Source organism: Winogradskyella sp. (assembly GCF_965656915.1).
Lineage (GTDB): Bacteria > Bacteroidota > Bacteroidia > Flavobacteriales > Flavobacteriaceae > Winogradskyella.
On sequence record NZ_CBFHMI010000011.1, the window covers coordinates 1 to 57,671 of the forward strand.

The 57,671-nt window shown below is 33.3% G+C and carries 58 protein-coding genes (1 of these 58 running past the window's edge); 37 read left to right on the top strand and 21 right to left on the bottom strand.

Going from position 1 to position 57,671, the window contains the following annotated elements; translation table 11 throughout:
* The coding region (locus ACTG3Y_RS05030) for a DEAD/DEAH box helicase (protein WP_439151829.1) at window positions 1–297 on the bottom strand (297 nt) is incomplete at its 3' end.
* 121 nt (window positions 298–418) lie between these two features.
* On the opposite strand from ACTG3Y_RS05030, the gene ACTG3Y_RS05035 reads away from it, so the two are divergent.
* Window positions 419–1,711: an anthranilate synthase component I family protein gene (locus ACTG3Y_RS05035; RefSeq protein WP_439151830.1), complete on the top strand. Its 1,293-nt coding sequence runs from the start codon at window positions 419–421 to the stop codon at window positions 1,709–1,711.
* Here the strand turns inward: ACTG3Y_RS05035 and ACTG3Y_RS05040 are convergent, their stop codons facing one another.
* The gene (locus ACTG3Y_RS05040; RefSeq protein WP_439151831.1) at window positions 1,712–2,401 is read right to left on the bottom strand and encodes a hypothetical protein; all 690 of its coding nucleotides are present in this window, start codon (window positions 2,399–2,401) and stop codon (window positions 1,712–1,714) included.
* Between the two features lie 118 nt (window positions 2,402–2,519).
* On the opposite strand from ACTG3Y_RS05040, the gene tilS reads away from it, so the two are divergent.
* The 4 genes from tilS to ACTG3Y_RS05060 all read left to right on the top strand — a co-directional run bounded on the left by tilS (window position 2,520) and on the right by ACTG3Y_RS05060 (window position 8,366).
* Window positions 2,520–3,830, top strand: coding sequence for a tRNA lysidine(34) synthetase TilS (gene tilS / locus ACTG3Y_RS05045; protein ID WP_439151832.1), 1,311 nt, complete (start codon window positions 2,520–2,522; stop codon window positions 3,828–3,830).
* A complete protein-coding gene (gene ade / locus ACTG3Y_RS05050) occupies window positions 3,827–5,449 on the top strand; it encodes an adenine deaminase (RefSeq protein ID WP_439151833.1) in 1,623 nt (540 codons plus the stop codon). The genes tilS and ade overlap by 4 nt, the downstream gene beginning before the upstream one ends.
* A gap of 65 nt (window positions 5,450–5,514) precedes the next feature.
* Complete coding sequence (locus tag ACTG3Y_RS05055) at window positions 5,515–7,398, top strand: CocE/NonD family hydrolase (RefSeq protein WP_439151834.1); 1,884 nt, start codon at window positions 5,515–5,517, stop codon at window positions 7,396–7,398.
* An 8-nt stretch (window positions 7,399–7,406) separates the two neighbouring features.
* Window positions 7,407–8,366 carry a YheT family hydrolase gene (locus ACTG3Y_RS05060; protein ID WP_439151835.1) on the top strand — a complete coding sequence of 320 codons (960 nt, stop codon included), beginning with the start codon at window positions 7,407–7,409 and terminating at the stop codon, window positions 8,364–8,366.
* Between the two features lie 38 nt (window positions 8,367–8,404).
* Here the strand turns inward: ACTG3Y_RS05060 and ACTG3Y_RS05065 are convergent, their stop codons facing one another.
* A complete protein-coding gene (locus tag ACTG3Y_RS05065) occupies window positions 8,405–8,668 on the bottom strand; it encodes a hypothetical protein (protein ID WP_439151836.1) in 264 nt (87 codons plus the stop codon).
* 221 nt (window positions 8,669–8,889) lie between these two features.
* Between ACTG3Y_RS05065 and ACTG3Y_RS05070 the strand changes: the two genes are divergently transcribed.
* From ACTG3Y_RS05070 to ACTG3Y_RS05110, 9 genes are all read left to right on the top strand, one after another.
* Window positions 8,890–10,428: a YifB family Mg chelatase-like AAA ATPase gene (locus ACTG3Y_RS05070; RefSeq protein ID WP_439151837.1), complete on the top strand. Its 1,539-nt coding sequence runs from the start codon at window positions 8,890–8,892 to the stop codon at window positions 10,426–10,428.
* A gap of 95 nt (window positions 10,429–10,523) precedes the next feature.
* The gene (locus ACTG3Y_RS05075) at window positions 10,524–11,627 is read left to right on the top strand and encodes a DUF2891 domain-containing protein (protein WP_439151838.1); all 1,104 of its coding nucleotides are present in this window, start codon (window positions 10,524–10,526) and stop codon (window positions 11,625–11,627) included.
* A complete protein-coding gene (locus ACTG3Y_RS05080; RefSeq protein ID WP_439151839.1) occupies window positions 11,627–12,853 on the top strand; it encodes an Nramp family divalent metal transporter in 1,227 nt (408 codons plus the stop codon). Before ACTG3Y_RS05075 ends, ACTG3Y_RS05080 begins: the two co-directional genes overlap by 1 nt.
* 3 nt (window positions 12,854–12,856) lie before the next feature.
* Window positions 12,857–13,597, top strand: coding sequence for a 5-oxoprolinase subunit PxpA (pxpA, locus tag ACTG3Y_RS05085; RefSeq protein WP_439151840.1), 741 nt, complete (start codon window positions 12,857–12,859; stop codon window positions 13,595–13,597).
* On the top strand, window positions 13,594–14,325 hold the full coding sequence (gene pxpB, locus ACTG3Y_RS05090; RefSeq protein ID WP_439151841.1) for a 5-oxoprolinase subunit PxpB: 732 nt from the start codon (window positions 13,594–13,596) through the stop codon (window positions 14,323–14,325). Before pxpA ends, pxpB begins: the two co-directional genes overlap by 4 nt.
* Window positions 14,318–15,163, top strand: coding sequence for a biotin-dependent carboxyltransferase family protein (locus ACTG3Y_RS05095; RefSeq protein ID WP_439151842.1), 846 nt, complete (start codon window positions 14,318–14,320; stop codon window positions 15,161–15,163). The genes pxpB and ACTG3Y_RS05095 overlap by 8 nt, the downstream gene beginning before the upstream one ends.
* An 88-nt stretch (window positions 15,164–15,251) precedes the next feature.
* Window positions 15,252–15,761 carry a hypothetical protein gene (locus ACTG3Y_RS05100; protein ID WP_439151843.1) on the top strand — a complete coding sequence of 170 codons (510 nt, stop codon included), beginning with the start codon at window positions 15,252–15,254 and terminating at the stop codon, window positions 15,759–15,761.
* A gap of 16 nt (window positions 15,762–15,777) precedes the next feature.
* The gene (locus ACTG3Y_RS05105) at window positions 15,778–16,485 is read left to right on the top strand and encodes a hypothetical protein (protein ID WP_439151844.1); all 708 of its coding nucleotides are present in this window, start codon (window positions 15,778–15,780) and stop codon (window positions 16,483–16,485) included.
* The gene (locus ACTG3Y_RS05110) at window positions 16,425–17,252 is read left to right on the top strand and encodes a sensor histidine kinase (RefSeq protein WP_439151845.1); all 828 of its coding nucleotides are present in this window, start codon (window positions 16,425–16,427) and stop codon (window positions 17,250–17,252) included. The genes ACTG3Y_RS05105 and ACTG3Y_RS05110 overlap by 61 nt, the downstream gene beginning before the upstream one ends.
* Here ACTG3Y_RS05110 and ACTG3Y_RS05115 read toward each other — a convergent pair.
* Window positions 17,249–17,944, bottom strand: a complete 696-nt coding sequence (locus ACTG3Y_RS05115; RefSeq protein ID WP_439151846.1) for an RluA family pseudouridine synthase — start codon at window positions 17,942–17,944, stop codon at window positions 17,249–17,251. The genes ACTG3Y_RS05110 and ACTG3Y_RS05115 overlap by 4 nt on opposite strands.
* Window positions 17,945–18,234: 290 nt before the next feature.
* Window positions 18,235–19,053 carry a 3-methyl-2-oxobutanoate hydroxymethyltransferase gene (panB, locus tag ACTG3Y_RS05120; protein ID WP_439151847.1) on the bottom strand — a complete coding sequence of 273 codons (819 nt, stop codon included), beginning with the start codon at window positions 19,051–19,053 and terminating at the stop codon, window positions 18,235–18,237.
* Window positions 19,054–19,161: 108 nt separating this feature from the next.
* Here panB and ACTG3Y_RS05125 point away from each other — a divergent pair, with 108 nt between their 5' ends.
* Complete coding sequence (locus ACTG3Y_RS05125) at window positions 19,162–19,623, top strand: nuclear transport factor 2 family protein (protein WP_439151848.1); 462 nt, start codon at window positions 19,162–19,164, stop codon at window positions 19,621–19,623.
* A gap of 107 nt (window positions 19,624–19,730) precedes the next feature.
* Here ACTG3Y_RS05125 and ACTG3Y_RS05130 read toward each other — a convergent pair whose 3' ends face one another.
* Together ACTG3Y_RS05130 and ACTG3Y_RS05135 are read right to left on the bottom strand one after the other, a co-directional pair.
* Window positions 19,731–21,155 (bottom strand): L-serine ammonia-lyase, encoded by a 1,425-nt coding sequence (locus ACTG3Y_RS05130; protein WP_439151849.1) that lies wholly within the window; start codon window positions 21,153–21,155, stop codon window positions 19,731–19,733.
* A gap of 110 nt (window positions 21,156–21,265) precedes the next feature.
* On the bottom strand, window positions 21,266–21,763 hold the full coding sequence (locus ACTG3Y_RS05135; RefSeq protein WP_439151850.1) for a hypothetical protein: 498 nt from the start codon (window positions 21,761–21,763) through the stop codon (window positions 21,266–21,268).
* A 192-nt stretch (window positions 21,764–21,955) separates the two neighbouring features.
* Here ACTG3Y_RS05135 and dnaK point away from each other — a divergent pair, with 192 nt between their 5' ends.
* From dnaK to ACTG3Y_RS05150, 3 genes are all read left to right on the top strand, one after another.
* A complete protein-coding gene (dnaK, locus tag ACTG3Y_RS05140) occupies window positions 21,956–23,866 on the top strand; it encodes a molecular chaperone DnaK (protein WP_439151851.1) in 1,911 nt (636 codons plus the stop codon).
* 88 nt (window positions 23,867–23,954) lie between these two features.
* Window positions 23,955–25,184 (top strand): class I SAM-dependent rRNA methyltransferase, encoded by a 1,230-nt coding sequence (locus ACTG3Y_RS05145; RefSeq protein ID WP_439151852.1) that lies wholly within the window; start codon window positions 23,955–23,957, stop codon window positions 25,182–25,184.
* A 55-nt stretch (window positions 25,185–25,239) separates the two neighbouring features.
* Window positions 25,240–26,187 carry an NAD(P)H-dependent flavin oxidoreductase gene (locus ACTG3Y_RS05150; RefSeq protein ID WP_439151853.1) on the top strand — a complete coding sequence of 316 codons (948 nt, stop codon included), beginning with the start codon at window positions 25,240–25,242 and terminating at the stop codon, window positions 26,185–26,187.
* Here ACTG3Y_RS05150 and ACTG3Y_RS05155 read toward each other — a convergent pair.
* Window positions 26,149–26,535: a hypothetical protein gene (locus tag ACTG3Y_RS05155; RefSeq protein ID WP_439151854.1), complete on the bottom strand. Its 387-nt coding sequence runs from the start codon at window positions 26,533–26,535 to the stop codon at window positions 26,149–26,151. The genes ACTG3Y_RS05150 and ACTG3Y_RS05155 overlap by 39 nt on opposite strands.
* A 192-nt stretch (window positions 26,536–26,727) precedes the next feature.
* On the opposite strand from ACTG3Y_RS05155, the gene ACTG3Y_RS05160 reads away from it, so the two are divergent.
* The 3 genes from ACTG3Y_RS05160 (at window position 26,728) to ACTG3Y_RS05170 (ending at window position 29,007) form a co-directional block, all read left to right on the top strand.
* Entirely contained in the window at window positions 26,728–27,138 is a 411-nt protein-coding gene (locus ACTG3Y_RS05160) for a hypothetical protein (protein ID WP_439151855.1), read from the top strand.
* Entirely contained in the window at window positions 27,135–28,583 is a 1,449-nt protein-coding gene (locus tag ACTG3Y_RS05165; RefSeq protein ID WP_439151856.1) for a tail fiber domain-containing protein, read from the top strand. Before ACTG3Y_RS05160 ends, ACTG3Y_RS05165 begins: the two co-directional genes overlap by 4 nt.
* A 100-nt stretch (window positions 28,584–28,683) precedes the next feature.
* Complete coding sequence (locus tag ACTG3Y_RS05170) at window positions 28,684–29,007, top strand: YtxH domain-containing protein (protein WP_439151857.1); 324 nt, start codon at window positions 28,684–28,686, stop codon at window positions 29,005–29,007.
* Here ACTG3Y_RS05170 and ACTG3Y_RS05175 read toward each other — a convergent pair.
* Window positions 29,004–29,576: a GNAT family N-acetyltransferase gene (locus ACTG3Y_RS05175; RefSeq protein ID WP_439151858.1), complete on the bottom strand. Its 573-nt coding sequence runs from the start codon at window positions 29,574–29,576 to the stop codon at window positions 29,004–29,006. The two genes, ACTG3Y_RS05170 and ACTG3Y_RS05175, sit on opposite strands and share 4 nt — an antisense overlap.
* The gene (locus ACTG3Y_RS05180) at window positions 29,573–30,211 is read right to left on the bottom strand and encodes an alpha/beta hydrolase (RefSeq protein ID WP_439151859.1); all 639 of its coding nucleotides are present in this window, start codon (window positions 30,209–30,211) and stop codon (window positions 29,573–29,575) included. Before ACTG3Y_RS05180 ends, ACTG3Y_RS05175 begins: the two co-directional genes overlap by 4 nt.
* Before the next feature lie 54 nt (window positions 30,212–30,265).
* Here ACTG3Y_RS05180 and ACTG3Y_RS05185 point away from each other — a divergent pair, with 54 nt between their 5' ends.
* From ACTG3Y_RS05185 to ACTG3Y_RS05220, 8 genes are all read left to right on the top strand, one after another.
* A complete protein-coding gene (locus tag ACTG3Y_RS05185) occupies window positions 30,266–30,691 on the top strand; it encodes a PaaI family thioesterase (protein WP_439151860.1) in 426 nt (141 codons plus the stop codon).
* 4 nt (window positions 30,692–30,695) lie between these two features.
* Window positions 30,696–31,811: a chorismate-binding protein gene (locus ACTG3Y_RS05190; protein ID WP_439151861.1), complete on the top strand. Its 1,116-nt coding sequence runs from the start codon at window positions 30,696–30,698 to the stop codon at window positions 31,809–31,811.
* 30 nt (window positions 31,812–31,841) lie between these two features.
* The gene (gene menD, locus ACTG3Y_RS05195; protein WP_439151862.1) at window positions 31,842–33,599 is read left to right on the top strand and encodes a 2-succinyl-5-enolpyruvyl-6-hydroxy-3-cyclohexene-1-carboxylate synthase; all 1,758 of its coding nucleotides are present in this window, start codon (window positions 31,842–31,844) and stop codon (window positions 33,597–33,599) included.
* 105 nt (window positions 33,600–33,704) lie between these two features.
* The gene (locus ACTG3Y_RS05200; RefSeq protein WP_439151863.1) at window positions 33,705–34,043 is read left to right on the top strand and encodes a DUF2853 family protein; all 339 of its coding nucleotides are present in this window, start codon (window positions 33,705–33,707) and stop codon (window positions 34,041–34,043) included.
* Window positions 34,044–34,170: 127 nt separating this feature from the next.
* Complete coding sequence (locus tag ACTG3Y_RS05205; protein ID WP_439151864.1) at window positions 34,171–35,007, top strand: CvfB family protein; 837 nt, start codon at window positions 34,171–34,173, stop codon at window positions 35,005–35,007.
* A gap of 94 nt (window positions 35,008–35,101) precedes the next feature.
* Window positions 35,102–35,941 carry a 1,4-dihydroxy-2-naphthoyl-CoA synthase gene (locus ACTG3Y_RS05210; protein ID WP_439151865.1) on the top strand — a complete coding sequence of 280 codons (840 nt, stop codon included), beginning with the start codon at window positions 35,102–35,104 and terminating at the stop codon, window positions 35,939–35,941.
* Window positions 35,942–35,952: 11 nt separating this feature from the next.
* Window positions 35,953–36,858: a 1,4-dihydroxy-2-naphthoate octaprenyltransferase gene (gene menA / locus ACTG3Y_RS05215; protein ID WP_439151866.1), complete on the top strand. Its 906-nt coding sequence runs from the start codon at window positions 35,953–35,955 to the stop codon at window positions 36,856–36,858.
* Window positions 36,859–36,946: 88 nt separating this feature from the next.
* Window positions 36,947–37,621 (top strand): metal-dependent hydrolase, encoded by a 675-nt coding sequence (locus ACTG3Y_RS05220; RefSeq protein ID WP_439151867.1) that lies wholly within the window; start codon window positions 36,947–36,949, stop codon window positions 37,619–37,621.
* A gap of 36 nt (window positions 37,622–37,657) precedes the next feature.
* On the opposite strand, the gene ACTG3Y_RS05225 is transcribed toward ACTG3Y_RS05220, so the two are convergent.
* Window positions 37,658–38,449 (bottom strand): SDR family oxidoreductase, encoded by a 792-nt coding sequence (locus ACTG3Y_RS05225; RefSeq protein WP_439151868.1) that lies wholly within the window; start codon window positions 38,447–38,449, stop codon window positions 37,658–37,660.
* Window positions 38,439–39,341 carry a sterol desaturase family protein gene (locus ACTG3Y_RS05230; RefSeq protein ID WP_439151869.1) on the bottom strand — a complete coding sequence of 301 codons (903 nt, stop codon included), beginning with the start codon at window positions 39,339–39,341 and terminating at the stop codon, window positions 38,439–38,441. The genes ACTG3Y_RS05225 and ACTG3Y_RS05230 overlap by 11 nt, the downstream gene beginning before the upstream one ends.
* Window positions 39,342–39,434: 93 nt before the next feature.
* Between ACTG3Y_RS05230 and ACTG3Y_RS05235 the strand changes: the two genes are divergently transcribed.
* The 5 genes from ACTG3Y_RS05235 to ACTG3Y_RS05255 all read left to right on the top strand — a co-directional run bounded on the left by ACTG3Y_RS05235 (window position 39,435) and on the right by ACTG3Y_RS05255 (window position 43,878).
* The gene (locus ACTG3Y_RS05235) at window positions 39,435–40,124 is read left to right on the top strand and encodes a DUF2490 domain-containing protein (protein WP_439151870.1); all 690 of its coding nucleotides are present in this window, start codon (window positions 39,435–39,437) and stop codon (window positions 40,122–40,124) included.
* A 5-nt stretch (window positions 40,125–40,129) separates the two neighbouring features.
* Window positions 40,130–41,167, top strand: a complete 1,038-nt coding sequence (locus ACTG3Y_RS05240) for an o-succinylbenzoate synthase (RefSeq protein ID WP_439151871.1) — start codon at window positions 40,130–40,132, stop codon at window positions 41,165–41,167.
* Complete coding sequence (locus ACTG3Y_RS05245; RefSeq protein WP_439151872.1) at window positions 41,167–42,102, top strand: lysostaphin resistance A-like protein; 936 nt, start codon at window positions 41,167–41,169, stop codon at window positions 42,100–42,102. Before ACTG3Y_RS05240 ends, ACTG3Y_RS05245 begins: the two co-directional genes overlap by 1 nt.
* On the top strand, window positions 42,103–43,185 hold the full coding sequence (locus ACTG3Y_RS05250; protein WP_439151873.1) for an AMP-binding protein: 1,083 nt from the start codon (window positions 42,103–42,105) through the stop codon (window positions 43,183–43,185).
* Between the two features lie 90 nt (window positions 43,186–43,275).
* Window positions 43,276–43,878 (top strand): hypothetical protein, encoded by a 603-nt coding sequence (locus ACTG3Y_RS05255; protein WP_439151874.1) that lies wholly within the window; start codon window positions 43,276–43,278, stop codon window positions 43,876–43,878.
* Window positions 43,879–43,937: 59 nt separating this feature from the next.
* On the opposite strand, the gene ACTG3Y_RS05260 is transcribed toward ACTG3Y_RS05255, so the two are convergent.
* From ACTG3Y_RS05260 to ACTG3Y_RS05270, 3 genes are all read right to left on the bottom strand, one after another.
* Window positions 43,938–44,795, bottom strand: a complete 858-nt coding sequence (locus ACTG3Y_RS05260; RefSeq protein ID WP_439151875.1) for an OmpA family protein — start codon at window positions 44,793–44,795, stop codon at window positions 43,938–43,940.
* A 103-nt stretch (window positions 44,796–44,898) separates the two neighbouring features.
* Window positions 44,899–45,891, bottom strand: a complete 993-nt coding sequence (locus ACTG3Y_RS05265; RefSeq protein WP_439151876.1) for a glycosyltransferase family 2 protein — start codon at window positions 45,889–45,891, stop codon at window positions 44,899–44,901.
* Window positions 45,891–46,340, bottom strand: coding sequence for a type I restriction enzyme HsdR N-terminal domain-containing protein (locus ACTG3Y_RS05270; protein ID WP_439151877.1), 450 nt, complete (start codon window positions 46,338–46,340; stop codon window positions 45,891–45,893). The genes ACTG3Y_RS05265 and ACTG3Y_RS05270 overlap by 1 nt, the downstream gene beginning before the upstream one ends.
* 81 nt (window positions 46,341–46,421) lie before the next feature.
* On the opposite strand from ACTG3Y_RS05270, the gene holA reads away from it, so the two are divergent.
* Window positions 46,422–47,426 carry a DNA polymerase III subunit delta gene (gene holA / locus ACTG3Y_RS05275; protein WP_439151878.1) on the top strand — a complete coding sequence of 335 codons (1,005 nt, stop codon included), beginning with the start codon at window positions 46,422–46,424 and terminating at the stop codon, window positions 47,424–47,426.
* A 7-nt stretch (window positions 47,427–47,433) separates the two neighbouring features.
* On the opposite strand, the gene ACTG3Y_RS05280 is transcribed toward holA, so the two are convergent.
* The 5 genes from ACTG3Y_RS05280 to thrA form a co-directional block, all read right to left on the bottom strand.
* Window positions 47,434–48,522 carry a T9SS type A sorting domain-containing protein gene (locus ACTG3Y_RS05280; protein WP_439151879.1) on the bottom strand — a complete coding sequence of 363 codons (1,089 nt, stop codon included), beginning with the start codon at window positions 48,520–48,522 and terminating at the stop codon, window positions 47,434–47,436.
* Window positions 48,523–48,635: 113 nt separating this feature from the next.
* A complete protein-coding gene (locus ACTG3Y_RS05285; RefSeq protein ID WP_439151880.1) occupies window positions 48,636–49,082 on the bottom strand; it encodes a GNAT family N-acetyltransferase in 447 nt (148 codons plus the stop codon).
* Between the two features lie 40 nt (window positions 49,083–49,122).
* Window positions 49,123–50,448: a threonine synthase gene (thrC, locus tag ACTG3Y_RS05290; RefSeq protein ID WP_439151881.1), complete on the bottom strand. Its 1,326-nt coding sequence runs from the start codon at window positions 50,446–50,448 to the stop codon at window positions 49,123–49,125.
* A complete protein-coding gene (locus tag ACTG3Y_RS05295; RefSeq protein WP_439151882.1) occupies window positions 50,445–51,371 on the bottom strand; it encodes a homoserine kinase in 927 nt (308 codons plus the stop codon). Before ACTG3Y_RS05295 ends, thrC begins: the two co-directional genes overlap by 4 nt.
* Window positions 51,372–51,374: 3 nt before the next feature.
* Window positions 51,375–53,849 carry a bifunctional aspartate kinase/homoserine dehydrogenase I gene (gene thrA / locus ACTG3Y_RS05300; RefSeq protein ID WP_439151883.1) on the bottom strand — a complete coding sequence of 825 codons (2,475 nt, stop codon included), beginning with the start codon at window positions 53,847–53,849 and terminating at the stop codon, window positions 51,375–51,377.
* Between the two features lie 309 nt (window positions 53,850–54,158).
* Between thrA and ACTG3Y_RS05305 the strand changes: the two genes are divergently transcribed.
* Window positions 54,159–55,715, top strand: a complete 1,557-nt coding sequence (locus ACTG3Y_RS05305) for an NAD(P)H-hydrate dehydratase (RefSeq protein WP_439151884.1) — start codon at window positions 54,159–54,161, stop codon at window positions 55,713–55,715.
* Window positions 55,716–55,765: 50 nt separating this feature from the next.
* On the opposite strand, the gene ACTG3Y_RS05310 is transcribed toward ACTG3Y_RS05305, so the two are convergent.
* The gene (locus tag ACTG3Y_RS05310; RefSeq protein ID WP_439151885.1) at window positions 55,766–56,806 is read right to left on the bottom strand and encodes a TlpA family protein disulfide reductase; all 1,041 of its coding nucleotides are present in this window, start codon (window positions 56,804–56,806) and stop codon (window positions 55,766–55,768) included.
* A 127-nt stretch (window positions 56,807–56,933) separates the two neighbouring features.
* Between ACTG3Y_RS05310 and hutH the strand changes: the two genes are divergently transcribed.
* Window positions 56,934–57,671 carry the 5' portion of a histidine ammonia-lyase gene (hutH, locus tag ACTG3Y_RS05315; RefSeq protein ID WP_439151886.1) on the top strand. 774 nt of this gene lie beyond the right edge of the window, so the window shows 738 of its 1,512 coding nt (coding positions 1–738); its start codon is at window positions 56,934–56,936; its stop codon lies off the right edge, out of view.

The window sequence follows — 57,671 nt, forward strand, 5'->3', positions numbered from 1 at the left end:
ATTATTAATGTATTTAGACATTTTCTCAATCTCACTTACCACTTGTACTACTAGTTCTCTGGTAGGAACAAGGACCAGAACTCTTGGGTTATCTTGTCTAGAATATTTAAGATGACGCAAAATTGGTAGCATATAGGCAAACGTTTTTCCTGTACCTGTTTGGGCAATTCCGACGATATCTTTACCAGAAGCTACTTTGTTAAAAGCTTCAGCCTGAATAGGAGTAGGGACTTCAAACCCTAAGTCTTCTATGGCGTTATATAGTGGTGTGTTTAAATTTAAATCTTGAAATGTCAAAACCTTTGTTTTATGAGGCAAAGATACATTTTCAAATGAAGTACCACCATAAGCATCAAATTATAAATAGAATTTTATTTTGAAGTGTAATTTTCGGTAATTTGCACTAATAATTATTCTTTTGAGAACAAGAGTCACTCGTCATTTAAAGTATCCTAAAAATTTCAAACAACAACTCCTATTGTGGGCGCAGCAATTTGATGACATTGTATGGCTAGATTCTAATAATTATAACGATAAGTATGGTAGTTACGATGCAATTTTGGCGGTAGACGCCTTTACATCTTTAAAAACAGATTATTTTGATGCCTTTGAGCACTTGCAAGAATATCAATCTACCACAAAAGATTGGATTTTTGGCTATTTAACTTACGATTTAAAGAATACTACTGAGGCTCTGCAATCAAATAATTTTGATGGTCTGCAATTTCCAGATTTATATTTTTTTCAACCTAAAAAGCTATTTCTGATTAAAGGTAATGAGGTAGACATTCAATACCTCAAAATGGTAGATGATGAATTAGAAAACGACTTAAAAGAAATAATAGAGTCTAAGGAACAGAGTATACAAAAATCTAATGATTCAATTAAAATAAAACTCAGAATCCATAAAGACGACTACTTCGAAAAGGTAAATGAAATGCTATCTCATATCCAAAGAGGTGATATTTATGAAGCTAATTTTTGTCAGGAGTTTTATGCAGAGGACAGTGCTATTAATCCATTAGTAACTTTTAATAGGCTTAATCACATTTCAAAACCACCATTTGCAACTTTTTTAAAACTAAATGACAAGTTTTTATTGTCGGCTTCTCCAGAGCGCTATATAAAAAAGGATGGGCAAAAAGTTATTTCACAACCCATTAAAGGAACAGCAAAGCGATCACAAGATCCCATAAGGGATAAGCAATTTGCTGAAGCATTGGCTACTGATGAAAAAGAACGAAGTGAAAATATTATGATTGTGGATCTGGTTAGAAATGATTTATCGCATACCGCAACAAAGGGAAGTGTAATTGTAGAAGAATTGTGTAAAGTTTACTCATTCTTACAAGTTCATCAAATGATATCTACTATATCTTCTAATATATCAGAAGATTTAGTGCCTGTTGAGTTGCTGAAGACCACTTTTCCTATGGGTTCAATGACTGGAGCACCAAAAATTTCAGCCATGAAAATTATTGAAGACCTAGAAGAAACTAAGCGCGGATTGTACTCTGGTAGTGTTGGCTATTTTACTCCAGAGGGTAATTTTGATTTCAATGTCATCATAAGAAGTATTCTTTACAATGCCACAAATAAATACATTTCATACTCTGTAGGTAGCGCAATAACAGCCAAAAGTAATCCGCTCAAGGAATATGAGGAATGCCTTGTAAAGGCTAAAGCAATGCACGAAGTGTTAGAAAACTAACTATTCTAGGTGGCTTCTAAAACTCTTTTTAACTTTCTCAAAAATAAGTTCAACACGAGAGGTCTTAATGTTTTTAATTTTTGCGATATCGTCAAAATCTAGATTTCCAAAAATGTATAAATCAACAATGTTCGAAATATTAATTGGTAGCCAATTATAAAAACGACCAAACACTTTAGGCGATTCAGATTTAGATAAATCTTCTAATTCAAATGCTCTTAAAATTGAGGTTTGTTTATCATCATATAAATACAAATGATTGTTATAATCTTGATGATATGATATGTCACTCAACTCAGTATTTAAGACTAAGTCTAGGTCAGCATCAATGGTATAATCTTCACCTAATCTAGATAGTTCATCTTTTAAAATAGAATCTGTACTAATTGTATTTTTATGATAAGCCTCCTTCTTAAATAGTTCGTTCATATAGTTATCAACAAGCTTGAAGAGTTCTAGTTTTACAGCCATGGCTTCAGCTTCAATGTTAAAGCCTTTACTGTAGAGTTCTATTATACATTCATCAATAATACCATTAGATGAGTACATGTTTTTTGGCAAAATACCAGTAGTTTCTGCTATATAGATTCTGTGTTTTACATAGGGATGTAAGTGAGATACAGCAGAAAGTACTTTTTTGTCGAAAGCAGTTTGTGCAGATTTTGATGAGAGTTCTTTATATGTGCTCATAACTTTTAATTTATTTGTTCTTTTAAAGCTATTAATAACTATTTAACTTTTTTATGATAATTGTCATTTTGATAAAAATATAGATTGATAGCCTTTGTCAATATTGTATATTTACACAATGCTAAAAGCCTTAAAAAATCATATAGACACTAATCTAAAGCTGCTTAATAATTCGCGTTTAATCATTGGGATTTCAGGAGGAATTGATAGTGTGGTACTAGCACACTTGTGCAAGAAACTCAATCTTGATCTTGCATTAGCGCATTGTAATTTTAATTTAAGAGGAGGTGAAAGTGATAATGATGAACAATTTGTTATCGATCTTGCCGATGACTTAGATGTAGAAATATTTGTTCAAAATTTTGATACAGAAGCCTATGCAAATGAGCATAAGTGCTCTATACAAATGGCAGCAAGAGAGTTACGATATAATTGGTTTAAAGAATTAGCAAATCAATTACAGTTCGATTATATCTTAACAGCGCATCATGCAGATGATAATTTAGAAACGTTTTTAATTAATTTTACTCGAGGAACAGGCTTAAACGGTTTAACAGGTATACCTATTTTAAATGAAAATATAGTTAGGCCTCTTTTACCATTTTCGAGAGGTGATGTAGAATCTTTTGCAAAAGAACATCGAATTTCATGGCGTGAGGACAGCAGCAATAAGAAACGAAAATACCTACGAAATAAACTAAGACACGAGGTAGTGCCCATTCTAAAGGAAATTAATCCTCAATTATTAGATAGCTTCAAAAACACCATTAAAAACCTTAATGATACCGCAGATATTGTCGAAGAAAGTTTAAATGCAGTAGCCAAGCGTGCAATCGTAAATATTGATGAGAGAGGTGTTACCTATAAAATATCAGAATTTAAAAAGGTGAATAATACTCAAGCCTATCTATATGAAATGTTCAAAGATTATGGTTTTACAGAGTGGGATGATGTAGAGCGTTTATTAAATGCACAATCTGGTAAATACATTAAGTCTGGAACACATAGATTAATAAAGCATCGCAACTATTTAATATTAAGTGGTTTAAAAACAGAAGGTTTAAAGCCAATTTTAATTTCAGAATTAAAATCCGATATAAAAACACCATTAGGAGTTCTATGTTTTGATATAGCTGATGTAGTTAAGAAAAAATCAAAAAATGCCATCTACGTTGATGCGAAAAAGTTTTCTTTGCCTTTAACTATGAGATTATGGGAAGAAGGTGATACCTTTAATCCAATAGGTATGAAGGGTAAAAAGAAACTGAGTAAATATCTAAAAGACGAAAGATCATCTCTAATAGAAAAAGAAAATACTTGGGTACTAACATCTGGAAAAGACATTATTTGGGTAGTTGGGAAAAGAGCAGATGGAAGATTTAAAGTTTCAGACGCTACAAACACTATTTTGAAAATAGAATTAAATTGAAGTTAAGAGGAAACATAGTTGATATTCATAATCGTAAAATCTTTAAAGGTGAAATTACTGTTGAAGACGGCAGAATAAAATGGATTGAAGAAAAAGACTGTCAGGAAACGCATTACATTTTGCCTGGATTTGTTGACGCTCATATTCATATAGAAAGTTCTATGTTGGTGCCTTCAGAATTTGCTAAGGTCGCTGTCAGACATGGTACGGTAGCAACAGTTTCAGACCCACATGAAATTGCTAATGTTCTTGGAGTTAAAGGTGTGGAGTTTATGATAGAGAATGGAAAGCAGACACCTTTCAAATTTAATTTTGGTGCACCAAGTTGTGTACCAGCAACCAATTTTGAATCTGCTGGAGCAGTTATTGATTCAGATGATATAAGAACCTTAATGGCAAATCCTGATATTAAGTATTTGGCAGAAATGATGAATTATCCAGGTGTAATTTACGACGATTCAGGAGTTCTTAAAAAATTAGAATGGGCAAAATATTATAATAAGCCAATTGATGGGCATGCGCCAGGATTAAGAGGTGATGATTTAACCAAGTATATTTCTGCAGGTATTTCAACTGATCATGAATGTTTTACTTACGAAGAGGGCTTAGAGAAACTTCAAAAAGGGATGAAGGTCATCATTCGAGAAGGTAGTGCTGCCAAGAATTTTGAAGCTTTGATAAATTTGATGGATGAGCATTTTGAAAATATGATGTTCTGCAGTGACGACAAACATCCTGATGATTTGTTGTTAGGCCATATTGACCAACTCTGCGCAAGAGCAGTGGCAAAAGGTATAGATGTTTTTAAAGTATTACAGGTGGCTTGTGTAAATCCAGTTAAGCATTATGATTTAGATGTTGGCTTATTAAATGAAGGTGATAATGCAGATGTAATAATTATCGAAGATTTAAAAGACTTCAAAACACTTCAAACTTACATTAATGGTGATTTGGTATATGACCATGGTGTTTCAAAAATTAAGCATGTTGAATTTAAGATCTTAAATAACTTCAACACTAATAACAAAGCTGTTTCAGATTTTAAATTTGAATCTAATGCCAAACAAATACGAGTTATTGAATGTTTAGATGGTGAATTGGTGACCAATGAAATTATCGAGGATTCTTCTATTGAAAATGGAAACTTAATTTCAAATACCGAAAGGGATATTCTAAAAATTACTGTAGTAAATAGGTATAACAATGCTAAGCCAGCTATTTCATTTATAAAAAATTTCGGACTAAAAGAAGGCGCTATAGCATCTTCTGTTGGGCATGATTCTCATAATATTGTTGCCGTTGGAGTTTCAGATGAGGCCATCTGTAAAGCTGTAAATCTTATTATAAATAATACAGGAGGTATTTGTGCTGTATCTAAAACATCAGAAAAAATAGTACCCTTACCTATCGCAGGTATAATAAGTGATAGGGATGCTGAAACCATAGGTAATGCTTATGCGGAATTAGATAAAATAGCAAAACAATTAGGAAGTCAATTACATGCACCTTACATGAGTCTTTCATTTATGGCATTGCTGGTTATTCCTTCATTAAAATTAAGTGATAAAGGATTATTTAACGGTGATACATTTAAGTTTACGACCGTTGAGGTGTCTTAACATTTCTTTCAAACTTTATTCTTTCTAATAGATTATCTTTAGCTTTTTCAAAACCCAACCATATAATGATAAAAAAATTTTTACTAGTTACATTAGTTGTATTTACGGTTTTAAGTTGTAAGGAAACTAAACATCAGGCTATTGAAACACCAGAAATGGCTGATGCGGAAAATAGTTTTACCAAAGACAATTACACTAAAAAAGAGGTAATGATAGAAATGCGTGATGGCATTAAACTTCACACTACCATTTATTCACCCAAAGATACTACCAAAGTCTATCCTATTTTATTAAAACGAACACCATACAGTTGCAGACCATATGGTGAAACTGAGTATCCTGCCAAAGTAGGGCCAAATACGTATTTAATGGAAGAAGGAAATATTATGGTGTATCAAGATGTTCGTGGTCGCTGGAATAGTGAAGGAGTTTATGATAATATGCGTGCTTATATTCCTAATAAAACAGGTAATCAAACCGATGAAGCGAGTGATACTTACGACACTATTGAGTGGTTGGTAAATAACGTAGAAATCAATAATGGAAATGTTGGTACATACGGTATATCCTATCCTGGTTTTTATGCGACGTATTCACTTTTAGATTCACACCCTGCACTAAAAGCAGTGTCTCCACAAGCATGCATCGGTGATTTCTTTTTCGATGATTTTTACCACAATGGTGCTTATTTATTGAGTTATTGGAGAGCAAGCTCTGTATTTGGATATATGAAAGATACACCAACAACAGAATCATGGTATCAGTTTCCGGATATAGGAACAGAAGACCAATATCAGTTCTTTTTAGATCATATGCCATTAAGTAAACTCAATAAGTATTATGATAGTTCCAATGTGTTTATGGAGCAATTAAAAACGCATGTTACCTATGATGAGTTTTGGCAGAGTAGAGGAATTATTCAGCATTTAAAGGATATTAAACCAGCAACTATGATTGTTGGCGGTCAATTTGATGCAGAAGATTTATATGGTCCTTATAATACCTATGAAAGTATAGAAGAAAACAGTGATAATTACAACACTTTAGTTTTTGGTCCTTGGAGTCATGGTGATTGGGCAAGAAACAGAGAAAGACAGGTTATTGGAAATATTCATTTTGGAGATAGTATCTCTGATTACTTTCAAAAAAATATTGAAACAAAATTCTTTAATCATTTTCTTAAAGGTGAAGCAAATGGTGAAACTGGTCTAGCTGAAGCACACATGTTTAACACAGGTACAAAAACTTGGCAGTCTTTTGAGTCTTGGCCACCAAAAGGCGTAGTTAAAGAAAGTTTCTTTTTACAACCTGATGAACGATTAACACAACAAACTAATAGGATGATAGCAACGTCAGATTTTATTAGTGATCCTAAAAAACCTGTACCTTATTCAGAAGATATAAAAGTGGTTTTCACACCACGAAAATTCATGACAGACGATCAGCGCTTTGCGTCGCGCAGACCAGATGTCTTAACGTTTGAAACTGAAATTTTAGAAGATGATATAACACTAGCTGGTGATATATTGGCAAAACTAAACGTCTCAACCACTGGTACGTCAGCTGATTGGATTGTAAAGGTAATTGATGTGTTCCCAGCAGACATGGAGAATACAGAAGACGTTCAAGACCATTTAAAATTAAGTAATTACCATATGATGATTCGCAGTGAAACATTGAGAGGGCGCTTTAGAAACAGTATGGGCAACCCAGAGCCGTTTGTTCCACACAAAAAGACAGCGGTGAATTTAAAATTGCAAGATGTATTTCACACTTTTAAAAAAGGACATAAAATTCAAGTGCAGATTCAAAGTACATTTTTTCCATATATAGATGCAAACCCACAGACTTATGTAGACAATATTTTTGAAGCAGCGGAATCTGATTTTAAAGCTCAAACACATCGCGTTTATAATGATTCAGCTGTTGAATTTACAGTATTAAAATAATTATAGTAGTGCCAATAATTGAATCAACTTACAAACCACCATTCTGGGCAAAGAAAAGTTTTGTGTCTACTGTGTTTTCTGGTTTAGCCAGAAAAGTAGATGGAGTAGAACAAACTAGGGAACGTATTACATTACCAGATGGAGATTTTATAGATTTAGACTGGAGTTATTCAGAGCAAAAGTCTAAGAAAGTAATAATTCTTTTACATGGTTTGGAAGGTCATGCTCAAAGACCATATATTACGGGTACGGCAAAACTATTTAATGATAATGGCATGGATGCCTGTGCTGTTAATTTTAGAGGCTGTAGTGGTGAACCAAATTTGTTATATCGTAGTTATCATTCTGGTTCGACAGAAGATTTAGAAGCTGTTGTGAATCATGTAATATCTAAAGATGCATATAGCGATATTTATATAAAGGGCATTAGTCTTGGTGCGAATATGGCCTTAAAATATGTCGGAGAACGTACTAATCTTCCTAAGGAAGTTAAAGCTGTAATTTCTGTCTCAACACCGTGTGATTTAAAAGGATCTTGTGATGCATTATTAAGCTTAAAGAATAAACACTATGCGATTCGGTTTTTAGATCATTTAAAAAAGAAATTAAAACCAAAACTTAATCAGTTTCCAGAAGATTTAACAATCAACGAGTATAATTCTATTAAAAGTTTAATTGATTTCGACCATGTTTACACAGCTAAGGCACATGGTTTTAAAGATGCCTTTGATTATTATGAAAAAGCAAGTTGTTCACAATATTTACAAAATATAAATATACCGTCATTAATAGTTAATGCACTTAATGATTCTTTTTTATCAGCAGAATGTTATCCTGTAAAGGCAGCTAAAACAAATGTTAACCTTTTCTTAGAAATGCCTAAATATGGTGGTCATGTTGGTTTTATAGACAAGAAGAATATTTATTACAATGAGCAACGTGCGTTGGATTTTGTGAAAGAACAGTAATAAAAAAAGCCTCTTTAAAATAGAGAGGCTTTTATAATTTAATCATCACATTCTATTCGACTCACTTCAGTACCGTTTCCTGTCCTCACAAAATCAGTTTCGTCCTGACAAGGAACTGCGTTTCGGCTTGTCTCAATTCTCTCTAACAACCAGGTATCATCACCTTCAGGCTGATACTTTTGCTCTAGATAGAAGACTTCTTCGCAGGCGCAAGGTATCGGTTCTTCTTCGGCTGTACAGCCAAAAAGTAACATCAAAGATGTTGCTACCAATATTACTGTTGAACGTAGTAGGTTTTTCATATTAATTAAATTTGGGTGGGTAAACATAGTGTAAAATGTTAAAACATCTATTAAATGTTGAAATTATTCGACGAAATGCACCTTTTCAATTAGTTACATCTTTAATTTTAACTGTATTTTCTATTCATTTTGATTCCTAAAATATTTTCTGTTCTTTTGGGAAGCTTAGGTAAAATCTCACAGTAAATACACTTATTTACTAAGCCATTAAATAAAGATATATGCTAAAAAAAGTATTTTCCAGTGCCGTGTTTGGTGTTGAAGCGTCAACCGTTACTGTAGAAGTGAATGTAGACACAGGTATAGGTTATCATTTGGTTGGTTTACCAGATAATGCGATAAAAGAAAGTAATTACCGAATTGCTGCAGCACTTCAAAATAATGGATACCGCATTCCGGGTAAAAAAATCACGATTAATATGGCACCTGCAGATCTAAGAAAAGAAGGTTCAGCATATGACCTTACACTTGCCATAGGAATATTAGCAGCATCAAATCAAATTAAAGTAGAAAATTTAGAAGACTATCTTATAATGGGGGAACTGTCTTTAGATGGTAGCTTACAACCAATAAAAGGTGCATTGCCTATTGCAGTTAAGGCCAGAGAAGAAGGCTTTAAAGGCTTTATTTTACCTATGCAGAATGCCAAAGAAGCGGCTATAGTAAATGATTTGAAAGTCTTTGGTGTGGATAATATCAAGCAAGTTATTAATCATTTTGATAAAGGTGAGCTCATTGAAGAAGTTAAGATTAATACTAGAGAAGAATTTTATAAAAATCTTGATTTCCCAGAGTTCGATTTTGCTGATGTTAAAGGGCAAGAAAGTATAAAACGCTGTATGGAAATAGCTGCTGCAGGTGGACATAATATTATTTTAATTGGACCACCTGGTTCTGGTAAAACGATGCTGGCTAAGCGCTTACCAAGTATTCTACCTCCCATGACACTTTATGAAGCATTAGAGACTACCAAGATTCATTCAGTGGTAGGTAGAGTTCAGGCGCATGCTGGTCTAATGGCACAACGACCATTTAGAAGTCCACACCATACCATTTCTAATGTTGCCCTTGTTGGTGGTGGAAGTTATCCTCAACCAGGTGAAATTTCATTATCTCATAACGGAGTATTGTTTTTAGATGAATTACCAGAATTTAAACGGGAAGTTTTAGAGGTAATGCGCCAACCGCTAGAAGATAGAGAAGTGACTATTTCCAGAGCTAAGTTTACAGTCACTTACCCTTCATCTTTTATGCTTGTTGCGAGTATGAATCCTAGTCCTGGTGGTTATTTTAACGATCCTGATGCTCCAGTTACTTCTAGTCCTGCAGAAATGCAACGGTATTTAAGCAAAATATCTGGACCACTTTTAGATAGAATAGATATTCATATTGAAGTGACTCCTGTGCCGTTTGAAAAACTCTCAGACGACAGAAAAGGTGAGTCTTCAGTTGATATTAGAAAAAGAGTGACTAAGGCAAGAGAAATACAAACAAAACGTTTTGACACCTTAGAGAATGTGCATTACAATGCACAGATGAATACCAAACAAATAAGAGAGCACTGTAAATTAGACGATGCGTCACTGCAGTTATTAAAATCTGCTATGGAGCGTTTAAATTTATCTGCTCGTGCGTATGATAGAATTCTTAAAGTCGCCAGAACTATTGCTGATTTAGAGGGTTCAGAAAAAGTTTTAGGTAATCATATTAGTGAGGCTATACAATATAGAAGTTTAGACAGAGAAGGCTGGTTGGGGTGAAAATTTGAGTGTGTTTTCAAATTACTAAATTTATCTATTAAGTAATGAGACCCTCAAAAATTGTATTTTAGAGACTAATTAAAATAACCTGTTTTATGAAACAAGCCTATCTACTCTTAGTGTGTATTCTTATTTATAATTGCAAAAACACTTCTGAACAAGTACTTGTTTTAACAGAAGATATAGTTATTGTCGAAACACCAACTTTAAATCTCGCGCAAGCCAACCGTTTAGCAGAATTGCCATTAGCATGTGTGGGAACAGAATATCCTAACAAACTTGGACAAACTTTGGGTGGCAACGACGATTTAAAAGGACCTAAAGAATTACACCCAACATTTTATGGTTGTTTTGATTGGCATTCTGCCGTACATGGACACTGGAGTATGGTGAGTTTATTACGTCAGTTTCCTAATTTAGAGAAAAGTACAGAAATGAAAGAATGGCTGCTGCAAAGTATATCACAAGAAAATATAGAAAAGGAAGTGGCATATTTCTATGGTGAGTATAACACATCATACGAGCGTACTTATGGTTGGGCCTGGTTGTTAAAGTTGGCCGAGGAATTGCATTATTGGGACGATGAGTTGGCCAGAGAACTAGAAACAAATCTGCAACCATTAACGATTTTAATTGTTGAAAAATACATAGAATTTTTACCTAAGTTAAATTACCCCATTAGAGTAGGTGAGCACCCAAATACAGCTTTTGGGTTAAGTTTTGCTTATGATTATGCAGTTTCAGTCAATCATACAGAATTGAAGAGATTAATTGAAATACGCGCTAAAGAGTTTTATCTAAATGATCAAGATTGTCCTTTAGGATGGGAACCAAGTGGCTTCGATTTTTTATCACCTTGTTTAGAGGAGGCAGCATTAATGAAACGTGTGTTGTCTAAAGATGAATTTAGGTACTGGATAAAGAACTTTTTGCCACAATTAAAAGACAAATCATTCACCGTTGAAACCGGTAAAGTATCAGACAGAACGGATGGTAAATTGGTGCATCTAGATGGAGTAAACTTTTCCAGAGCATGGAGTCTAAATTATATTGCAAAGGATTTACCTGAATTTGCACATCTTAAGAACTTAGCTAATGCACATATTAATTATTCATTACCAAGTATTGTTGGTGATAGTTACGAAGGTGGTCATTGGTTAGGTAGTTTCGCGATTTATGCATTGAATTCAATCGAATAATGATAAAGAAATTCTTTAAAAATATAGGTCCTGGACCACTAGTTGCAGCCGCTTTTATTGGCCCTGGCACTGTTACCCTCTGTACAATAGCAGGTGTTAATTTTGGTTTTGCATTGCTATGGGCAATGGTTTTATCCATTTTAGCTACCGCCGTTTTACAAGAAATGGCAGCAAGACTGGGAGTTGTATCGCAAAAAGGTCTGTCTGAGATTATCAAACAAGAAATTTCTAATCCTTATGTTAGAAACTTTGCAATTGTACTCATAATTAGCGCAATTGTAATTGGTAATGCTGCCTACGAAGCAGGAAACATTAGTGGTGGAGCTCTAGGTGTTGAAACTATTTTAGGTAGACCGAATATAGAAATAGTGGGTTTAAATGTTTCATTAATACCTGTTCTAATAGGTTTAGTTGCCTTTATTTTACTCTATCTGGGTAATTATAAGATTATTGAAAAAGCACTCGTATTTATGGTCATTTTAATGAGTCTGGCATTTGTGACTACAGCTATAATTACCAGCCCAAATATGGTTGAAATTGTAAAATCAATTGCAGTTCCTAGGTTTCCACAAGATAGCATTCTAACCATAGTTGGACTAATAGGAACAACCGTTGTCCCTTATAATTTGTTTTTACATGCTTCGCTGGCAAAAACGAAATGGAAGAATACCCAAGATTTAAGTTTTGCAAGAAAAGATACCATAATCGCAGTCGTATTAGGTGGTTTAGTATCTATGTGTATTATAGTTTCTGCTGCTGCAATTCCAGAACAAGATATTTCTAATGCTTCTGATTTGGCCAAAGGATTAGAACCCTTATTCGGAATAAACGCTAAGTACTTTCTGTCTACAGGTTTATTTGCAGCTGGAATTACTAGTGCCATTACAGCACCTCTAGCGGCTGCGTTTGTAGCAAGTGGTTGTATGGGATGGAATTCAAATCTAAAATCAGGAAAATTTAGAGCTGTTTGGATGTTAATACTTGGTTTGGGTGTAATATTCTCTTCAATAGGGTTTAAATCTATAGAAATTATAAAATTCGCTCAAGTTGCCAATGGCATACTATTACCAATTATAGCAGGATTTTTACTCTGGGTTATGAATAAAACAGTTGTACTTGGTAAATATAGAAACTCTAATATTCAAAATATCTTTGGATTTATTATTCTTTTAATCACTATCTTTTTAGGAGGAAAAGGTATACTTAGTGTTTTTAATCTAATATAATTTTTGAAAGAAATACGCATAGATATTAACGCAGATGTAGGTGAGGGGCTTAATAATGAAGCCCAATTAATGCCATATTTATCTTCATGTAATATTGCTTGTGGAGGACATGCAGGTGATATAATAACAATGACTTCTGTTATCAGATTGGCAGAGAAGCATAAGGTACAAATTGGTGCGCATCCATCTTTTCCTGATAAAGCAAACTTTGGTAGAATTGACATGCACATGTCTGCTCCAGATTTATATTCCAGTTTAAAACATCAGATTAGTGTTTTACAAAATATACTTTATAGTGAAAATGCACGATTACATCATATTAAGCCTCATGGCGCATTATATAATTTGGCTGCAAAAGATGAGCAAACCGCTAAGGTTGTCATCGAAGTGCTAAAGAGTATAGCATTACCAGTAGAACTATATGCACCCTATGATTCTGTTATTGCCAAATTAGCTCTAAAAGAAAATATTAATGTGATTTATGAAGCATTTGCAGACCGAAATTATAACCAGGACTTAACCCTCGTATCACGTAAAAAGAAGGATGCAATTTTAGGAAGTAAGGATGAAATTTTGAATCATGTTTTAAGAATGATTAAAAATGGAATTGTAAGAACACTGCAAGGTGATGAAGTGCCAATTAAGGCTTCAACATTTTGTGTTCATGGAGATACAAAAAATGCCATTCAGATTGTTGAATATTTAAACAAAGAATTACCTAAACATGATATATTAATTAAATGAAATATGATTTAAAATATTCATTCTATGGAAAAAAGGCCGTATTGATTCAATGGCCTGAAATAATAAGTGATACCATACTGAAAGATATACTCATTTTTAAATCAAAAATTGAAAAAAGTAATATTAAACGAATAATTGAAGTAATAAATGGCTATAATTCAATAGTAATTACTTTCGATAAAGAAGTGAACGATAATTCTGATGTTTTTACCGAATTAAAGAGTATATATAAAACTAAATCTTCTGAGTCATTTTTATCATCTAAAACTATTGAAATTCCAGTATGCTATTCAGATAAATTTTCACCTGATTTAGAGTCATTCTCAAAACAAAAGGGTCTATCAAAATCAGAAATTATTGATTTGCATACAAGTGAAATTTACACTGTGTTTTTTATTGGGTTCTTACCTGGTTTTCTATACTTAGGTGGTTTAAAGGAACAGTTGTATTTAGATAGAAAGGCATCTCCTAAATTAGATGTTAAAAAAGGATCTGTGGGTATAGGTGGAAAGCAAACTGGTATCTATCCTCAAGAAAGTCCTGGTGGATGGCATATTATAGGTAATTGTCCAATAGATTTATTTGATGTTTCTATGACTCCTCCATGTTTTATAAATGCAGGTGATAATATAAAGTTTGTTAACATAGATAAAGCACGTCATAAAACAATTAAAGAGCAAGTGTTATTAGATAATTTTGATTATAAAACCCTTGTAAAACATGCTTAACGTTATTAAATCTGGGTTTTATTCAACCATACAAGACAATGGACGTTTGGGCTATGCAAAGTACGGAGTTCCTGTTTCTGGTGCTATGGATTCGTATTCAAGTCAGTTTGCAAATGCATTATTGGGCAATTCTTTAGATTGTGCTACACTAGAAATTACCATGTCTGGTCCAACTCTACAATTTTTAAAGCCAACTCAAATCGTAATTTCGGGAGCGAATATGCAACCTATGCTAAATTCTAAAGCAAGTGCAATGAATGCCATCGTGTCAATTAATACAAATGATAAATTGACTTTTGGAAAATTAAAAACAGGATTTAGATGTTATGTAGCGATTAAGAATGGGTTTTTAACTGAACAAGTTTTTAATAGTAGAAGCATGTATCTTAATCTAACTAAAAAGATAAAATTAGCAGACGGAGATGAAATTGAATATAGAAGTAGTAATACATCTGGAAATGCAAACGCTAGTGTCAAATACGATAATAAAAAATTGAATGCTTCTACTTTAGAATGTTATCAAGGCCCAGAGTTTGGTCTGCTAAAAGAGCAAGACATCACCAAACTCTTAAATCAGGAAATTAAGATTTCAAAATATAATAATAGAATGGCTTATCAGCTAGAGTCTAATATAGAAAATCAGTTGTCTCCAATACTAACTTCCCCTGTTTTACCAGGGACAGTTCAATTAACACCTTCTGGAAAACTTATTGTGCTTATGCGCGATTGTCAGACTACAGGTGGTTATCCTAGATTACTTCAATTAACAGAAAATGCGATTAATAGTTTAAGTCAAAAATCTACGGCAACGCATATAAAAATCAGACTAAAGGACTGAAGTTGTAAGAAAAATTTTAATAATAGTTTTTTATGTCGGCTAAATTCAATAATTTAGGGTCAACTATTAATTAACTCTTTCGACTATTATGAAAAATTTCGGACTACTTATTCTTGGTATTATTATTGGTGCTTTAGCAATGTATTTTTATTGTTGCAGAGATGTTGAGGCTGTAACAGAGGTGGAAATAAATAAGCCAAATGGTTTAATAACTCCAAAAGAAGCAAGGACTTTAGATGAGGCTTATAATATTAAGTACAGTGTAATTAACGATTCGCTTTTTAAGAAGTCAACAACTGGTGATAATAGATCATCCTGGTGGTCAATTGATGATATCCAAAACTATATTAACTATGCTGAGAACCAAGCTGGTGAACTAGGTTACACTATGGATGGTTTACGTTTGTATTTAGGATCTTACCCAGGAACTAAAGGTGAGACAGGTTTAACAACTATGTTTTTTATTCCTACAGGTTCTGAGAGTGTTGCGCAAGGTAGTTTGTTTACCTTACCACAAGGTAGTAATGATATTCCTGGTGCAAATGGATTGAATTTAGGCGAGGATGGACATCCACCTGGTGCTAATTATCCTCAATAGTTTTACAAAATTAAAAATGTCAACTCTTGTTTTTACATTCCATTTACTTGAGTTAGGAGCAGCCTTAGCAGCTTCATATTATTGGTTAAAAACACAAGATAATTCAATTAAGCCGTTTGTTTGGTATCTTTGGTTTATTGTAGGGATTGAAACCTTAGCTATGTATCCTTACTTGTATGATGTACTTGACATTGAATTCATTAAGCTTCTAGAAAATTCTAAGTTTAAACGTAACTCTTGGCTTTACAATATTTTTTACGGTCCAGTAACAGTTTATCTGCTAGGTCTATTTATGGTTAACCAAACAAAAATGAAGTTGTCTCATATTATCATTAAAGGTTTGACATATGGCTTTTTTATTTTCTATTTGAGCTTTTTTATAATTGCATCTAACTTTTTCGATTCTGGAATTCCTTACGATATTGTTATTTTGACTTTTATAATTTTAATTATGGTAATGCTCTATTTGAGAGAATTATTAAATGGTAATGAGTTGCTCAATTTTTATAAGTCACCAGTGTTTTATGTAATAATTGCATTAATCCTATGGCACATAAGCATTACTCCTCTATTTATTTTTAATGATTATTATCGTGAGGTCAATAGTGAGTTTAAAGCCTTCAGGAATTATTTTTTGAACATATCTAATATTATATTGTATTCATGGTACATTTTTGCATTTTTATATCCACTCAGATTCAAAAGGAAATTAGTACCGAGATAATTGTATTAATTGGCTATGTAGCCTTATTTGTGTTAGTTGTAATTGCTGTTTTTGTAATATTTTTTACGACGTTTCAGCGTAGAAAAAATCAGTTATTATTAGATAAAATAAAACAAAAGCAAAAATTTGATGAAGAATTGGTTAAAACCCAACAAGAAATACAGGAAGAAACTTTAAAGCATGTCGGAAGAGAATTACACGACAATGTTGGGCAATTATTAGCTGTAGCAACGATGCAGCTAAATGCAGTAGCTAAAGCTGTAGGTGAAGATGTTAAATATAAAGTAGAAAATGCTGCTGAAGCATTGAAAGATTCATTATCTGAAGTAAGAGCTTTATCAAAATCTTTGAATAGTGATGTGATTTTTAACCAAGGATTTGATACTACAGTTAAGAAGGAACTAGAGCGATTACAGAATTCAGGATTAATAAAAACTTCGTTTAAAATAACAGGAGAAAAAGTGAATTTTGAAAATAAAAAAGATGAAATTATCTTATTCCGAATTTTACAAGAATTCTTTTCTAATACACTAAAATATGCCGAAGCAGAAACGTTACATGTAATGATTATTTATAATCAAAATATCCTAAAAGTTGTGGTTAATGATAACGGTAAAGGGTTTGATACGAATGAAGTAGAACGCGGTTCTGGTCTTATTAATATGGAAAAACGTGCAAAGTTAATTCATGCAGATTTAGGCCTAAAATCTAATAACGGTAATGGTACCAATCTTACCATAACCTATCCCTTTAAATCCACAGATTAATTACAAGCATCCCATAATTTATCTTGTGGTAATGGAGCTGTTATTTTAACAGGTTCTTTTTTTACAGGATGAATAAATTCTAATGTTCTTGCGTGCAAACTAATACTGGCATCTCTGTTACTACGATTAAAACCATATTTTAAATCTCCTTTAATAGGACAGTCTATTGAGGCTAATTGCACACGGATTTGATGATGTCTTCCGGTTTCTAAATCAATTTCTATTAGATAAAAATTGTCTAATTTTTTTATAACCTTGTAACGTAAAACGGCTCTTTTACTACCTGCAACTTCTTTGTTATAGGCTTTAGATTTATTGTTTTTAGGATTCTTTTTAAGCCAATGTATTAGTCTGTCTTCATTTTTCTGTGGCATATTTTTTACTAAGGCCCAATAGGTTTTTTGTGCTTCTTTTTCTGCGAAGAGTTTATTCAATCTAGGCAAAGCTTTACTGGTTTTAGAGAATAAAACGATTCCGGTGGTTGGTCTATCCAAACGATGCACGACACCTAGATATACATTACCAGGTTTATTATACTTCTCCTTTATATAGTCTTTTACAACGTCACTAAGCGGTTTATCTCCCGTTTTATCTCCTTGTACAATATCACCAGCACGTTTATTAACGACAATAATATGATTGTCTTCAAAGAGAACTTGTAAATTAGAGCTATTGGATAAAATTTTAGGCATAGTAAATAGATTTAAAAACAAAAATATTTAGTAAAGCAAATATTATAAATAGAATAATATTACCTATAAAACCAATATACGTTTTATAATCAGTATCCTCTTTTTTGATGAAAGATATTATGCCAAACACCAAACCCAAGACTATAGAAAAATGATAAAGTAATGTCAGGAACCTTGTCTCAATTACAAATGAAACTAAAATTAGAAACACTGAATACATAAAAACTCTAAATGACCAATTTTTATATTTCACGTCCTATTGACTTAGAAATGATATTGCAATAACTACTTTAGTATTGCTCTTTCTCATTCGGAAAATTCTGAGATTTAACATCGTCTACATATTGTCCGATAGCTTTGGTCATATCCTCATATAAATTCATATATCGACGTAAAAAACGTGGATTAAACTCATGGGTCATTCCAATCATGTCATGTAAAACCAATACTTGTCCATCTACGCCATCACCAGCACCGATGCCAATCACAGGAATAGATACACTTTCTGCAACTTCTTTTGCTAAGGCAGCAGGTATTTTTTCTAAAACAATGGCGAAACATCCTGCCTTTTCTAACATTAAAGCGTCTTCCTTTAATTGTTGCGCTTCTTGTTCTTCTTTAGCTCTTACTGTGTATGTACCGAATTTATATATCGATTGTGGTGTTAATCCTAAATGCCCCATCACTGGAATACCAGCATTTAGTATGCGTTTAATAGAATCCTTAATTTCTTTACCACCTTCTAATTTCACTGCATGTCCACCAGACTCTTTCATAATTCTAATAGCAGAGCGTAAAGCTTCTTTCGGATCACTTTGATAGGTTCCAAACGGTAAATCAACAACTACTAAACTGCGCTCAATAGCTCTAACAACTGAAGAGGCATGATAAATCATTTGGTCTAAGGTAATAGGTAAAGTCGTTTCATGACCTGCCATAACATTACTCGCTGAGTCACCAACTAAAATTACATCTATACCAGCACCATCTACAATTTTTGCCATGGTATAATCGTAAGCGGTGAGCATTGATATTTTTTCACCTTTCGACTTCATGTCTACTAAGGTCTTAACTGTTATTCTTTTGTATTCTTTTTTAGCTACTGACATACTGTTTATATTATGTGGTTCGTAAAAATAATGAGTTTTGTTAAACTTTTCTTTAATCTAAGATAGAAATACTAACGAAGCTGTATTTTGAAGCAAAATTTCAATCTTATGAAAAACTTTTTAATAATCACTGCACTATGTATCGGATTGAATTCATATTCACAAAAATCTGAAAATGAAAATGAAAATGTAAAACAGGCTATCATTTCTTTTTTTGACGCTTTACATAAACAAGATTCCACAGCATTAAAGTCTATGGCTAAAGGGAATATTAAAATGCAGTCAATTTCTGTAAATAAAGATGGTGAAACTGTGTTGCAAGAAAGGAATTACGACGATTTTGTAAAAAACATTACAAGTATTCCCAAGGATCGATCTTTTGAAGAAAAACTACTAGGGTTTACTATTAATGTGGATGGAAACATGGCCAATGCATGGACACCATATGAGTTTTGGTATAATGGAAAATTTAGTCATTGCGGTGTCAACTCATTTCAACTTATAAAAAAAGAGGATACTTGGAAAATTATTTACCTCGTGGATACGAGAAGACGAGATGATTGTCAATAAAGCATCTAAATCTTCCAGGTAGGAAGACGTTCTCTTTTATACGATTAGAAGAAATAAGTAAAAGCAATAGTTCTTTTTCTCTGGAAAGTTTAGGGTAAGCTCTACTTCTAACAATCTGTTAAGTTAACACCAATAGCTAAACCACCTTCTGAAGTTTCTTTATACTTATTATTCATGTCTTTTGCAGTTTCCCACATGGTATTAACGACTTTATCCAGTGGTACTTTAACATTGTTTGGGTCTGTGTCTATTGCCAATTCAGCTGCATTGATTGCTTTTATTGCTCCCATAGAATTACGCTCAATACATGGAATTTGAACCAAGCCACCTATTGGGTCACAGGTAAGTCCAAGATGATGCTCCATTGCAATTTCAGCAGCGACTATAACCTGCTCTGGCGTACCTCCAAGTAATTCGCAAAGTGCAGCAGCTGCCATTGCTGAAGACACGCCAATTTCGGCCTGGCAACCTCCCATTGCAGCACTAATTGTGGCACCTTTTTTAAAGATGCTACCAATTTCTCCCGCTACCAAAAGGAATTTTTTGACATGCTCGAAGTCAGCTTCATGATTCTCTATAACCATGTAGTACATTAAAACCGCAGGAATAACGCCAGCACTGCCGTTGGTCGGAGCGGTAACTACACGACCAAGCGAAGCATTAACCTCATTAACTGCCAAAGCGAAGCAACTTACCCATTTTAAGATCTGACGAAATTTAACTTCCGTCTTTCTAATAGTTTGCAACCAATCTTCCGGATTTTGATACTTATAGTTTCCAATTAAGTTTTTATGCATATCGTACGCACGGCGTCTTACATTAAGACCACCTGGCAAGTTACCTTCTGTATGACAACCAACGTACATGCATTCGAGCATCGTGTTCCAGATACGTTTAAGTTCAAAATCTATCGATAATTCATCTCTAATAGATTTTTCATTTTCTAGGACAACTCCCGAAATTGGAAGGTTTAATTGATGACAATATTTCAACATATCAATGCCTTTTTCCGTTGGATAAGGAAATGTACAATAGAAAATTATTTTATTAGCTTTAGAAATTTTTCGTTCCTCCTGTACCACAAAGCCACCACCAATAGAGTAGTAGGTAGACTTGTAATTTCTGCCATTAATTAGTGCATTAAAAGTCATGCCATTGGCATGAAATGGTAAAAACTTACGGTTGAAAACTATGTCGGTTTTTGGATTAAAAACCATTGATTTTTCTTTGTTGAATGAAAGTAAATTTTGGTTTTTTACAGAATCGATGATAGTATCAATACTTTCAACTGGTATACGCTCAGGATCTGCACCACTTAAGCCCAGCATTATTGCATAATCTGTAGCGTGACCTTTTCCTGTTAAAGATAATGAACCAAATAAGTCAACACGTATCTTTTCTACTTTGTAGAATCGATTTTTATCTTTTAGTTCTTGTATCCAACGCTCTGCAGCACGCCAAGGACCTAGAGTATGTGAACTCGATGGGCCAATACCAATCTTGAGCATATCAAAAACCGAGATACATTCCATTTATTAATTGAGTTAGTGTCTCACAAATATACATTTTGTTTAGAAGGAAGTGTATATAAAAACAGCCTTGATTTTAACTCAAGGCTGTCATAAGTTTATTTGTGAAATGTTCAGATTTCCATAAACTCAGTTATGTTGTGAGCATCCATTACTGCTTCTATATCAGAAAGGTCTAAGCGTCCATAATCAGTTGTTGGGATAACAATTATTCTGAACCTCTGATTCTGAGTCCAAACCGAATCTAAGTTATCAAGATCAGACCCTTCTAAAAACAATTGTACATCAAATTGTGTAAAATCATAATTATAAACCAAATCGTTACCATCTTCAAATATTACAGTTTGTGGTACAAGACGCCAAATCTGTGTTCCATTATCTGTAGTATCCCATAATATATAAACCAATACAACTTCAGATGAGAAAACTTCGAAATCGAAAATCACACTTGCATTATAATCCGGAAAATTAAAATCTCTTGTGACTTCAAAAGCTGGGGCAGTTTCTCCATTCAATCCATTTAACCCATCAAGTCCTGGAGGTCCAGGATCACCTTCACAGGCTGTTAGTAATAATGCAAATACTGAAATAAAGGATAATATACGTTTCATAATAAATAGTTTTATCAATGATACATCAAAGCATGTACCAAACTAAGGTAATTTCAATATATTTTTAGAATAAAATATGACATCATGTCACATTTTTTGACATGGCATAATCCTTGACTTATAGTTGACGAGTTTAAAAAGTAAAACACATTATTTCGCGAAAGCGAAAAACTATTAACAACATAAAATATTATGAGTAAGATTATTGGAATTGATTTAGGTACAACCAACTCTTGCGTTTCTGTAATGGAAGGTAATGAGCCGGTTGTAATCCCAAACGCTGAAGGTAAGAGAACTACACCTTCGGTTATCGCTTTCGTAGAAGGTGGTGAAATTAAAGTTGGTGATCCAGCAAAGAGACAGGCAGTAACTAATCCACAAAAAACGGTTTATTCTATAAAGCGTTTTATGGGAAATAAATATTCTGAGTCTAAGAAAGAAGCAGAACGTGTGCCATATAAAGTGGTAAAAGGTGATAATGATACGCCAAGAGTAGATATTGATGGTCGTTTATACACACCACAAGAATTATCTGCAATGATTCTTCAAAAAATGAAGAAAACTGCTGAGGATTATTTGGGTTCAGACGTTACCAGAGCGGTTATTACTGTACCAGCTTATTTTAATGACGCACAGCGTCAGGCAACTAAAGAAGCAGGTGAGATTGCTGGTTTAAAAGTAGAACGTATTATCAACGAGCCTACTGCAGCGGCATTAGCTTACGGAATGGACAAAAAAGGTACTGACCAAAAAATCGTAGTATTCGATTTTGGTGGTGGTACTCACGATGTTTCTATTCTTGAGTTGGGTGATGGAGTCTTTGAAGTATTATCTACAGATGGTGATACACACTTAGGTGGTGACGATGTAGATGAAAGAATAATTGATTGGTTAGCTGAAGAATTTAAAGCAGACGAAGATATGGACCTACGTAAAGACCCAATGGCTTTACAACGTCTTAAAGAAGCTGCAGAAAAAGCAAAGATTGAATTATCATCTTCTGCGCAAACAGAAATTAATTTACCATATGTAACGGCTACAGCAAGTGGACCGAAGCACTTGGTACGTACATTAACACGTTCTAAATTTGAGCAGTTAATTGACGATTTAATCAAACGTACAATAGAGCCATGTGAAACTGCATTAAAAGCAGCAGGTTTATCTAAGAGTGATATTGATGAAGTTATTTTAGTTGGTGGTTCTACAAGAATCCCAGCAGTACAGGCAGCCGTTGAAAAATTCTTCGGAAAAGCACCAAGTAAAGGTGTTAACCCAGACGAGGTTGTTTCTCTAGGTGCAGGTATTCAAGGTGGTGTACTAACAGGTGATGTAAAAGATGTTCTTTTATTAGATGTTACTCCATTATCTCTTGGTATCGAAACAATGGGTAATGTAATGACCAAGTTGATTGAAGCCAATACTACGATTCCGACTAAGAAATCGCAAGTATTCTCAACAGCAGCGGATAATCAGCCATCAGTTGAGATTCACGTATTGCAAGGAGAGCGTCCAATGGCAGCAGATAACAAAACAATTGGTCGTTTCCATTTAGATGGGATTCCACCAGCAAGACGAGGAACACCTCAAATTGAAGTAACGTTTGATATTGATGCTAACGGTATCATTAAAGTATCGGCTACTGATAAAGCAACAGGTAAGTCTCAGGATATTAGAATTGAAGCATCTTCAGGATTAACAGAAGACGAAATCAATAAAATGAAGCAAGAAGCTGAAGCAAATGCAGAAGCAGATGCTAAAGCAAAAGAGACTGCTGATAAATTAAATCAGGCAGATGCTATGATTTTCCAAACTGAAAGTCAACTTAAAGAATTTGGTGATAAATTATCAGATGATAAGAAAAAGCCAATTGAAGATGCACTTGAAGAATTGAAAAAAGCATACGAAACAAAAGATATCGCAGTTATTGAGCCAGCTTTAGAGAAAATTAACGAAGCATGGAAAGTAGCTAGTGAAGAAATGTACAAAGCACAAGCTGAAGCTCAGCAAGGTGGAGCCGCTGGTCCTGATGCAGGAGCAGCACAAGACCAATCAGCTGATGAAGGTAGCGATGTGGAAGACGTAGATTTCGAAGAAGTGAAATAATTATATTATAAATAATAAAGAAAAGCTCAACATTACTGTTGGGCTTTTTGTTTAATAAACGTTTCTTTGTAGATATTAATTAGTATTGATGAGCTTTTCAGATAAATTAAAATCTACTTATAATCCAAAGCGATTAGCCGTAAAACTGAATTCAAAGGGAGAACAATTCGTTGTAAAAGGTCATCCTTGGGTATTCTCTAACAGTATTGTAAAGATTAATGAGGATGCTAAAACAGGTGATTTAGCCATCATTTTCAGTAAGAATAAAAATAAGGTGGTTGGTATTGGTTTATATGATGCTAACTCACCAATTCGTATTAAGATTATTCATAATGCTGAAACTAAAGCAGAAATAAATTCTGAATTTTTTCACAATAAAATTAAATTAGCTTTTGAGAAGCGTACCGAATTACTTAAAACAGAAACAAACAGTTACCGTTTATTATTTGGTGAGAATGACGGATTTCCTGGACTAATCGCGGATGTTTATGATACTGTGTTGGTGGTGAAACTATATTCCGAAATCTGGCTACCATATCTAGAACCTATTTTAAAATGCCTACAACAGATTTCAAATGCTAAAACAGTTATTATGCGTTTGAGCAGAAATCTTCAGAATAGTAAAAATCATACATTGGTTGATGGTAAAGTGATTTATGGAAAATTACATAATGAGGTTGTTGAATTTATTGAGCATGGTGTTAACTTTTCTGCAAACGTGATTCAAGGACACAAGACCGGATATTTTTTAGACCATAGAGAAAATAGAAGAAAAGTAGGTGAGTTTAGCAATGGTAAAACAGTTCTGGATGTATTCTCGTATGCTGGTGGTTTTTCGGTACATGCATTATCTAATGGAGCCACAGAATTAACTAGTTTAGATATTAGTAAACAAGCATTGGAAATTGCAATAGCCAACGGAAAACTAAATGACTATTCTGGAATACATAAAACAATTGCTGGTGATGCTTTTATAGAATTGAAGAAGCTAATTAGTAAGAATAAAAAGTATGATGTGGTGGTTATTGACCCACCAAGTTTTGCCAAACAACAATCAGAAATAGAATTAGCAAAGAAGAAGTATGCACAACTCGCTTATCTTGGAGCCCAATTAACAGCAAAGAAGGGCTTGTTAGTTTTGGCGTCGTGTTCTTCAAGAGTTTTGGCACAGTCCTTTTTTGATCTTAATATACAGGCATTAAATTCTCAAGCTCGATTATATGAAACTATTTTAAAAACTAAGCACGATGTGGATCATCCTGTAACGTTTCCTGAAGGAGCTTATCTAAAGTGTGGTTATTATCGATTTTTAGAGTAATAAGTGTTATGCATGCATAATAAAATTTAGTATATTTGAGCAAACTTTTTAAGCCATGCAAACGCAATTAACTAAACTTCTCAATATTAAATATCCTATCATTCAGGCGCCTATGTTTTTGGTATCTAATGTTGCTATGGTAACAGAAGCGATGAAAGCTGGTATTGCTGGTTGTATACCTGCATTAAATTACAGGGCACTTGAAGAATTAAGAGCAGCCATAAAAGAGTTAAAAGGAAATAAGGTAGAAGGAGGTTCGTTTGGATTTAACCTAATTGTGAATAAGTCTAATGTAAAGTACAAGGGTCAGTTAGAAGTGATTTGTGAAGAAGGTTGTGATTTTATAATTACATCACTTGGAAGTCCTGAAGAGACTATTAAACAAGCACACGCCGCAGGTATTAAAGTATTTTGTGATGTCACAGATTTAAAGTTTGCTAAGAAAGTTGAAGGATTAGGTGCTGATGCCGCTATTGCTGTTAATAATGAAGCTGGTGGTCATAGAGGAAATTTATCACCAGAGGAATTAACGAGTTTATTACATAAGGAATTAGCAATTCCTGTAATATCAGCTGGTGGTGTAGGCTGCAAAGCAGATATTGATAAAATGATCAGTTATGGTGCGTCAGGTGTATCTGTAGGAAGTCCTTTTATTGCATCTGAAGAAGCAGGTGTAACGGATGAGTATAAACAAGCATGTGTGGATTATGGTGCAGAAGACATTATCATGACAGAACGTATTTCTGGTACTCCATGTACGGTCATTAATACACCATATGTTCAAAAAATAGGGACAAAGGCTACATGGATAGAAAATCTTCTAAATAAAAACAGAAAGTTCAAGAAGTGGGTTAAAATGATACGTTTTTCAATAGGCATGAAAGCGACTGAAAAAGCCGCTAAAAAAGCTACGTACAAAACCGTATGGGTGGCTGGACCAAGTATTGAATACACTAACGAAATACTACCAGTTAAAGAAATTGTGACAAAGCTTATAAATTAGAATTTGCCAATTCAGTTTTCTTTTTTTCTGCTTTTTTCCTGTAAATATATTGAAAGTATAACTGGCTACAAATCCGCCAGTAATAGTTGAGAGTAGTTCACTATTGTCAAAGCGACCATCTATAAAATATTCGTCATATAACTCTTTGGATAGACCTACTAATGTAGATACTCCTAAACTATACCAAAAGGCTTTTTTAGAATTGTTGGTTTTAGCATACACTATAGAATACGTTGCTGAAGATAGAATTGCTCCAGCACCAAAATGCAACATATCGTCATCTGTTATAAATTGCGCATTACTGCTATTAGCAAATCCAAAAGCTAGAATTAAAAGAATGGTTTTCATTAAGTTGTTTTTCTTCTTTCCAAAATATTATTATTTTTCTCTTAACTACATAAACATCGTTTGATTTGTATTTATTAGGATAAAGTGCTTAATTCTTTATAGGTTCTTTATCTAAAATATGATATACAATGTTTTATCTGATGACATTTTAATCCATCTTCGATATAAGGGTAAACAATAAATCCATTACTCATGATAACCATAACTTTTCTCGTTACCTTATTATTTATAAATACAGCATTTTGTCAAGTTGGAATTGGCACAACAAATCCTAACGACTCATCTATGCTAGATGTTGCAAGTACAACTTCAGGTATTTTAATTCCTAGAATGACTGAAGCCCAAAGACACGGTATAACTAGCCCTGCAGAGGGATTAATGGTTTGTCAAACAAATTTATCGAATGGTTTTTGGTTCTTTGATGGAATAACCTGGTATCAATTAACCTTCGGTGCAAGTGGAGAGTTTCAAAGTATTGGTGGTATAGTTCAAAACACAACAAATATATTTAATGATCTTTTTTTTTTGGGAGTTCAATACTATCAGGATCTGGTGCACGCTTCTTTTTTGATAAGAGCAAAGCTGCCTTTAGAGCTGGTGTGACATTTGGTAACGAATGGAATGATGCTAATGTGGGCATTAGATCAATTGCTCTAGGTGCCGGAGTTACAGCTTCAGGGAATGGCGCTGTTGCATTTATGGATGGAAACGCCAATGGAGATGAATCTGCAGCGATAGGGGAAAATGCTATAACGGATGCTGCAGCAACAGGAGCGATAGCAATAGGTCAGAATTCACAAGCAAACGCCACAATTAGTGTTACCATCGGAAACAGCAATGTATCGTCTGGTAATAGTTCAACGGCGATTGGGAATCAGTCTCAGGCCACTGGAGATTTTTCCATGGCAATAGGATCTTTTGCCAATGCCATTGGTGAGACATCATTGGCACTGTCCAACGGTGCAGCATCAGGTGATAACTCACTGGCTTGGAGAGGATCTACGGCTGGACTTGGCTCAATGGCACTCATGGGTGGAAATACCAATGGGGATGAATCTGCAGCGATAGGGGAAAATGCTATAACGGATGCTGCAGCAACAGGAGCGATAGCTATTGGTCAGAATTCACAAGCAAACGCCACAACCAGTGTTGCCATCGGAAACAGTAATGTGTCGTCTGGTAATAGTTCAACGACGATTGGTAACCAGTCTCAGGCCACTGGAAATTTTTCTATGGCATTAGGATCTTTTGCTAATGCATCTGGTGTTTCTTCAGTGGCACTTTCTGGTGGGTCTGCCAGTGGTGAAGAATCTTTGGCATGGAGGGGGGGTGCAATGGGAGAGGGTTCAATCGCGTTTGCAGGTGGTAACGCAAATAGTAGTGAATCAATTGCCATAGGTAGTAACACCATTTCTCAAGCAGAAAAATCAATTGATATAGGTAATGATTTAACGTCATATTCTTATGCAGAAACTGTAATTGGTTATAATAGTGCTGCCTATACACCCTCTAGTACTTCATTAGCGGTTGGAACAGATCGTTTATTGGTGATAGCAAATAATACATTAGAAAATGCTATTACAGTTTTAAAAGACGGTAAAACAGGTTTTTCTAGAATACCAACAACGAATGTTTTAGAAATAAATGGTGATGCTTCAAAAAATGCGGCTGGTGATTGGTTAGCAAATAGTGACAGACGTCTTAAGAAAAACATAAATACTTTTAATTCAGATGAAGCTCTAAAGAAACTCTTGCAAATGCGTGGTGTGACCTATGAGTGGAATGACAAGCAAACTGGAAATAACCGACCAGAAGGGCAGCAATATGGTTTTATCGCTCAAGAATTACAAGAAATCTTTCCTGAAAATGTAAGTTTAGATAACCAAGGTTTTTACCAAACGGCCTATTGTACGTACGATGCCTTATATGTACAGTCTATAAAAGCATTATATACTAAAATTGAAGCTTTAGAAAAAGAAAATGAAGAATTAAAATCTAAATTAGATGAGCTTTATGGTTTAGTCAAAGGATTAATTTCTGAAGAATAATCGTATGTTATTTATTTGTGAAATAGCATCTAATTGTAACAAAATGGTAAGTTTTACTACTTATAAGTAAATACGTTTAACATTAAAAAAAGAAAAAGATATGATTCAGTATAAAGGAGCCTTGGTTTTGGGTGCATTATTAGGTGCTGCCGCAGGTGTATTATTAGCACCAGATAAAGGTAGTGTAACGAGAGACCATTTAAAAAAGGAAGGAAAAGACATTAAAGAGCAATTCGTTTCTGATTTTATTGAATTAAAAGAGGATGTATCTAAAGCTGCAACCTCAGGGAAAGAAAAGTTTAAAGAAGACTTAAAAGACTTTGCTTATAAAACAAGTTATAAGACCGAACAAGCTATTACATTTTTAGAAAAGCAATTAGCAATCTTAAAAGAAAAGAATAAAACGCTACAGCAAACAAGCTAAAAAATTTTGAAAATGGTCGCTCTAATCTGCGGCCATTCTTCTTTTAGAATTCCGTCGCAGCAAGTATTTCGTCTATAACCGTCCTTCATAAGCGTGTCCTTACGTAAAACACCTTCTAATGTAGCGCCAATTTTTTCAACTGCTGTTCGAGATTTTATATTACGCTCATCAATTCTAAATTCTACTTTTTCAAAACCTAATGTTTCAAATACATCTTGAAGCATTAAATATTTCATATTAGCATTGAGTCCTGTGCCCTGAAATTTATGTCCAAGCCAAGTCCAACCAATATGTAGTACTTTAGTATCCCAGTTTATAAGACCAAAGCGCGTAGAACCAGCATAGGCTTCTTTTTCTTTATCGAAAATAATAAAAGGCATAATGGTTTTATTATAGTAAACATCTACGGCAGTTTTCACATAGGCCCTAAGTTTTTCAGGTGTAAAGATATCCGAAGGAGAATAAACGAGGAGGTCTTTTTCTTGAGCAATACCTAACAAATGTTCATAGTTACTTAAATCTAGTAAGTTTAACTTTACTCTATTATTTTCTAAAAAACGTAAGGTCATACTAAATTATTTACATAATCTACATTAACCACATGCTTCCCTTCAAATGGAAGAATATCTAATCGGTTACGAAATAGCTCCATTGCTTTAGAAGTCTCCGAAGAAATGCGTTCAGCATCTAGGTATTCATCTTCAGTGCCATAAATTAGTTTCACCTGCACATCTTCATTTAAATACTCAAAATCCTTAGCAGTCAATTCCTTAGGAATTCCACCAGAATGAATAACTAATTGAGAGCATTGTAGATTTCGTTTTGCCATATAACGCAAAGCGACACTTACACCTTGAGAGTACCCGAAAATAATTAAGTCGACGTCATTCGGAATTTGTTCCGCTTTAAAAATCGCATCAAAATAGTTGAGAATATTTATCATACCAGCTTCAGTAGCATCTCGCGTTAACCAATTGGCACCAACATGCATTTTTGGTTGAATATAATATTTACTTGGTGCTTGTGGTGCGATAATATAATTATCATCAGGATTTAAACCCTTGAAATATCTCAGAAAATAGCGACTTAAATATCCCATACCATGACATACAAACCATATGGTTTTTGTCTTTTTAGTTATTGAATTTAAGGTAGAATATGAGTTGCTTGTATTATAAGTTATTTCTTTTTCTTCTGAATTCATTATTCTTAGTGGTTTCAGTATCTTTGCAATCGACTTTAAAAATACTGTTTTTCTATGCAACAATCTAAAGAAGAATTCTTAGCCAAAGTTAATGCTGTGAGCAAAAATACCTTGATGGAAACTTTGGACATTGAAATGGTAGATTATGGTGATGATTTTTTAGTCGCACGCATGCCGGTTACTGCAAAAGTACATCAGCCCGATGGTGTGTTGCATGGTGGTGCAACAGCGGCTTTAGCAGAAAGTGTTGGTAGTTTTGCCTCTCATATTTTTATTGATATCGATAAGTATTTTGTAAGAGGATTAGAAATTACGGCTAACCATCTTAAAAGTATTAGTAAAGGTTATGTCTACGCCAAGGCTACGTTTTTGCACAAAGGACGCACAACACAGTTATTAGATATTAGAGTTACGGATGAAGATGATCAGTTAATTTCCATCTGTAGATTATCTACGATTTCACTTCCCAAAAACAAATAGAAAAATGAATCAGCATTCATTTTTTAATGCTTTAGAAAAGCAATACAATTCTCAATTACCGTTTGTAGTTTATAGCAGACCTATAAACTCTTTTATCAGTTGCTGGTTACAAAAAGATGCTAAGCTACATACAACAGAATCATTTTCAGAGCGTGGCTTTGTATTTGCACCTTTTAGTTTAAATGATAAAAGTATTTTATTACCACAAGAACATTGTGAGCATTATACTTTGGAGATTGATAATCTGGTGGCGAACCAGGAAGAAAACGATATTATCGCCGATGAATCCAGTAAAACCGAACATCTTAAACTCATTTCTAAAGGTATTGAGACTATTAAAAACAGTAGTTTAGAAAAAGTGGTTTTATCTCGACAAGTGATAGAGTCAGTTGGTTCTAAAAATCCTATTGACATATTTAAAAGGTTATTTAATACTTATAAAAATGCAATGGTCTATTGCTGGTATCACCCTAAAATTGGTTTATGGTTAGGTGCTACTCCAGAGCTTTTATTTAAGTTAGAAGGCAAGCAATTAACAACAATTTCATTGGCTGGTACTCAGCCTTTTGTTGAAAATGAGAGCGTTTCCTGGACGCACAAGGAGTATAAGGAGCAACAAATAGTAACGGATTATATCGTTAATCAAATCGAACCATTTACCGATCAGGTGTCTGTTTCTGATGTTGAAACAGTACGTGCAGGAAAATTACTTCATCTTAAAACCCGCATCATAAGTCGTATAAATGAAGTGTCGCAACTAAAATTTATTATTAGAGCTTTGCATCCTACACCTGCAGTTTGCGGTTTTCCAAGGCAAATTGCCAAGGGTTTTATTCTTAAGAATGAAAATTACAAGCGTGAGTATTACACAGGTTTCCTTGGTGAGCTAAATTTAAAACAGTCTAAGACCAGAAATACTAACAGACGTAATGTTGAAAATAATGCGTATGCTGTGGTGAAAACTCAATCAAATTTTTATGTCAACCTACGTTGTATGCAACTTTTAGATAAAAAAGCACTTATCTATGTTGGTGGTGGAATTACTAAAGATTCTAACCCAGAAAAAGAGTGGGATGAGACTGTAAATAAAACCAAAACAATCGTTAACGTTATAAACTAAAACAAAGAGATTTCTTATTTTTGTAATTTAATGAAATACTCTAAAATTCCCTTATCACAAACTGTTGTAACCTTATGCAAATCGCATAATATTAGACATATTGTTATCTCTCCTGGAAGTCGTAATGCACCCTTAACAATAGGTTTTACAAATGATGAATTTTTCTCTACCTACAGTATTGTAGATGAGCGTTGTGCAGCATTTTTTGCTTTAGGTATTGCGCAACAATTAAGAGAGCCTACCGCAATTGTTTGTACTTCTGGTAGTGCTTTATTAAACTATTACCCTGCTGTTTCTGAAGCGTTTTACAGTCATATTCCTCTTGTTGTGCTTTCAGCAGATCGCCCTAAGCATTTGGTTGATATCGGAGATGGACAAACCATAAAGCAAAAGAATGTTTATGGCGACCATGTATTTTATAGCGCAAATTTAAAGTTGGATTTAAAAGAAGATGAGTACTTATCTAAGGGCGATTTACCGATATTGAAGAGTATTGAAAATAAATTTGAGCGTTTCCTAGGCATACAAAAAGACATTCAAACTTATAATGAATCAGAGATTCACGATGCTTTATCAATAGCTAAATTAAAATCTGGTCCTGTACATATTAATGTTCCATTTGATGAACCTCTTTATGAAACTGTGGACGAATTAGTCATAAATCCCAAGCCGTTTAAAATTAAAAGCGTCACTGAAAAAGTAGATGAGTTTGAAATAAAGAGCTTAATTGATGTTTGGCAGAATTCTAAACGCAAAATGATTTTGGTTGGCGCGCTTCAGCCTAATGCAATTGAAGAAAAGTGGATTAAAGAAATAGCAGATGATGATAGTATTTTGGTATTTTCCGAGACAACATCAAATCTTCATCATTCGGACTTTTTTCCTGGTATTGATAAAATAATAGCACCATTACAAGAAGACGATTTTAAAGCATTACAACCTAATGTGCTTTTAACAATGGGAGGTTTAATTGTTTCTAAAAAAATCAAAGCATTTTTAAGAAAATATAAACCAGAACACCATTGGCATATAGATTTATATAATTCAAATGACACGTTTTTTTGTTTAGATAAGCACATTAAACTAAAACCAAATACTTTTTTTAAGCAGTTTTTACCACAAATAACGCATCATGCAAAAAGTGATTTTAAATCTAATTGGTTAAAAATCCGAAAAAAGAGAAGACGATTGCACGACGATTATTTAGAGACGATTCCTTTTTCTGACTTTACTGTATTCAATTCAGTAGTAAAAAATATACCAAAGCAAAGTCAGTTACAGGTAGGTAATAGTTCTGCGATTCGCTACACACAACTATTTCAAATGCCAAAAAGTGTTCTAGTATTTTGTAATCGTGGTACAAGTGGTATTGATGGTAGTACGAGTACTTCTATTGGAGCAGCAGTTGCTGTAGAACATAGAACGACTTTTGTAACAGGTGATTTAAGCTTTTTTTATGATAGCAACGCACTATGGAATAATTACAGACCTAATGACTTTAGAATAATACTCATAAATAACGAAGGTGGTGGTATTTTTAGAATATTACCTGGTCATAAAAATACTGAAAATTTTGACACCTATTTTGAAACTAAACATAACTTAACCGCTAAGCAATTAAGTGAAATGTTTGGTTTTGATTATATCAGTGCTAATGATCAAAATACCCTAGAAAGTTCTTTAAGTACCTTTTATAATGAGTCAAAGCAACCTAAGCTATTAGAGGTGTTTACACCTTCAAGAAGTAATGATGAAATTCTTCTTAATTATTTTGATTATATAAAATAATTCTTTTTCCGAAAATATATAAAGAAGTGACTTTTACTCTTTTTAGGTGTCTAAAATTTAGTTACCTTGAAAGGGTAAAATTTTTTAATCTTAAAACATAACAAAATGAGTAAAAGAGACGACTTAATCGCAAAATATGCGGCGGATCTAAAAGACAAATGTAGCGTAAATCCTGATATGGATTTATTAACAAAAGTTACTGTTGGTTTAGGACCTTCAATCTATAATGCAGATTCTTCTGCAGTTTCAGGATCTGATGAAAAAGAGTTAGCTACTGTAAAGAATAACTATTTAATCAAAAAATTAGGATTAAAAGATAGTGCAGACTTAGATAAGGCCATTGCTTCTGTTATGGATACTTACGGACAGTCTAATAGAAACAAATATAGAGCGGTAGTATACTATATGCTTTGCAAGCATTTCAATAAAGAGTCTGTTTACTAGTATGACTTTTAATTACGATTTAATTATAAAATTAGGACCTTTCTATTACAGAAGGGTCATTCTTTTTTAGTTAATCTAACGAACAACTTTTTATTTGCAACTTATAACTTATCCTTACCTTTGTGCTATGATACAATTAGGAGAATACAATACTTTAGAAATTCTTAGAGATACAGAACCAGGTTTGTTTTTGGGAGATGGAGAAGACAGCGAGGTTTTACTACCCAATAGATATGTGCCAGAAGAATTTGAAATAGGTGGCAAAATAGAAGTTTTCGTCTATTTAGATAATGAAGAGAGACCAGTTGCAACAACGGATAAACCATTTATTAAGGAAGGTGATTTCGCACTGTTAAGATGTAATCAGGTGACTAAGTTTGGAGCATTTTTAGATTGGGGTTTGGTGAAAGAATTGTTTTGCCCATTTAAAGAACAGGCTTTTAAAATGAAAGCTGGTGGCTGGTATCTAGTTCATTGTTATTTAGATGAAGAAACAGAACGATTAGTAGCTTCAAGTAAAACCAATAGGTTTTTAGATAATAAAGAATTAACTGTAACTCAGTTTGATGAGGTAGATTTAATTGTGTCTCATCCTTCTGACATAGGTATGAATGTTATTGTAAATAAAAAGCATTTAGGTTTAGTATTTAAGGATGATATTTACAAGGATATTAGTGTTGGTGACCGATTAAAAGGTATCGTAAAAAAGGTGCGTCACGATAATAAATTAGATATTTCTTTAAGTCAAATTGGCTATAGAAATATTGAACCTAATGCACAATTTATTTTAAATGAATTAGAGGATAATAGTGGTTTTCTACCTGTACACGATAAATCAGATCCAGAGGAAATAAAGGATATGTTACAGATGAGTAAAAAAAGTTTTAAGAAAGCAATAGGCTCTTTATACAAAGACAGACACATTACTATTGAAAAAGACGGCATTAGGCGTATGGAGAAATAAAAAGAGTTCTTCATTTCTAATAAGTTCAATACCAAATTCTCCTAATGAGCATTAGTATTAATTCGTTATTTTTGCATTCAAAATATTGAAAAATATGAGTCAGATAGATTGGAAAGTTGCTAAGTCTTATGAAGACATTACATATACAAAATGTAATGGAGTCGCTAGAATAGCTTTTAACCGACCTGATGTAAGGAATGCGTTTCGCCCAAAAACAACATCAGAGCTCTATGATGCATTTTATGATGCAAATGAAGATGTAAATATTGGAGTTGTTTTACTAAGTGCAGAAGGACCTTCTACAAAAGATGGTATTTGGAGTTTTTGTTCTGGTGGAGATCAAAAAGCACGAGGCCACCAAGGTTATGTTGGTAAAGATGGCTACCATCGTTTAAATATTTTAGAAGTACAGCGTTTAATTCGCTTTATGCCTAAAGCTGTGATTGCTGTTGTACCAGGTTGGGCAGTTGGCGGTGGTCATAGTCTTCATGTTGTTTGTGATTTAACGCTGGCGAGTAAAGAACATGCTATATTTAAGCAAACAGATGCTGATGTTACCAGTTTTGATGGTGGTTACGGATCTGCATATTTAGCTAAAATGGTAGGACAGAAAAAAGCAAGAGAAATTTTCTTTTTAGGTAGAAATTATTCTGCTCAGGAAGCTTATGACATGGGTATGGTTAATGCTGTTATACCTCATGAAGATTTAGAAACAACAGCCTATGAATGGGCACAAGAAATATTAGCTAAATCACCAACATCTATTAAAATGCTTAAGTTTGCGATGAATCTTACTGATGATGGTATGGTTGGTCAGCAAGTATTTGCAGGTGAAGCAACAAGATTAGCATATATGACAGATGAAGCTAAAGAGGGTAGAGATGCCTTTTTAGAAAAAAGGAAGCCTAACTTTCCTAAAAAATGGATTCCTTAATAAAAACATAGATGAGAAAAATTAAACCATGGTTATCTGCCATGCGCTTAAGAACGTTGCCGTTATCAGTTTCCGGAATAATTTTAGGGAGTTGTTTTGCTGCTTATAATGGAAGGTTCGAAGTCTTGGTCTTAATTTTTGCAATATTGACTACTATTAGTTTACAGGTTTTATCTAATCTTGCCAACGATTATGGAGATGGTGTAAAGGGTACCGATAATGAGGAACGTCTGGGACCGCAACGCGCTATTCAGAGTGGTGAAATTACACCTACGGAAATGTTAGACGCGATTAAGTTTAATATCATTGTTGTAATAATGCTTTCTCTTTCATTGATATGGTTTGCATTTGGTGCAAATAATTTTCTTTTTATTCTGCTATTTGTGGTTCTTGGCGGACTTTCAGTATATGCTGCGTTAAATTATACCATGGGAGATTCTCCTTATGGTTACAGAGCTTTAGGTGATGTTTTCGTGTTTATTTTCTTCGGATTACTGAGTACCATAGGAAGCTATGTGTTATATACTGAAACAGTTGACCACGTTGTAATTCTACCTGCAATTGCATTAGGTTTGTTGAGTGTTGGTGTTCTAAATCTAAATAACATGCGTGATATCAAATCTGATACTAATGCTGGTAAAATTACCTTGGCCGTTAAATTAGGATTGAAAAGGGCAAAAAACTACCATTTTTTCCTAATTGCGGGTGCTATGTTTATCTCTATAATATTTTCAATTCTGTATTATGTAGAGCCTTATAATTTCTTATATCTTATTGCATTTATTCCGCTTTTCATTCACATAAAAAGAATTAAAAAAGCCAAAGAACCGAACGATTTTGATAGTCAATTAAAAGTGTTAGCATTATCTACGTTTTTGTATGCTCTACTTTTAGGTATCGGTTATTTGTTGTATTAAAAAATTAATTAATCCTAAGCTTTATAGCAGTTAAGGTTAAGAAGATTTTGTAACTTGTATGATACAATCATAACTTAAATAAAATCAAATGAAAATAACATTCTACGGCCATGCTTGTTTAGGAATTCAAATTAAAGATATTCATATTTTAGTTGATCCTTTTATTACAGGTAACGAAAAAGCTTCACATATCGATATAGAAACTATTCCAGCAGATTATATACTGGTCACACATGCACATCAAGATCATATTTTAGATGTGGAAGCTATTGCAAAACGAACAGGTGCTATTATCGTTTCTAATTATGAGATTGTAATGCACTACCAGAATCTTGGATTAGAAGGACATCCTATGAACCATGGTGGTTCTTGGCAATTTGAATTTGGTAAACTTAAATATGTCAATGCTATACATACATCGTCTTTTCCAGATGGTAAATATGGCGGAAATCCCGGTGGTTTTGTTCTTCAATCCGATAAAACTATTTATATAGCAGGTGATACAGCATTGACCTATGATATGAGATTAATAGGAAAGGAATTTGATTTAGACCTTGCTGTGTTACCAATTGGTGATAATTTTACAATGGGAGTTGAAGATGCAATTAGAGCATGTCGTTTTGTAGATTGTGACAAGGTATTAGGCTGTCATTATGATACGTTTGGATATATAGAAATTGATAAACCGAAATCAATGGCTAAGTTCGATTCTAAATTAAAAAGGCTCATATTGCTCGATATAGGTGAGAGTATGAACGTGTAATTTTAAATTTATATCAGGATTATAAAGCTTCCAAAATCACCGAACTTGGCTTTTTAAAACAAGCTTATGGAGTAACTTTGGGAAAAAGCGTTTTAAATAAACGCCTTTAGTCTCACTTTTGCCAATATAAGCCTCAAACTTTTCCTTTTTAATGGCTTTTAGCATACGTTTGGCAAAATCAGTAGGTTCTAAACCATTGGCTGTCGCTGTGTCTTGTTCGTTTTGTCTACTACCATCACCAACCAATGCGTTACGTGCTACCTCGGTATTTACAAAGCCAGGGCAAATCATAGTTACTTTAATATAGTCTTTATCATGTTCCATACGCAAGGCATCAAAAAAACCGTGTAATGCGTGCTTTGCACCGCAATAAGCAGAACGGTATGGTGAACTAAATTTTCCCATTAAGCTAGTGACAGTTACAAAGTGGCCCGATTGATTAGAAACAAAATGAGGTAATATTGCTTTTGATAAAGCCACAGTACCTAAGTAATCAATTTCCATGAGTTTTTTATCAACCGAAATATCAGTATCAATAATTAGCGAACGCTGACTAATGCCTCCATTGTTAATGAGGATATCGATTTTAGTAAAGAACGAAATAGCCTTTTTAGATATGGTAGGCATATCTTCATAATTTGCTAAATCAAATGGTAAAATTTCAATTACATCAGAATTTGAACATAAATGTTTAACATAAAGAAGCGCATCTTTTCTTCTCGAAGATAAAATTAATTTACAATTGGTTTTAGACAGCTCTATTGCTAAGGCTTTTCCAATACCACTAGAAGCGCCTGTAATCCAAATCACCTTATTTTTAAATGTCATATGAGTTTTTAGAATTTAACCATTCTTCTCGTAGATCGTCAGAAACCTTGCCTGTGCCATCGTGTTTCCATCCTGGTGGTTTAATCAAATATAAAATTCGGTTTTTTAAAGATTTTTTTCCAGTAAAAGCATCTTTAAGCATATACCACCATTCAATAAAGGCAATTTTAATAGGGTTGAATGTTTTTATGTTTTTTACTAAACCATAGTTCACTTTTTCGTCATCTAACTCTGGTTGAAATGTACCAAATAGTTTATCCCAAATAATAAGAATTCCTGCATGGTTACGGTCTAAATAAATAGGGTTACTTCCATGGTGCACTCTGTGATGTGATGGAGTATTAAAAACGGCTTCAAACCACTTCGGCAATTTATTGATGGCTTCAGTATGTATCCAAAACTGATAAAGTAAACTTATAGACATCTGTAATAATATCATGGCAGGATGAAAACCAAGTAATGGAAGCCATAACCAAAATATAAAGGTGTAGAATCCTCCAGACCATGTTTGTCTCAATGCTGTACTGAGGTTATAGTGTTGAGAGGAGTGATGTACAACGTGTGATGCCCAAAATAAACGACATTCATGTGAAATTCTGTGAAACCAATAATAAGAGAAATCATCTATAAAAAATAATAATATAAAAGACCACCAAGCTACTGGTATAGTGAAAATTCTAAAGTTGTTATAAATCCAAAAGAACACTAATAATACTAAGACTTTACTTGCAAATCCTAATATTACATTTCCTAAACCCATAGAAATAGAAGAGAAAGCATCTTTAGCTTCATAGGTTTTAATATGTTGTTTTGTAGTAACATATAATTCCAATAACATAGCAGCTATGAAAAATGGAATAGCATATAATATTATATTCGGAAAATCGGGCATTATTTTTTCTTTAAAAATAGGGTTTTTTAGAACAAATAATAGTTAAAGAATCAGTAGATGCTTATTTTTATGACATATTTAAAAAGACACTAAATGAAAATTAAATTCTTCATATTACTCTTGTTTTTTTGTTTTAGCAATTTATTTTCTCAGATAGATGAATCTCAAACAGGTGCGTGGTATATGTATTTTTTTACTCATCAGTTTAATGAGAGTCAATTGGGTTTTCAAGGAGATTTTCAATATAGAGATTGGCAAGGACTAGGCGATAAAGAACAGCTTTTACTGCGCTCTGGTATTACATTTACACCTAAAAATTCTGGTGTCAAATTTACGCTTGGTTATGGTAATATAACCACAGGAGTTTACGGAGAAAACGACGAGACTTCAGTTGAGAGTAGAATTTATCAGGAAGCTCTTATACCTCAGAAATTAGGCAATCGGTTCTACTTAACCCATCGATTTAGATACGAACAGCGTTTTGTAGAAGACCAGGACTTTAGAACTCGTTATCGCTACAACCTTTTTTTAAATGTCCCTTTGAATCGAAAAGAACTTAATTCTAAAACAATTTATCTCGCATTATATAATGAACTTTTTATTAATGGTGGAACAGATATTGGAGATGGAAGGAGTGTTCAGTTATTCGATAGAAACAGAACCTATTTAGGTTTAGGATATGTGATAAGTCCAAAAATTAGATGTCAATTTGGTTGGATGAACCAAAAAACTGTGAATTGGGGAAAAGGCCAACTACAATTTAGTTTGCATCATAAGATTTAGTAGTTATGAAAGCAAGTTATAAAAAATACATTCTCAATTTTAAACGTCCTAGTGGTACCTCAAGAGGTGTTATGAATACCAAGGAAACTTGGTTTATTATTTTAAATGATAATAACAAAACAGGAGTAGGTGAATGCGGGATTTTAAAAGGACTGTCAATTGATGATAGGCCAGATTATGAAAAAACCTTAAAATGGGTCTGTGATAATATTGATCAAGGCTTAGTTAATTTATTAGATCAACTAACTGAGTTTCCAAGTATTCAATTTGGACTAGAAACTGCTTTTAGGTCAATAGCTAGTCCTAATCAATTTGATTTGTTCTCATCAGCATTTACAGAAGGATTGGATAATATTCCTATTAATGGATTAGTTTGGATGGGAAGTGATAGTTTTATGCGAGAACAGATAAAGGAAAAGATTGAAGCAGGTTTCGATTGTATAAAAATGAAGATTGGAGCTATCAATTTTCAAACCGAATTAGATATTTTAAAATCTATTAGAAAAGAATTTTCAGTTTCGGATATAGAGTTACGAGTAGACGCTAATGGTGCGTTTTCTGCGGAAGAAGCGTTAGAAAAACTGAAACGGTTGTCAGAGTATCAATTACACTCTATAGAGCAGCCTATTAAACCTAAACAGTTTAATGCAATGGCTAAACTCTGTGAGATGTCTCCATTACCTATTGCATTAGATGAAGAGTTAATTGGGGTGTTTTCAGTTCAGGATAAAAAAGAGGTTTTACAAACCATTAATCCACATTATATTATCTTAAAACCAAGTTTAATTGGTGGTTTTTCAGGGAGTCAACAATGGATCAATTTGGTCGAAGACTTAAATATTAAGTGGTGGATAACAAGTGCATTAGAAAGTAATGTTGGGCTTAATGCCATTGCACAATGGACATATACCTTAAAAAATAGTATGCCACAAGGTCTTGGAACTGGTAGTTTATTTACCAATAATTTTGATTCGCCATTAATTGTAAAAAATGGTACTTTGCAATACGATAATAATGAAAATTGGAATTTTAATCTACAATAATGAACTACATACAACAAGCCTATAAAGGACAACGTGAATTATGGATGTTTATACTAACTACCATTTTAGTAGCAGGTATATTTATTCTCAATTTTGTGATGTATTTATTTAGTGATCCGTCAGATTTGGATGCTGCTTATGAATTGATGAAAAGGATTCCTCCAAATATTTCATTAATTATCAATTTAGCACCGTTTGCTGTTTTGTTAGGATTACTGTTTTTAATGGTGAAATATGTTCATCATCGCAGTATTCTATCATTAACTACGGCAAGACCTAAAGTCGATTATAAACGTGTGTTGTTTTCATTCTTGATGATTTGTACATTTACTTTAGTTACCTTTTTCATAGGGTATTCTATTGATTCATCCGAATTAGTATTTCAATTTAATCCAGGCAAATTTGCGTTGCTTTTTCTGATAAGTATTATTTTGTTTCCATTTCAAATTGGGTTAGAAGAATACCTTTTTAGAGGGTATTTAATGCAGCATATAGGTATACTAGTAAAAAACAAATGGTTCCCTTTAATAGTAACATCAGTTTTATTTGGTATTGCTCATAGTGCAAATCCAGAAGTAGCTGAAATAGGATTTGGAAAAATGATGATCTTTTATGTCGGTACAGGTTTGCTTTTAGGCATCATGACCTTAATGGATGACGGTTTAGAACTGGCATTAGGATTTCATTTAGGAAATAATTTACTAGCGTCTTTATTAGTTACGGCAGATTGGACAGCCTTACAAACAGATGCTCTTTTTAAAAGTACTGCAGAGCCGTCCATGAGTTTAGTATCAGAAATAATAATACCTGTTTTCGTGGTTTACCCAATAATGCTGTTTATTTTATCTAAAAAATATGGCTGGAAAAACTGGAACGACCGTTTGTTTGGCAAGGTCACTGAACCACCTAAGGAAGACTATAAAATATTAGAATAGATGACACCAAGGTTTGACAAAGTCCACAATAGATTTAAGTTCAATGGCTTACATTTCGATCATGACGAGCTTAAAGAAGTATGCTATAGTTTAATAAAAGAAGGTGAGCCTTACGAGAAAGTCACCGGCGATTTTCTAATTGATTGGTTAAACAATAAGGACTATTTATATGTGAGTACATCAGGCTCTACAGGACAACCAAAATCAATAAAACTGAAAAAGCAAGCTATGGTAAATTCAGCCATTGCAACGGGTGATTTTTTTGGGTTACAACCAGGAGATACAGCATTAGATTGTTTACCAAGTCATTATATAGCTGGGAAAATGATGTTGGTAAGAGCTATGATTTTAGGTTTAGAAATAGACTGTGTTGAGCCGAGTGCACATCCTATTTTTGATTACGAAAAGCACTATGACTTTTCTGCAATGATTCCATTACAATTAAAACATATTCTCAATTACACTCAGAATATCAAGACCTTGATTGTTGGAGGTTCTAAAGTGACAAAGCCGTTGTTAGAACGCATTAAAGGCTGTACTTCTAAATTCTACGAAACTTATGGTATGACAGAAACTATCACACATGTTGCTGTTAAAAAATTACAGTCTAAAGCAGCAAAAGGTGAAGACTTATTTAATGCATTACCCAACGTTACATTTAATAAAGATGAAAGGAATTGCTTAGTTATTAATGCGTCAAAATTGGTTAACGAACCATTAATTACTAATGATATTGTAGATCTAAAATCAGAAACAAGTTTTAAATTACTTGGTAGATTTGATAATGTCATAAATTCTGCTGGTGTTAAACTATTTCCAGAGCAAATAGAAGACAAATTACAACCTGTAATAGATGAGCGCTTTTTTGTTATTGGTGTGGCTGATGATAGTCTTGGGGAAAAACTAGTATTATGTGTTGAAAACCCTAGAGACTCAAAAGAAAGTATCCTTAAGAGGATAAAACTTATAAAAGGATTAACTAAATATGAAGTGCCTAAAGACATATTCATAGTTAATAAATTTGAGGAAACCGTTAACGGGAAAATTCAACGTAACAAAACCATAAAATCTATTCTTGGTTAGTTAACTCATTCAAATACTTAGTTTACTCATTATTGGTTTTTTGTTATTGATATGGCATATAGTTTTATTGAAACTTTAAACGCCAAACCAATGAAAACGCTAATCACTTTTACACTTGCACTCGTCTTTTCAGTTGCAAGTCACAGCCAGGAAAAAAATATTGAAACAGAATCTGTAAAACTTGATAATTTTATATCATTTATTATTGAGAATTATAGTATTGAGACAGACTCTACAAACACCAAAAATATAACATTTCTGATAGAAACGTATGCAGACACTTTTAATGTAGAAGATAGTGTTATACTAAAGCAGGCATTTAAACTCTTATCTAAACGCGTTACAGAAGAAGATCGAATAAGTATTGCAATGTATTCTAATTTTAATGGAATTGCACTCAATCACGCAGAAGCTAATGATCTTAAAAAGCTTTTATACACTATTGAACATCCTAAATCTAGTGTGAAAATATTTGAGGAGGATGGTATAGAATTGGCTTACAATTTCGCCAAAGAGAATTTTAATGACGACGCTGAGAATTCTGTAGTTATGATTCGTATTCCAAATAGAACACAAGAAATTTCGGAAGTTAAAAATAAAGACTCTGGGAAAAAAGTCAAAAAGAAAAGTAATGCCTTAGTATTAACAGCTATGGCATTATTACCAGAGATCATTTCTGTTATCAAAGATTAATAGCAAACAAAAACCCAATACAGTGATGCATTGGGTTTTCTTATTATATATTTCTTGCTTTAGTTTCCTGCAGATAAATTTTTCATTTCTTCTTCAATCATTTCATAAAACTCGTCAATTTTTGGTAATACAATAATTCGAGTTCTTCTGTTTTTAGCTCTGTTTTCTGCTGTATCATTAGCTACTAAAGGCACATGATAACTACGTCCTGCTGCGATGAGTTGCTGAGGATTTACCTCTAATTCTTCTAATACACGTACTACAGAAGTGGCACGTTTTACACTTAAATCCCAGTTGTCTAATAATGGTGGCTTGCTATAAGAAACATTATCTGTATGAGATTCTACCATAGCTTCAAAAGTTGGTTTACTGTTGATTACTTTAGCGACTTTAGCTAAAACTTCCTTAGCTCTATCCGTTACGTTATAACTACCACTCTTAAATAATAATTTATCAGCAATAGATATAAATACCACACCTTTTTCAACATTAATCTGAATATCCGGATCGTTAATACCCACCTCTTTTTTAAGACTTGTTACTATGGCTAGAGTTACACTATCCTTTTTTGTAAGCGCATCCTGTAATCGAGATATTCTTAAATCTTTTTCTTTTAAACTTTCCAAAGATTTTTCAAGATTTTCAGCTCCTTTTTGCGTTAAAGTAGTTAAGTTTCCTTTAGTATCAATTAAATCTTGATTTGCTTTACGTAAATCAGACAACTGATCTTTCATAGTTTCTACTCTTGCATTTGCAGCCGCTGCATCAGATAAACACTTATTTAGTTTTACAGTTGCGGAGTTCAATAAATCTTGAGTTTCTTTTTGTTGTGCTTCAAGTGCCAGGTAGTCCTTCTTCGATACGCATGACGCTAACAACAACATTGCACAAACACTTAATGACATTAGTTTTTTCATAAATTGAATTCGTTTAAATTGTTAATTATAACAATTCAAAATTATACAAAAGAAGAATTGACCGACCATCGATTAACAAAAACTTTAACAGATTTATGAACAATTAGAATTTTCTTCTTTTTTTTATAAAATAAGACCACACTATTGAGTTGGTATTATAATAATTTGAGCGATTTGGAAGCAGTTTTCGTTCTTTTATAAGTCGGCCTAAATTTAAGTATAATGAGCCATGAGCTTTCAGGATAGCAACAAAATGCTGTGGCTTAAACTGAAGCACAAATCGTATACCAGCAATACCATCAAGCAGCATTCTAATAATCGTTCTAATGAATAGATTAGAATCTGTGTTTTTAACTAAAGTAAAAAGACTGTTTCTAAAATTTAAATAGGTTTTCTTAGGGCTTGAATTTTTTAACGTGGCACCACCAATATGATAAACCGTTGAAGTACCTACATACTTAGTCGTATAATTAGAATTGAAAGCACGCCAGCAAAGATCAATTTCCTCCATATGTGCAAAATAAGAAACATCGAATCCTTTCAATTTTTTGAAAACAGAATTTCTAATAAATAAACATGCACCAGAAGCCCAAAATATGTCTTTAATGTCGTTATACTGACTGTTATCTTCTTCAATGGCGTTGAATATACGACCACGACAATATGGGTAACCATATTTGTCTATAAATCCACCAGCAGCACCAGCATATTCAAAATGAGTTTTTTGTTTATAATCTAGAATTTTAGGCTGTATTATGGCCGTGTTTTCATCTGCGTTAAACACGTCTATGATAGGATTAAGCCAATTATTGGTGACTTCAATATCACTATTTAGTAAGCAGAGTAGTGGTTCAGTAACTTTTTGAAGTGCGTCGTTATACCCTTTTGCATAACCACCGTTTTCAGAATTTTGAATGACATGGACTGAAGGAAAATATGATCTTACAAAGTCCACAGACTTATCTGTAGACGCATTATCAGCAACATAGATTTTAGCATCACCGGAGTATTTTAGAACTGATGGTAAAAATATTTCAAGTAAATCCTGACCATTCCAGTTTAAAATAACTACTGCTATATCTTCTGTTTCGTACATTATTGATTAGTGTAATTAGGAATATCTTTTAAAAACGAATACTGTTCTTCGACGTTATCCATCTGACAATAATAATGATTTAAACCATTAGTAACCATAAGATAAGATGCATCTAATACCATGTTATAACGTGCTATCTGATCAAAAGTATCTTGGTTAATCGCAATAGTATGAGATTTACATTCTACAATAAGATGAATACTACCATCAGGATTAAAAACAACAATATCATAACGTTTTTTTAAATCGTTGATGCGGAGCTCCTTTTCAACATTAATAAGTGATTTAGGATAATTTTTCCCATTTATTAAATAATGCACACAGTGTTGTCGCACCCATTCTTCGGGTTGAAGAATGATGAATTTTTTCCGAATGACATCAAAAATAGAAACTTTATTTTCTGTACTTTTGAATCGGTATTCAAATTTTGGAAAGTTGAGTTCTTGCACTACACAAAATTAAAATTATAATGTCACTTCGCGCAGTTTTCTGAGAAAATTTTAGCGTAAACTGACAAACACTTTAAGACATTGGACGACGTTAAAAAACTGGTTACAGCAATAAAGCAAGGAGATATAAAACCTATTTATTTTTTAATGGGGGAGGAATCTTATTACATTGATAAGATCTCAGACTTCATTGAAGATAATATTTTGGATGAATCAGAAAAAGGCTTTAACCAAATGGTACTTTATGGTCGTGATATTTCAATTGATGATATAGTGAGTAATGCCAAACGATTTCCTATGATGGCAGAGCGTCAGGTGGTTATTGTAAAGGAAGCTCAGGATTTAAGTAGAACGATTGAAAAACTTGCCAAATATGCTGAGAATCCTCAGCCTACAACGGTATTAGTCATTAACTACAAGTATAAAAAAATTGACAAACGTAAAGCTCTCTATAAAGCTATCAATAAAGTAGGTGCTGTCTTTGAAAGTAAAAAACTATACGAAAATCAGGTTCCGGATTGGATTAGACGCGTTTTGAAAGGGCAAGGTTATGATATTTCACCTAAAGCAGCACAGATGCTTGTTGAGTTTTTGGGTACAGATTTGAGTAAGGTGAATAATGAACTTAGTAAACTTAAAATTGTTTTACCGAAAGGCACTCAAATTACACCAGAGCATATAGAAGAAAATATAGGTATTAGTAAGGATTATAATAATTTTGAATTACGAAAAGCAGTTGGTGAACGAAATGCCATAAAAGCACATAAAATAGCTAAGTATTTTGCTGATAACCCTAAAGATAATCCAATGGTGGTTACAGTGTCTTTATTGTTTAGTTTCTTTAATCAATTATTACACCTTCATGGTATGGTAGATAAGTCACCTAGAAGCGTTGCATCTGCATTACGTGTCAACCCTTATTTTGTAAATGAATATCTTACAGCTGCAAGAAATTATCCGATGAAACGCGTAAGTGCTATCATTGGATTATTACGAGAATTTGATGTAAAAAGCAAGGGTGTTGGATCTAATGCAGTACCTCAAGGAGACCTTCTTAAAGAGTTGTTAGTTAGAATATTAGGTTAGCTATAACTTATTGAACAACAAGTCTTTTAATAGTAATACTACTATTAGTTTTATTTTGAATTTTCACAAGATAAACTCCAGAATTCAAATCTGAAATATCAATCTGTTTTTTTGAAGATGATTTAACAAGTTTACCAAGAATTGAATAGATATTTACATTACAATTATCATGACTAATTCTTATTGAATTTTTAGCAGGATTTGGGTGAAATGACACCTCTTTTTCACTGTAAGTTTTATTACTTAATGTCGATAAATTTACACTAAATAATCCATGTAAATCAGATTCATTTTTTTCAGCAGAAATATAGTATTCTGCAGCGTTTATCGGTGCAATACCTTCAATTTGTGAAGAGTAATTTGCTGGTGTATTTACAGACGTTTTTTGAATGCTTCCGTTTGAAAATAGGCCAGCACTAAATCCGGTTAATTCAAGTAAAAAAGGACCATTTACATCGTAGCCACATAGTAAAATGGTGTTGTTAGCAGTGTTGAGAGTCGCACCTGAAACTAGACCTTGAGCTTCAATACTATCTATCATTGAAATACTATAGGTTCCAGGTGTTTTTGATAATTCGTAAATATTAGTATTACCATCCAACCAGTTTTTTGAAAAAACAAATAGCTTGTTATTGAAATGTATAAGAGCTTCTGCATCAAAATTTGTTGATAATGGATTTGGTGTGAAATCGGATTGATCACTGTAATTATAGTTAATAACATCAGCAGTTACCGATGTATTCGAAAAATAATCTGAAATTAAAACCCTGTATACTTTCAAATCTGTTCTATTACCTTGGTTGTTACCAAAATCTCCAATATAGATATAACTATCGTCGTAGGTAATATCTTCCCAATCAACATTTGCTGCATTAGTAATGGTTACTGTCCTTGTAACGGCTCCCGTCGAAGTGTCTATATCAAACAACTGGTTGGTCGTAGCAGAATCATTATGAGTAATTAATGTATTGTTGAGGTAAATTAATCCTGAAGTTTCATTCACCATTGCATCTAAATCAGTCTCTAAGACAAGTTGCTGTGCAGAAACCTCAAAAAGCATAAATAACAAGTACGCTATAGCATATATAAATTTCATAATAAAAATAGCCTAAAAGCTCTCTAATGTAATGATTCTATTGGTTAATTATTTAAAAACTATATGTAAGTCGCATTTTTGGGTTGTATTGTAGAAGAGGAGTAGTATTTTGTCTATTCTATATGATCTAGTGTGCAATAATAGTGCAATAATTCCTCATCACTAGTTGGCAGTTTCCCTATACCTTTTAAGTCAAATCCTAAGCGTTCGAGTAATTTTTTTGATGCATTATTTTCTTCTAAGGTATAGGCGCTTATTACTTTTAATCCATAAGAGTGCTTGGCAGATTCCAAAATTCGGCTGGCAGCTTCAAAAGCATAACCTTTACCTTCAAAATCTGGAAGAAATGCAAAGCCAATATCTGGTTCATCTTTACCCTCTCTATGATAAACACCGCAAGTGTCTAGTTTGGTATTGTCCGCTTTTCTAATTACCACATTGTTTCCGTAACCAACTTTCTCAAATTGAGGTAGTGCTTTTGTTTTAATGTAATTCTCAGCCTCTTCAACTGTTCGCACATTTCGCTCTCCTATGAATTGAATCCACTTTGGTGTATTCATTAGTTTTAAAATGAATGCTGCATCGTCAGTTGTGACAGGTCTAATCTGTAGTCTTTCTGTTGTAATTAGTGTTTATTTTTTTCAATAAAAATCCCTTCAAATCCTCATAAGTGCGTATAGCAGTGGCAACTTTATCCTTATCCATAACGGCCTTAATTTGTGGTGGAAGAGGAATATTGGTTTTAATCACGTCTTCAACAACATCTAAAAATTTAGTAGGGTGAGCGGTTTCTAAGAATACGACATGTGCATCGTTCTCTACTAAATATTCTTTTGCACCTAAATAACCAACAGCACCATGAGGATCGGCCACATAATTATACATTTTGTATAGTTCTGATAATGCTGTTTTTGTCTCCTCATCAGAATAGCTGTAAGACGATAGATTGATTTTTAAAGTATCAAAATCCTTGTTGTGTAATTCTTGTATCCTAATGAAATTACTTGGATTACCAACATCCATAGCGTTACTTATAGTTTGTACAGAGGGTTTAGGTTTGTACATTTTTGTATTCATATAATCTACAACAGTTCTATTCGCATTATTTGCTGCAATAAAATGTTGTATTGGTAAGCCTAATTTTTGAGCTACCATACCTGCACATATATTTCCGAAATTTCCACTCGGTACAGAAAAAGCAATGTTTTTATATCTCGATTTTAGTTGTTTATAGGCGAACATAAAATAGAAGAGTTGTGGTAACCAACGTGCAATATTAATAGAGTTTGCAGAGGTTAACTGCATTTTATTGGTTAACTCTTCGTCCATAAAAGCACACTTCACCATGTTTTGGCAATCGTCAAAAACTCCATCAACTTCTAAAGCGGTGATATTTTGTCCTAAAGTAGTGAGTTGCTGTTCTTGAATATCACTAACTTTTCCCCTAGGATATAATATTACGACATTCACTCCTTTTACACCTAAAAAACCATTGGCGACAGCACCGCCAGTATCACCAGATGTTGCTACTAAAACCGTCACTTCATTAGTGTTATTTTTATTAAAATAGCCTAGGCATCTTGCCATAAATCGAGCACCAACATCTTTAAATGCCATAGTAGGACCATGAAATAACTCTAGAGTCGAGATATTTTCATTGATATTCACCACAGGAAAATTGAAACTGAGCGTTTCATTAACTATAGTTTTTAAAACAGCCTCAGGTATTTCTGGAACAATAAATTGCTTTATAGCTTCAAAGGCAATTTCAGTATCAGATTTACTCTCTATAGTTTCAAAAAAGGATGAATCTAAGGGTGTAATCGATTCGGGAAAATATAAACCTTTATCAGGTGCTAAGCCTCTTACAACAGCATCTTTAAAAGTTGTGTTTGGCGCTTTTTTATTTAGTGAATAATAGTTCATGATAGTATTTTTATGCCTTCAGTATTAATTTTAGAGACATAAGTTTGAAATTTAATATCTGTTTTAGAATACACCTTATCCATCGCTTTTTCTACCTTTAAAGCCGTTTCTTGCCCTTTACTCAATGCAAATATTGAAGGTCCAGAACCAGAAATAGCACAACCTAAAGCTCCTGCTTTTAATACATCTGATTTTATAGTATCAAAGTATGGAATAAGTTGTTTACGATGTGGCTCTATGACCAAATCGTGCAATGCATCTTTTATTAACTCATAATCAGATGTGTGTAATGCATGCACTAAACTACCAACATTTGCCCATTGTAAGATGGCATTTTTCAATGGAACGTCCATAGGTAAAATAGCTCTGGATTCTGATGTTTTTATTTCAATTTGTGGATGAATTAGTGTGGCATATAAATCAGTTGGAGTAGGTAATACTATAACTTTTAAAGGATTTGAAGATTTGACTAAAGTAAAACCACCAAAAATTCCAGGTGCAATATTATCGGCATGCTCTGCTTTACTTGCTAAAAATTCACCTTTCATAGCAAAAGCAGTAAGTTGGGTTTTGTTTAACGGTTTACACAATAACTCATTCATTCCAAAAACACTACCAGATGCACTTGCAGAACTACTACCAATGCCACTTCCTGGCTTTATTTTTTTATAGATCTCAATCTCAAATCCGCAATCTGGATTTAATGCATTATACATGGCTAATGCGGAAACTCCTGCAACATTTTGTTCAGTTTCGTAGGGTAAATCATAGCCTTCAATTTTAGTAATCTTTATCCCTTTATTTTGAGTTTTTCTTATCACCATTTCATCACCAATGGAATCTAGACAAAACCCTAGCACATCAAATCCGCAAGCTACGTTTGCGACAGTTGCTGGTGAAAAAATTTTTATTTCCTGACTCATATTTTAGTTATTGGCAATTCTTATAATATCGGCAAACAGACCAGAAGCAGTAACATCTGCTCCGGCGCCAGCACCTTTAATTATCATTGGTTGTTCAGGATATCTCTCTGTATAAAACATAACAATATTATCCTTACCTTCTAAATTATAAAATGGATGTCCTTGAGGAATTTCTTTGAGTCCTACTTTGGCTTTTCCATCATTAAACTCTGCAACAAATTTTAATTGACAATTTTTATCATTTGCTGATTTATATAAACGCTGATAATGTGGCTCATCTTCAATTAGTGTTTTATAAAAATTGTCTACAGATTTGGCATTCATAGCCATATCGGTTAAGAAATTATCGCTTTCTAGATCTGATAACTCTATTTGATGGCCACTTTCTCTAGCTAAAATCAAAACCTTTCGCGCCACGTCAACACCACTTAAATCTATTCTCGGATCTGGTTCAGTATAGCCTTCTTCTTGGGCTTGCTTTACAACATCATGAAACGTAGAATCAGAATTAAAATTATTAAAAATAAAATTGAGACTTCCTGATAAAACTGCTTGTATTGAATTTACTTTATCACCAGATGTAATAAGATGATTTAATGTATCTATAACGGGTAAACCTGCACCAACATTGGTTTCAAACAAAAATGAGGCGTTGTATTTTCTAGATAATTGTTTGAGCTCATTGTAATATTGAATATTTCCTGAACAAGCTATTTTATTACAAGCAATCACAGAGATACTTTCTTTTAAATAATCACCATACATATTGGCAACAGATTCGTTTGCGGTGATATCTATAAAAACTGAATTTCTAAGATTCAAGGCTTTGGCATGCATAAAAAAACCAGCTAATGATGCTTTTTCTCCTTCTTGTAGTTTGGTTTTCCAATCTTTTAAACCAATGCCATCATCTACAACAACCATAGTTCTTGAATTTGATAGTCCTACAACTCTAAGATTAATTTTAAAATTTTCTTTGACGTATGCCTTTTGCTTTTTTATTTGTTCTATAAGTCGTTCACCAACATTACCGACACCAGTTACAAATAGATTAATTTGTTTGGTTTTAATTTCAAAGAACCTTTCGTGTAAACTATTAAGTGCTTTTTTAACATCATCTTTATGAATAACGGTAGAAATATTCCGCTCTGAAGCGCCCTGTGCTATAGCTCTAATATTTACATTGTTTTTACCAAGAGTACTAAACATTTTGCCACTTATTCCTTGATGACTTTTCATTTTATCGCCAACAATAGCGATTATAGATAAGTCTGATTCTATCAGGATAGGATCTAGTTTTTGTAATGAAATTTCATATTCAAATTCTACATCTATTAATTGTTTAGCAAGTGCAGCATCTTTATCAGCTATTCCAAAGCAAATAGAATGCTCAGAAGAGGATTGTGTAATTAGTATTATGTTAATTTTGTGAAGTGCAAGTGTCTCAAATAAACGTTTACTAAAGCCAGGTATGCCGACCATACCGTTACCTTGTAAAGTAAGTAAGGCAATATTATCAATATTACTAATTCCTTTTACTGGTGATTCTCCATGGCCTTTTAAATTTTCAGAAATTAGAGTGCCAGCGGCATCTGGTTTCATAGTGTTCTTAATCACTATAGGAATTCTCTTTTTCAGAACAGGCATTACTGTGGGTGGGTAAAGTACTTTTGCGCCGAAATGAGATAATTCCACAGCCTCTTGATAGGATAATTCTTTTATTGGAGACGCTTGTTTTACGAGTTTAGGATTAGTAGTAAACATGCCACTAACATCTGTCCAGATTTTTAATTCTTCTGCATTTAAAGCGGCGGCAATTATAGCTGCCGTGTAATCAGAACCACCTCTTCCTAAGGTTGTAATTTCACCTTCAGCAGATTTAGAAACAAAGCCTGGTAATAAAACGATTTGCGAAGAATTTCCTTTAAAAAAAGTTTCAAGATTAGTATTAGTTTGTTTAAAATCAACAATTGCATTATTAAAGCTTGTATCTGTCACAATTAATTCTTGAGCGTTTTTAAGCACTGCATCTATTTTTCTGGAAACTAATGTATGATAAATGATAGTTGAAGAGAGTGTTTCACCAAAAGTTAATAGTTTATCTCTGGTTTTAGGTGATAATTCATTGATTAGATAAATACCATCTAGCAGACTTCTAAGTTCATTTAACTTTGATGATATTAAATTATGTAGATCGTCATGTTGTTTCTGCAATGTTTTGTCCTTATCCGAATTTTTAAATAGACCCTCAATAACCTGATTGTGCTTTGACCAAATAGAATCATATTTTTCGATATAAGCTTTATTTTTATCGCAAGCTAAACCTGCAGCTTCCAATAGTTTATCAGTAATTCCGCCTAATGCAGAAACAACCACAGCAATTTCATAATCTTTAGATTGTTGGTCTAAAATCGCAATAACTTTATTTATATTTTCAGCGGTACCAACAGATGTTCCACCAAATTTAAGAACCTTCATAGTTACAAGAATTAAAAAGAAAAAACTAATGTCATATAAGACAATTCAATGGACGGAAAGACTATTGTTAAATACCCCAAAGGGTAATTGTAGTAGAAATAAATAACATAGACTTAAACATACTTCTGGTATGTGTAATTGGGCAAATTGAAATGTTCATTTTTTTCTTCATTACTTCTCAAATGTATTATTTTTACGGTAATAAAAAAACAAAACACAATTTTTTAATGAATTGTTGAATAAGCTGACGTTTTATTATTGAAATCTTAGCTTATTGGTTTTATAATAAATTAGCATTAAAAGAATTCAATGAAAGTATTCTCAAAAGAACAAATTTATCAGGGCGATAAATTAACTACCGAACGTCAAAATATTTCGTCAACAGATTTAATGGAGCGTGCAGGAACCCAAATTTTTAATTGGATGCATATGCGAATGCAAGGTGCTCAGGTACCCATTCATATATTTTGCGGAATTGGTAATAATGGAGGAGATGGTTTAGTATTGGGACGACATTTATTAACTCATGGTTATAATGTAATAACCTATATTGTTAATTGTAGTGATAAGCGTTCAAAGGATTTTTTGATCAATTACGATCGTATTAAAAATGTAACCAAAGATTGGCCAAAGATGCTTAGTTGTGGTGCAGATTTTTCGGAGATTGTAATTGATGAAAAAGATATTATTGTTGATGCTGTTTTCGGTATTGGATTGAATCGTCCGCCAAATGATTGGGTCATAGAATTGTTTCAAAAATGGAGAGCATCTAAAGCATTTACATTATCAATAGATGTACCCTCTGGTTTGTATACAGATCAGGCTGTTGAAGACGAAAATGCGGTAGTGCATGCTGGTTATACTCTGAGTTTTCAATCACCTAAATTAGTTTTCTTCTTACCAGAAACTGCAAAATATACAGTACAATGGGAAGTATTAGATATTGGTATAGACCGAGACTATTTAATGCAAACAGAAACTGAAGTGGAATTGATTTCTAAATTCGAAGTCCTTCCGCTTTACAAACCCAGAGAAAAGTTTTCACATAAGGGTGATTTTGGCCACGCGCTTATTATTGGAGGTAGTCATGGAAAAATCGGAGCTGTAAATTTAACGTCGCGTGCTACCTTAAGTGCAGGTGCTGGTTTAGTGACAGCATATATTCCAGAATGTGGTTACAATAGCTTACAAGCAGCCGTACCAGAAGTCATGGTGATTACCGATAAAAATGATAAACATATTAGTGATATTCAATTTGAAATAGAACCAACAGTTATTGGTATAGGAATAGGCTTAGGTTTAGCAGGTGATTCTGTTTTAGCATTCGAGACATTTTTGAAGAAGAATAAGACACCATTGGTGATTGATGCCGATGCGCTAAATATCCTGGCTCAAAAAAAGGCACTATTAAAACTATTGCCAGAACAGTCTGTTTTAACACCACATCCAAAAGAGCTAGAACGATTAATAGGGAAATGGTCTCATGATTTTGATAAACTTAAAAAAGCAAAAGCATTTTCTTCTAAATACAATGTCATTATTGTTATAAAAGGAGCACATTCAATAACGGTTTACCAAGACAAACAATATATAAATACAACCGGAAATCCTGGTATGGCAACCGCAGGTAGCGGCGATGTTTTAACAGGAATTATTACAGGTTTAATAGCTCAAAAATATGATCCATTAGCAGCGTCAATTTTTGGTGTTTATTTACACGGTAAATCTGGTGATATTGCACTGGAAGATTTTGGTTATCAGAGTTTAATAGCCAGTCATATTATTGAAACTATTGGTGAAGCCTTTATAGACCTTTTTAAACAACCAGAAGAGCCACAGAACGAACAAGAGCCAAAAGAAGAATAATAAAAAAGCCTTCAATTATGAAGGCTTTTTTATTAATTATAATGTGTGTCTTAGATATCTAGAGAATTGAATAGTTCTACTAATTTAGGATTAGAAGGTCGTGGAGCATCAGCATTCACAATATTACCATCCGGATCAATTAAAATAAATCTAGGAATTGCATTGATTTTATAGTCTTGAATAAACTGAGATTTAAAGCCATCATCCGCTAATAATTGAATACCTCCTAAGTCTTTTTCAGCAATCATTTTTTTCCAGCCTTCATAAGCTGCTGCTGCATCTCCTTTATAGCCGCGACCTTCGTCTACGGAGATACTAACGATTTGTATATTTTTATCTTCAAATTGTTTTTCAACCTTTTTAAGTGAAGGAATTTCTCTCTTACAAGGACCGCACCATGTTGCCCAAACATCTACATATACGTACTTACCTTTTAAATCTTCTAAAGACATATTTCCGCCAGCATAGTTTTCATAATCTGTAAAAGTTGGAGATGCTTTTCCTGCAGGAAATTGTTCTCGCATCGCAATTTTAGAAGCCATATATTGCGTTAGCGATTTAACGGTAGCTTCTATATTATTATCCATTTTGACAATATGTGCAGAGTCTACTGTTGAAAATTTCGATTTTAAGTCTTTATATGCGTTTCGGTAATTAGTAACGGCATTATTTAAATCTTCACGTGTTCCATTTGCAATTAAATCTTCAGTGAAATAATCACTGGAAATTAAATACGACTGAATTGAGAAGTTATTAATATCGGCAGCGTCACCACCAAAGACCATTTGTTTATCAAATTCTTCATAATCAGTATTCAAGGTAGTTTCATTATCATTCTCTAAATAGATCTCTCCATACTGCTCGCCATGCTGTATGGTGTAATCACCAGCTTCAATCTTCAGCGTATCTTTAAATGTACCATCTTCATTTAATGGTATATCTCTTTTGAGCTCTCTGCCTTTTAGAATTTTAAGTGTTTTACTTTCATGTGGGTTTTCAATTTTACCAGAAAGCGTTACATAATCTTTTGGTTCTTCCTTTTTGCATCCTATTAGGGAAATAGCAATGCAAAGCATTAATAGTTTTTTCATAAATAGTATTTTGTTCATATTCAAATGTAAACAATCTTTAATAAATGTTTTTAATCAATGAATTATTAACAATGTGTTGCCAAACCGAAAAATATTCTCAATTTTGGAAGTATATAAATATTTTGAAATGAGTAATTACCATAGTGTAGGTTCAGAGTCCTTAGGCTTATCTAAAATTCAAGAGATCATTAATAAAGATCTAAAGCTAAAATTATCTGAAGATACTATTATAAAAATTAAGAATTGTAGAGCTTACCTTGATCAAAAAATGATGACACAGAAAGATCCTATATATGGTATTAATACAGGATTTGGATCATTGTGTAATATTAAAATTTCAGAACATAATTTAACCGTTCTACAAGAAAATCTTGTGATGTCGCATGCAAGTGGTATGGGAGATTTGGTGCCTAAACCAATTATTAAGCTCATGTTACTTCTTAAAATACAATCTTTAAGTTATGGCAATAGTGGTGTGCAGCTATTAATTGTAGAACGCCTTATAGATTTATACAATAATAATGTATTACCAGTTATTTATACAAAAGGATCATTAGGCGCATCAGGAGATTTAGCTCCACTAGCACATTTGGCACTGCCACTAATTGGCAAAGGAGAGGTATACTTTAAAGATAAAGTAGTGGAGGCAAGTGAGGTGATAGAGCATTTTAAATGGGAGACCATTACACTTCATTCTAAAGAAGGCTTAGCACTTTTAAACGGAACCCAGTTTATGAGTGCCTACGGAGTACATTTATTATCAGAATGTTATAAGTTATCTTATTTTGCAGATCTTATTGCTTCCATGTCTTTAGAAGCTTTTGATGGTAGAATAGAACCGTTTAATCCTTTGGTTCATTTTGTA

Excerpts from the sequence above, each read along its gene's own strand:
- menA (WP_439151866.1), top strand. The coding sequence starts at position 35,953 with ATGAGAAAAATTAAACCATGGTTATCTGCCATGCGCTTAAGAACGTTG.
- ACTG3Y_RS05125 (WP_439151848.1), top strand. The coding sequence starts at position 19,162 with ATGAAAAACTTTTTAATAATCACTGCACTATGTATCGGATTGAATTCA.
- ACTG3Y_RS05220 (WP_439151867.1), top strand. The coding sequence starts at position 36,947 with ATGAAAATAACATTCTACGGCCATGCTTGTTTAGGAATTCAAATTAAA.
- ACTG3Y_RS05150 (WP_439151853.1), top strand. The coding sequence starts at position 25,240 with ATGCAAACGCAATTAACTAAACTTCTCAATATTAAATATCCTATCATT.
- dnaK (WP_439151851.1), top strand. The coding sequence starts at position 21,956 with ATGAGTAAGATTATTGGAATTGATTTAGGTACAACCAACTCTTGCGTT.
- ACTG3Y_RS05100 (WP_439151843.1), top strand. The coding sequence starts at position 15,252 with ATGAAAAATTTCGGACTACTTATTCTTGGTATTATTATTGGTGCTTTA.
- ACTG3Y_RS05305 (WP_439151884.1), top strand. The coding sequence starts at position 54,159 with ATGAAAGTATTCTCAAAAGAACAAATTTATCAGGGCGATAAATTAACT.
- ACTG3Y_RS05180 (WP_439151859.1), bottom strand. The coding sequence starts at position 30,211 with ATGAATTCAGAAGAAAAAGAAATAACTTATAATACAAGCAACTCATAT.
- ACTG3Y_RS05110 (WP_439151845.1), top strand. The coding sequence starts at position 16,425 with ATGGTACATTTTTGCATTTTTATATCCACTCAGATTCAAAAGGAAATT.
- panB (WP_439151847.1), bottom strand. The coding sequence starts at position 19,053 with ATGTCAGTAGCTAAAAAAGAATACAAAAGAATAACAGTTAAGACCTTA.
- ACTG3Y_RS05225 (WP_439151868.1), bottom strand. The coding sequence starts at position 38,449 with ATGACATTTAAAAATAAGGTGATTTGGATTACAGGCGCTTCTAGTGGT.
- tilS (WP_439151832.1), top strand. The coding sequence starts at position 2,520 with ATGCTAAAAGCCTTAAAAAATCATATAGACACTAATCTAAAGCTGCTT.
- ACTG3Y_RS05130 (WP_439151849.1), bottom strand. The coding sequence starts at position 21,155 with ATGGAATGTATCTCGGTTTTTGATATGCTCAAGATTGGTATTGGCCCA.
- ACTG3Y_RS05285 (WP_439151880.1), bottom strand. The coding sequence starts at position 49,082 with ATGAATACACCAAAGTGGATTCAATTCATAGGAGAGCGAAATGTGCGA.
- ACTG3Y_RS05115 (WP_439151846.1), bottom strand. The coding sequence starts at position 17,944 with ATGCCTAAAATTTTATCCAATAGCTCTAATTTACAAGTTCTCTTTGAA.
- ACTG3Y_RS05055 (WP_439151834.1), top strand. The coding sequence starts at position 5,515 with ATGATAAAAAAATTTTTACTAGTTACATTAGTTGTATTTACGGTTTTA.
- ACTG3Y_RS05095 (WP_439151842.1), top strand. The coding sequence starts at position 14,318 with ATGCTTAACGTTATTAAATCTGGGTTTTATTCAACCATACAAGACAAT.
- ACTG3Y_RS05200 (WP_439151863.1), top strand. The coding sequence starts at position 33,705 with ATGAGTAAAAGAGACGACTTAATCGCAAAATATGCGGCGGATCTAAAA.
- ACTG3Y_RS05230 (WP_439151869.1), bottom strand. The coding sequence starts at position 39,341 with ATGCCCGATTTTCCGAATATAATATTATATGCTATTCCATTTTTCATA.
- ACTG3Y_RS05040 (WP_439151831.1), bottom strand. The coding sequence starts at position 2,401 with ATGAGCACATATAAAGAACTCTCATCAAAATCTGCACAAACTGCTTTC.
- ACTG3Y_RS05065 (WP_439151836.1), bottom strand. The coding sequence starts at position 8,668 with ATGAAAAACCTACTACGTTCAACAGTAATATTGGTAGCAACATCTTTG.
- ACTG3Y_RS05145 (WP_439151852.1), top strand. The coding sequence starts at position 23,955 with ATGAGCTTTTCAGATAAATTAAAATCTACTTATAATCCAAAGCGATTA.
- ACTG3Y_RS05170 (WP_439151857.1), top strand. The coding sequence starts at position 28,684 with ATGATTCAGTATAAAGGAGCCTTGGTTTTGGGTGCATTATTAGGTGCT.
- thrC (WP_439151881.1), bottom strand. The coding sequence starts at position 50,448 with ATGAACTATTATTCACTAAATAAAAAAGCGCCAAACACAACTTTTAAA.
- ACTG3Y_RS05295 (WP_439151882.1), bottom strand. The coding sequence starts at position 51,371 with ATGAGTCAGGAAATAAAAATTTTTTCACCAGCAACTGTCGCAAACGTA.
- ACTG3Y_RS05080 (WP_439151839.1), top strand. The coding sequence starts at position 11,627 with ATGATAAAGAAATTCTTTAAAAATATAGGTCCTGGACCACTAGTTGCA.
- ACTG3Y_RS05245 (WP_439151872.1), top strand. The coding sequence starts at position 41,167 with ATGAACTACATACAACAAGCCTATAAAGGACAACGTGAATTATGGATG.
- ACTG3Y_RS05280 (WP_439151879.1), bottom strand. The coding sequence starts at position 48,522 with ATGAAATTTATATATGCTATAGCGTACTTGTTATTTATGCTTTTTGAG.
- ACTG3Y_RS05210 (WP_439151865.1), top strand. The coding sequence starts at position 35,102 with ATGAGTCAGATAGATTGGAAAGTTGCTAAGTCTTATGAAGACATTACA.
- ACTG3Y_RS05075 (WP_439151838.1), top strand. The coding sequence starts at position 10,524 with ATGAAACAAGCCTATCTACTCTTAGTGTGTATTCTTATTTATAATTGC.
- ACTG3Y_RS05205 (WP_439151864.1), top strand. The coding sequence starts at position 34,171 with ATGATACAATTAGGAGAATACAATACTTTAGAAATTCTTAGAGATACA.
- ACTG3Y_RS05310 (WP_439151885.1), bottom strand. The coding sequence starts at position 56,806 with ATGAAAAAACTATTAATGCTTTGCATTGCTATTTCCCTAATAGGATGC.
- ACTG3Y_RS05265 (WP_439151876.1), bottom strand. The coding sequence starts at position 45,891 with ATGTACGAAACAGAAGATATAGCAGTAGTTATTTTAAACTGGAATGGT.
- ACTG3Y_RS05070 (WP_439151837.1), top strand. The coding sequence starts at position 8,890 with ATGCTAAAAAAAGTATTTTCCAGTGCCGTGTTTGGTGTTGAAGCGTCA.
- pxpB (WP_439151841.1), top strand. The coding sequence starts at position 13,594 with ATGAAATATGATTTAAAATATTCATTCTATGGAAAAAAGGCCGTATTG.
- ACTG3Y_RS05235 (WP_439151870.1), top strand. The coding sequence starts at position 39,435 with ATGAAAATTAAATTCTTCATATTACTCTTGTTTTTTTGTTTTAGCAAT.
- ACTG3Y_RS05105 (WP_439151844.1), top strand. The coding sequence starts at position 15,778 with ATGTCAACTCTTGTTTTTACATTCCATTTACTTGAGTTAGGAGCAGCC.
- ACTG3Y_RS05190 (WP_439151861.1), top strand. The coding sequence starts at position 30,696 with ATGAATCAGCATTCATTTTTTAATGCTTTAGAAAAGCAATACAATTCT.
- menD (WP_439151862.1), top strand. The coding sequence starts at position 31,842 with ATGAAATACTCTAAAATTCCCTTATCACAAACTGTTGTAACCTTATGC.
- ACTG3Y_RS05185 (WP_439151860.1), top strand. The coding sequence starts at position 30,266 with ATGCAACAATCTAAAGAAGAATTCTTAGCCAAAGTTAATGCTGTGAGC.
- ACTG3Y_RS05175 (WP_439151858.1), bottom strand. The coding sequence starts at position 29,576 with ATGACCTTACGTTTTTTAGAAAATAATAGAGTAAAGTTAAACTTACTA.
- ACTG3Y_RS05260 (WP_439151875.1), bottom strand. The coding sequence starts at position 44,795 with ATGAAAAAACTAATGTCATTAAGTGTTTGTGCAATGTTGTTGTTAGCG.
- thrA (WP_439151883.1), bottom strand. The coding sequence starts at position 53,849 with ATGAAGGTTCTTAAATTTGGTGGAACATCTGTTGGTACCGCTGAAAAT.
- ACTG3Y_RS05160 (WP_439151855.1), top strand. The coding sequence starts at position 26,728 with ATGATAACCATAACTTTTCTCGTTACCTTATTATTTATAAATACAGCA.
- ACTG3Y_RS05250 (WP_439151873.1), top strand. The coding sequence starts at position 42,103 with ATGACACCAAGGTTTGACAAAGTCCACAATAGATTTAAGTTCAATGGC.
- ACTG3Y_RS05135 (WP_439151850.1), bottom strand. The coding sequence starts at position 21,763 with ATGAAACGTATATTATCCTTTATTTCAGTATTTGCATTATTACTAACA.
- ACTG3Y_RS05240 (WP_439151871.1), top strand. The coding sequence starts at position 40,130 with ATGAAAGCAAGTTATAAAAAATACATTCTCAATTTTAAACGTCCTAGT.
- ACTG3Y_RS05155 (WP_439151854.1), bottom strand. The coding sequence starts at position 26,535 with ATGAAAACCATTCTTTTAATTCTAGCTTTTGGATTTGCTAATAGCAGT.
- ACTG3Y_RS05255 (WP_439151874.1), top strand. The coding sequence starts at position 43,276 with ATGAAAACGCTAATCACTTTTACACTTGCACTCGTCTTTTCAGTTGCA.